Consider the following 57,671-nt stretch of genomic DNA (forward strand, 5'->3'; position numbering starts at 1 on the left):
CGGTAATCGCTGCGGTGGTGACGGCAATGTTGCCGCCGGTAATGGCGCTGTCCCAGTCATCGGCTGCGGCCAGGTTGTAAGTGGTACCACCGGTTGAGGTAGTACCGTTCTTGTTGAACAGGGCTTCGACGGCGGCCTGGTCGGCACCGGCGAGTGTCACGGCAAAGCTGGTGGCGCTGGTGACTTCGACATTGCCAGTGGTCGACAGCGTACGGGTAGCTGCGCCTTCGCCTTTGATGGTCAGGGCCGTGACAGTAATGTCATTGGTGGCACCGATGGTCTTGACCAGGCCAGTGCCTGTGACAGTCAGGACGTGGGTGGTGATGTCATAGGTCGCAGACGTGATCGTTGGGGCGGCCACGTTGGAGACGGTGACGGCATTGCCGGTCAGGTCAGCACTGGAGGTGGTGGTGGCATCCCAGGAAGCGGCGGCAGCGAGATTGAAGGTGGTGGTATCAACGGCGGTGGTGCCGTTCTTGTTCAATATGCCATTGATGGCGAGCTTATCGGCGGCGTTCAGGGTCACGGCAAAGGCGGTACTGCTGCTGGCGGTGACGTTGGCAGTGGTCAGGGTGTAGGAACCAGCCTGGCCAGTCAAGGACAGTTTACTGACATCAATGGTGTCGCCACCGACGATGTTGACGGCGGAGACCGATAAAATGCCAGTCGCGGCATCGTAGCTGGAACTCAAAATACTTGGTGCCGCATTGGCGACGGTGATGCCATTGCCGGTCAAATCCTGGATGTTGCCACCGGTGATGGCGCTGTTCCAGTCGTCGGCAACGGCCAGGTTGTAGGTGGTGGCGCTGCTGGCAGACGCAGTGCCGTTCTTGTTGAGCAGGGCATCGACACCACCGATATCGGCACCAGCTAAGGTAAATGTAAAGCTGGTAGCGGAGGTGATTTCGACATTGCCGGTGGTGGACAGGGTGTAGGTTGCACCACCTTCACCGGTAATGGTGAGTTTGGAAATGGTGATGTCATTCGTCGCACCAATGGTTTTAACGAGGTTGGTGCCGGTGACGGTGAAGACGTGGGTAGTACCGTCATAGGTTGCGGACGTAATCGTTGGTGCAGTGACGTTGGATACGGTCACGGCATTGCCGGTCAAATCTGCACTCGATGTGGTGGTAGCGTCCCAGGAAGCGGCAGCGGCCAGGTTAAAGGTGGTGGTATCAACGGCGGTGGTGCCGTTGTTGTTCAGTATGCCATTGATGGCCAGTTTGTCGGCAGCGTTCAGGGTGACTGCAAAAGCTGTTGAACTGCTGGCGGTGACGTTGGCGGTGGTCAGGGTGTAGGAACCGGCCTGGCCTGTGATGGATAACTTGCTCACATCAATGGTGTCACCACCGACGATGTTGACGGCGGAGACCGACAATATGCCAGTCGCGGCATCGTAGGTGGAACTTAATATGCTTGGTGCGGCGTTCGATACGGTGATGCCGTTGCCGGTTAAATCCTGGATGTTGCCGCCGGTGATGACGCTATCCCAGTCGTCGGCAGCAGACAAATTGTAGGTGGTGGAACTGCTGGCGGACGAGGTGCCGTTTTTATTGAGCAGGCTATCGACTGCGGCAATATCGGCACCGGCCAATGTAAAGGTAAAGCTGGTGGCAGAAGTGATTTCGACGTTGCCAGTGGTGGACAGGGTACGGGTTGCACCGCCTTCGCCGGTGATGGTCAGCTTGGTAATGGTGATGTCATTGGTGGCACCTATGGTTTTAACGAGGTTGGTGCCGGTGATGGTGAAGACGTGGGTGGTGCCATCATAGGTCGCGGACGTAATGGTTGGGGCGGTGACGTTGGAGACGGTCACGGCGTTACCGGTCAGGTCGGCGGCTGATGTCGTGGTGGCATCCCAGGATGCAGCGGCTGCCAGGTTAAAGGTGGTGGTATCAACGGCGGTGGTGCCGTTGTTGTTCAGTATGCCGTTGATGGCGAGCTTGTCGGCGGCGTTGAGGGTGACTGCAAACGCAGTTGCACTGCTGGCGGTGACGTTGGCGGTGGTCAGGGTGTAGGAACCGGCCTGACCTGTGATGGACAGTTTACTTACATCAATGGTGTCGCCAGCGACGATGTTGACGGCGGAGACGCTGAGGATGCCGGTGCTGGCATCGTAGGTGGAACTCAAAATACTTGGTGCGGCATTCGAGACGGTGATGCCGTTGCCGGTCAGGTCGGCGATGTTGCCGCCGGTGATGACGCTGTCCCAGTCGTCGGCTGCTGCGAGATTATAGGTGGTGGTGCTAACCGAAGAAGTACCATTTTTATTCAATAGCGCATCAACCGCAGCGATGTCTGCACCAGCGAGAGTAAAGGTGAAGCTGGTGGCGGAGGTGACTTCGACGTTGCCGGTGGTGGACAGGGTACGCGTTGCACCGCCTTCGCCAGTAATGGTCAGTTTGGAAATCGTGATGTCGTTCGTCGCGCCTATCGTTTTAACGAGGTTGGTGCCTGTGATGGTGAAGACGTGGGTGATGCCGTCGTAGGTTGCGGACGTAATGGTTGGGGCGGTGACGTTGGATACGGTCACTGCATTGCCAGTCAGGTCAGCACTGGAGGTGGTGGTGGCATCCCAGGATGCGGCTGCTGCGAGGTTGAAGGTAGTGGTATCAACCGCTGCTGTGCCGTTGTTGTTCAGTATGCCGTTGATGGCGAGCTTGTCGGCAGCGTTCAGGGTGACTGCAAAAGCAGTTGCACTGCTGGCAGTGACGTTGGCGGTGGTCAGAGTGTAGGAACCGGCCTGGCCAGTCAAAGACAGTTTACTTACATCGATGGTGTCGCCAGCGATGATGTTGACGGCGGAGACCGACAGGATGCCGGTGCTGGCATCGTAGCTGGAGCTCAAAATACTTGGGGCGGCATTGGCGACGGTGATGCCGTTGCCGGTCAGATCAGCGATGTTGCCGCCGGTGATGACGCTGTCCCAGTCATCGGCTGCTGCCAGATTATACGTTGTGGAGCTACCGGCGGAAGACGTGCCGTTTTTATTGAGCAGGTTATCGACAGCAGCAATATCGGCACCGGCCAGGGTGAAGGTGAAGCTGGTGTCTGATGTAACTTCGACGTTGCCTGTCGTGGACAGGGTGCGGGTGGCACCGCCTTCGCCAGTGATGGTCAGTTTGGATATCGTGATGTCGTTGGTCGCACCTATCGTTTGAACCAGGTTAGTGCCGGTGATGGTGAAGACGTGGGTGGTGCCGTCGTACGTCGCGGATGTAATCGTTGGCGCGGTGACGTTCGAGACAGTGACGGCATTGCCAGTCAGATCTGCTGATGCAGGGACTGTCGTGTCCCAGCTTGCTGCTGCGGCCAGATTGAATGTGGTGGTATCAACGGCAGTTGTGCCGTTGTTGTTCAATATGCCGTTGATGGCAAGTTTGTCAGCAGCATTCAAAGTGACCGAGAACGCAGTAGCGCTGGTCGCAGTGACATTGGCCGTGGTCAGGGTATATGAACCCGCCTGACCAGTCAGGGACAGTTTGGAAACATCAATGGTATCGCCACTGGCGAGATTGCTACCAGTGACAAACAGAATACCTGTGCTGGCGTCATAGGTGGCTGAGGTGATAGCAGGAGATACGATATTCGATACGGTAATGCCATTGCCCGTCAGGTCTGCGATATTGAGCGTCGCATCAGCACCATTGGCCCAGTCATCTGCCGCAGCAAGGTTATAGGTCGTGCCACCTACCGATTGCGTACCATTGTTATTGAGCAGGGTGCGCAGGCCCAGTTTGTCGGTCGCAGACAGTACCAGGGTAAAACTGGTATCAGAACTGATTTCAACGTTGGCCGTGTCGGTCAGGGTATAAGTGCTGCCGCCTTGTCCTGTCAGCGTAAATTTATTGGCAATGATATCGTTAGCAGCACCACTACGATGGGTAAAGCCCGTGCCTGTGACCACCAGGTTGCCGGTAGTGGCATCATAAGTGGCTGAGGTAACGGTAGGCGCCGCGACCGTGGCTGTAATGCCATTGCCAGTCAGGTCGGCAATGACAACGGCTGCATCTGCGCCTGCTGCCCAGTCTTCTGCTGCCGCGACGTTGTAGGTAGTACCACCGGTGGAACTAGTGCCGTTTTTGTTGACGATCTGGTTGATACCTGACTTGTCAGTGGCGCTGAGTACAAGTGAAAAGCTGGTAGCCGATGTAATCTCTGCATTTGCCGTGTCCGTCAGGGTATAGGTGGCACCGCCTTCACCAGTCAGTGTGAATTTATTGGCGACGATGTCATTCGCTGCACCGTTCAGTATAGACAAGCCTGTGCCGGTAACGACCAGAACACCAGTACTGGAGTTATAGGTTGCCGAAGTGATGGTAGGGACTGCAGCATTGGATACTGTCACAGCGTTCGTCAAATCCTGGATATTTCCACCAGTGATGGGGCCGTTCCAGTCATCTGCAGCCGAGATATTGTAAGTCGTGCCACCGGTAGAATTAATACCATTTTTGTTGAAGAGGATATTGACGGCATTAATATCTGCACCAGCCAGGGTGAAACTGAACGTCGTGTCATTCGTGACTTCTACATTGCTGGTAGTAGAAATCGTGCGGGTGACGCCACCTTCACCGGTAATGGTCAGTGTATTGATGGTGATATCGTTGGTGGCACCAACTATCTTGACCAGGCCAGTGCCTGTGACGGTGAATGTGCCAGTGCTGGCATCATACGCGGCTGAAGTGATGGTAGGTGCAGTGACATTCGAGACCGTGACGCCATTACCAGTCACATCGTTAGGGGAAGAAGCAGTGACGTCCCAGTTGGCAGCGGCTGTCACGAAATAGGTGGAGCCACTGACCGCGTTTGTCCCATTCTTGTTCAGCAGGCCATTCACATTTATTTTGTCTGTAGCATTCAGCGTGACAGAAAATGCAGTGCTGCTGCTGGCCGTGACGTTGGCCGTGGTCAAGGCATAAAAGTTGCCGTTTTGCCCAAACAGTCCCATTTTGCTGATATCTATCGTGCCGCCATTGGTGATATTGGCACCGGTGACAGAGAGAACGCCAGTGCTGGCATCGTAAGTGGCACTCGTGAGAATCGGTGGCGCATTGGATACAGTGATGGCATTGGTCGCATCTGAAATATCACCGCCAGTGATGGCGCTATTCCAGTCATCTGCTGCAGCCAGGTTGTAGGTCGTACCACCGCTGGAACTGCTGCCATTCTTATCAAGTAATGCCTTGACCGCAGCAATATCGGCACCTGCCAGTGTGAGCGTGAAACTGGTGGCACTGGTGATTTCCACATTGCCAGTGGTAGAAAGCGTACGAGTAACACCACCCTGTCCCGTTATGGTCAGGGTCGAGACAGTGATATCGTTATTGGCACCGGTGACCTTGACCAAATTTGTGCCAGTGACCGTAAATACACCGGTAGTAGCATTGAAGGTAGCTGAGGTGATCGTCGGTGCCGTAACGTTCGAGACGGTAATGCCGTTACCGGTTGTATCAGGGTCGGAATTGGCCGTGACATCCCAGTTTGCAGCTCCAGACAGATTAAACGTTGTGGTATCTGCGGCAGTGGTACCATTTTTGTTCAGTATGCTATTGACAGCGATCTTGTCGGCCGCGCCCAGCGTGACCGTGAAAGAGGTGGCGCTAGTGGCGGTTGTATTGCTGGTGGCGGCTGTCAGTGTGTAAGAACCACCATTCCCAGTCAGGCTCAGTTTGGTGACATCAATATTGTCACCAGCGGTCATATCGGTGCCCGTGACAACCAGTACACCTGTGCTGGCATCATAGGTGGCGCTGGTAATACTGGTCGGGATGGCTATTGAGGTAAACGCCCAGGTTGAATTTGAGCTGATACCGTTATAGGTATTGCTGCCACCATCCTGGAAAGCGCCACTGTCAATCAAGACGTAATAACCAGTATTACCTGCAAACGTGGCAGTAGGGTTAATGGTGACCTTGCTGTTGGCACCACCAGTGCCCGCACTGAACGTCACTTTGGCGCTATCATTTGCTGCGATGGTTTCAAGTACGGCATTGTCGGACTGACGGTAAATAACAATGTTTTTTGCCGCAACGGCCGTGACTGCCGTACCGAATTCAATCACGAGATTATAGTTCGATGGCACGTCAATCGCACCGGTATTTGGGGATACCACACCAGCAAAATTGAAGGTGTTGTTGTCACTGAACTCGTAAGCACCTATATCCGTCGTACCGCCACGTCCTGCACCACGTGCATCGGTAGTGGGTACGTTGCCGCCTGCCGTGGTTCCGGCGCTAATTGCAGTGCTGCCAGTCGCAATGGCAACCGTTTGAACTGCGCCGCCGTTAAATGCCAGTGAACCTAAAGCGCTACCCAGGGTGGTGATAGTTCCCGTCAAAGAATTAGTTCCAGCGGCTCCTATTGTCGTCAAAACAATATTGTTGCTACCAGATAAAGTCGAACTACTACCAATAAAGAGGTCCGTATCATTCGTGCTGGCATTGGTACTGGAGTTATTAGCGATGATCGTGTTTTTTATCGTAACTGCGCCAGTGCTAGCTCTTATATAGACGCCGCCGCCGCCGCTGCTTGCAACATTTCCACCAGTAAATGAATTCCCAACTATAGTTGAATTTACTATTGTCGTGGTTCCTGCACCACTGATTGCGATACCACCTCCACCCGCAGCAGCGGCATCTGCAGACCTGCCAGTCGAGTTATTTGCGATGGTTACATTTGTTAATATCGCGCTCGTCCCTGCTGCAATCGCAATACCACCACCATATCTGCCTAGACTGTTTCCCGAATTTCCGCTTATGGTAGTGTTGCTGATATTGATTTGTGCGCCGGCAACATAAGCGCCGCCACCATTTCCGCCAGAATCTTGCGCGCTCGATGTGTTATTCGAAATGGTGCTATTGCTGATCGTTATAGTTCCGCCACCTTGATAAAAGAGAAGTCCGGCCCCCTGTTTTGATGCAACGCTGTTTGTTATAACGACATGGTCCAGTGTGAGTGAACCTGAATACTGAAAAGTAATTGCACCACCACCCCAGCCTGAATCGCCACCAACTCCCTTGCCATTGGTGATGGTCATGCCAGAAAGAGTAAGCGCAGAGGTATTGTTCTTGGTACCGCCCGAGCCATAGGCTGAAAAAATACGTGAGTTATTGTTGCCGCTGATCGTCAACAGGTTTTCACCAGCACCAATGATGGACAGGGGATTATTGTCAGTTGGAGAGTCGACATCGATTGATCCGCTCGTCAACGTTAATGTTGCCGCACCACTGGCAAACAAGGCCGGATCAAAAACGATGGTATCGGGAGTCGCATTGCTCGTGGCCGTTGCAACAGCTGCGCGCAAAGAACCGGCACCGCTATCATTCAGATTGGTGACCTTGATCGTTGCCAGGTCGTATTGATATTGCTGCGCTGCGATGGCCGTGGTTTCTACTGCGCCGTTATGGTATTCCAGTGTCCAGTCACCATGCACACCCGTGTCATTGGTCGACGCTGCCACATCTGCGCCGGTTGCTTTTGCCAGTTGATTGACAAAGGTGGTGCCTGCATCACCTTTGGCGACATCACAGCCGTACAGCAAAATATCGGCCCCCGGTGCCAGTGCCTTGTGTATGGTGGCCATACTGGCCTGGTAGTCAGCCATGTTATATGAGGAAAGCATGGTATTACCCATGACCAGATAACCCTCACCACCGTGCGATACGATATGAACGGCAGTGATGTCTGCCTTGCCTTGCAGTGCATCGGCCATTTGCTGCACACCGTTTTTTAACGGGTCGAGCGTGATGACTTCTGTTCCAGGTTTGAGATTGCCAACCAGGCTTTGCCAGTTTTGCAGCGTGGTATCAACAAACACCACTTCATGCGGACCTGCCTGGACTGGTGCCGGTGCGGGTGAGGGTGCAGACACGGGCGCAGCAGTCTGTATGACAGGCGTAAGCGGTGTCACTGAGGTAGCGACATGATCATTATCTTGCGCTTGATTATTCAGTATGTTGGTAGTTGGGATCATGATCAATTTCCTGTCGCGGTAGAAACAAATTTGGCGGTGATTACATTGGCACGGCTACCGGTCGTGTCTTTCCAGAACGATAGCTGGCTGTATTGCTGAAATAAATCGGGGGGCAGTATGGTGTCGCGGGCCTGGAAGCTGACTTCGGGCCTGACCTTGTGCAGGCCACGCATGCCTAAGGGCGCATCAAATTCTGGCGCGTCATACTGGATATTCTGGAAGTCATGCTCGAATGGTTCGGCACCGATAAAGTCATAAATCAGGGGCAGCACTTTTTGTGGCGCCTGTGCCAGCAAGTCATAATCAATAAGCAGCATGGACGCTGCATGTTCGCTGTAAAAAGCACTCTTCAGGGCAGCCCAGGGATAACCCACCATGCGGTTACGCTGTGCCAGGGTCTCGACCCGGCTATAGACCGTTGCACGCTCATTGTCGTCATTGAACAGGCGTGTGATTTCGTAAGGGTCAGCCGCGTATTTGCGTTCTATGCTGTCCATCACCCAGGCGACATTGCGCACACAGGCAATGACTTTGGAGCCGGGAAACTGATCCATCAACATCGGTAAATGGGCTGTCCACATGCGGTTGGTATCAAACACCACGCTTTTATCGGCGTGTTCAGCATAATAAGAATCAAACAGACCACGGACCAGACGCTTGCGTTCAGGCTTGGTGATGACAGGCCCAAATTCAGTTCCAGCGCCAAACTGATGCAACATGCTGGTATATAAAGTACCGACCGGGCTGGTCATGCCTGCATGAAAACGCGGGTTTTGCAACAGCAATGCTGCCAGTAAGGTGGAACCAGAACGTGGCAGGCCAGAGATGAAGTGATAAGTTGCTGCTGTCATAAAGTACTGAATTCTTTGGCGTAGGAAAAAAGTTGATTGATCGCATCAGGTAGTGCTGTCTGATTGGTATCAATGACGCAATCTGGTGACACCGGTGCTTCATACGGTGCCGAAAAGCCGGTTAGTTGCAAAGCCGGGTCATTCCGGGCTCTTGCATACCAGCCTTTGGGATCACGTTGCTGGCAGATGTGCAAAGGCGTGGCGACATGAGTTTCTATAAAACGCTGCGTACCGATGATGTCTCTGGCCAGTGCTCTGCCGCTGATGGTAGGGGATACCAATGCGACTATCGCATGAATGCCATTGCTGTTGAGCAGTCTGGCCATTTCTGCCGTACGGCGACCTTGTTCTTCGCGATCAGCAGGGCTGAAACCCAGATCACGTGACAGACCCTTGCGCAATTCATCACCATCCAGAACACAAACCGGCTGGGCATGCGCACGCAGGCGATCTGCCAGGTTTTGTGCCAGCGTCGTTTTACCCGCACCTGGCAGGCCACTTAGCCACCAGGTCTTTGCTGTGCCTGTTTCTGTATTGGAAAGAGTCTTTATTTGTTCCTGATCACGCATCCGACCGCCACCGATAAGCCTGAAAAACATCGGGTGTCATGGATGCCCGATACGAGATACTGCAAAGCTGAAATCTGATTACTTATTACTTCATCACTTCAATAAGCCACTTCAATAAAACAGGCAGTGGTACTTATTAAATTGTTTTTTGAGGGCAATATGAAATAGCTTGATATCTGCCGTTGCATCGGCAGAGGTCTATTTGTATAGGCTAAATATCAAAAAAATAACTGCAATACTAACATTGAAATAAGCAAAAATGGCAACAAAGACGCGCTTCGTGCCATTTATTTGAGCAACAATTCCTTTTTGGAAATTGTTGTTAGTTGAAAAATGCCTGATAAAAAAAGCAAGTACTGCCGTCTTCGTGCTTTTGTTTGTCTTGTCCCTTGTCGTAATCGGGCATGACGGGTGCTATCAACCAGACGTTTTGCCCCATCTCGGGATGATGAACGATGTAGTTGTCCTGCGACAGCAGCTTGGTGCCGGTACCAGAAAATATCAGCAGTAAAGGCGTAGCGAAATGGTCTGGCAAGCCACGGCGTGAGCGCTCATCGACTTCTTCCAGTTTAAGTTCGATGTCACCTATAGAGGTTTCTATACGAAAGATGTTGCCTATGTAGGCGTTAAGCTGCTCTTTGGATAATGTCATTGTTTTACGTGGTTAAAGTTTCACTTGCAAGAACACACAAGCATAGGCAGGATGATAATCATGTATTTTAATCATCTTGGGAGTGCTTGTGTACAAATTAACTGGCGGGTGTCAATTGCGAGCGCCGAGAGAGGACGACCAGGCTTTTCTGGATGTACTGTATGCCAGTCGCCGCCTGGATTTGCAGCAACTGCCTGTGGACCCTGTAGTCGTGGCGCAAATGATCAAGATGCAACAGCATGTGCAGATGGCAGGCATACGGCAGCATTTTCCTGATGCGCAGCATTGGATTGTGGAACAGACAGGCCAGCCTGTTGGTCGCGTGATCATTGATGCAGGCACAAACGACATGCGCCTGGTAGATATCGCCATTGCACCGGAGGCACAACGCCAGGGCATCGCCAGGTCGGTATTGCTGGCCATGCAGGAAGAAGCGACAGAGCAAAATCAGGTTGTCAGCCTGGCGGTAGAGTTGAGCAACCACGCGGCAAAGGCGCTGTATCTGCAAATGGGTTTTTTGGTACAGAGCACTGATGGGCTGTTTGAACAGATGCACTGGCATGGCCGTGCTGGCGTAGTTGATGTGCGTGGTGTGCTTGATGTGGGCAATGTGGGCGGCATACAAATGGAGCAGCGCGATGTCACAGCCTAGTCGTTATCTGAGGTTACCCTTTTCTTTTGACCTGGCACGCCTGCGTGCAGAGCTGACCCTGCTGGAAGCCTCGCAATGGATCAGTCATTTCAATACCAGCGCTTACGAAAACAACTGGCTGTGCCTGCCTTTGCGTGCAGTGGATGGGCGTATTGATCACATCATGCCTGTCAACGAGGGGCAGTTTCAGGACACGGTGCTCTTGCAGGATTGCCCCTATATGCGCGAAGTGATTGATTTTTTCCAGTGCGAAAAAACGTCCATACGTCTGATGTCGCTGGAGGCCGGTGGCATCATCAAGGAACACCGGGACGATGCCACCTCGTTGGAAGATGGCATTACCCGTTTGCATATACCGATTAACACCACGCCCGACGTACTGTTTCGCATTGACGGCGAAGAAATACATTTCTCTGCCGGGGATACCTGGTATCTGAATGCCAGTTGCCTGCATGCAGTGCGTAATCCGGGTACACAGGCGCGGGTGCATCTGATGCTTGATTGCGTCAGCAATGCCTGGCTGGAAGAGGTGTTTCTGGATGCTGGCTGGGTTGCCAGGCCAAAATCAAAATATCCGGATTCTTCCATCAATGATGACAATGTGCTTGTCGTGATTGAACAACTGCGTGCGTCTGGTCACAGCGCAGGTATCAGGATAGCCGATGAACTGGATGCCATCAGGTTGGCTGGCTGATTTGAATGATCGTTTAAAAAAATGAATATGAAGCAGGGCTTTGCTGCCGAAGAACGCGCACTGTTGCGCGGTCAGCAGATTGATGCACATACTATCGACACCATGCAGGGCTGGTTCCCGGTAGCGATTGCTACAGAAACGAATCGCCTGTGGTGGCGTTATATGGGAGAAAAAAGATTCACAGAATCATTCTTTCAGGACAGCCTGTCCGGCCAGACGTATGAACAAAGAAGAGTCTGCCATACGCCCATCGCCGGTCTGGGCGAATTATGTAAAGGCATACAGAGTATTGCGCCGACTGCGTTTATTTTCCATGTGTCACGCTGCGGTTCAACGCTGCTGACACAGATGCTGGCATCGCTGGAGCAGTGCGTAGTGATGTCTGAACCACCGGTACTGGATGCGTTTTTTCGTTATTATCATCACCAGCCAGACATGCTGGGTGCTTTGGATTTGTTGCGGCAACTGGTGAGCCTGCTGGGGCAAAAAAGGCATGCTCACGAGACCCATTTTTTTATTAAGTTCGATAGCTGGCATATGCCATGGCTGGCCTTCATACGGCAGGCGTTTCCTGATACTCCTTTCATATTTCTGTATCGTGAACCGGATGCGGTGCTGGCATCTCACCGGCGTCAGCGCGGGCCGCAAATGATACCCGGGCTCCTGGATATCACCAGGCTGGATGTGCATTGCCAGTCTGTGCCTGCCGCAGACATGGACAGCTATGCGGCGGCGGTGTTGGAGGCCTTGTTCAGGTCCGCACTGGAGCAAGTAGCGGCGTCGCGTCTGCATTTGTTGAACTATTCGCAATTGCCGGCGATTCTATGGAATCAGTTGTTTAAGCTCTTTGCACTTGAGTGCGACGAGGCGCAATTGTTCAGTCTGAAAGCCAGATCCACTTTACATTCCAAACACAGACACATGAGTTATCTGGGCGACCCACCTGCTACTGAACAGCAGGTGGAGCAGGTGCTGGAGTTGAATGAAAATGCTACAAAGCAATGTCAGATAGTCTATGAAGAGCTGGAAAAACTCCGCTCCAAAACATGATTTTTGTGATGTGTCTGTTGCAAAATTGCGTCGTCTTGCCATTCTGTAATGTGGCTTTCACCACATAGACAGATGCATCTGAGTTTTGCAATCGTTTTTGTACCTTAATAAAAGAAAAGCTGGTGTATTTTTTCTAATAAGGATTGTAGAATTGGTTTGCTTTTTTTGAAATTGCTTTTCGCAAGTACAAGAGGTTGTTGCAAAGCTGGTTGTTGCAAAGCTAAGGGGGTCAGATATTGCCTTCGCCATAGCCTCCGGAAAAGTTCCTGATTAAAGCTGTTGATAAAAGTTCTTACTTTTATCAGGGCATCTTCGTATGCCGGATTGTTTAATCCCTGTATCAACCACAACTTGAATTGGAGTAAGTAATGGATGCATTTATGGGCACTATATTGGCCGTTGGTTTTAATTTTCCACCACGCGGCTGGCTGTTCTGTAACGGACAAACAGTTGCTATTTCACAAAATTCGGCGATGTTTGCCTTGTTAGGCACCATGTATGGTGGCGATGGACAATCGACTTTTGGTATTCCAGATCTGCGCGGCCGGGTTGCGGTTGGTTCACAAGGTGCGGGCCCTGGCATTGCAAATGTATCGCAGGGTGAAAAAGCTGGCGTGAACAATGTGACAGCGATTGCAACAGGCACTGGCAGCGTGACTTTGACAGTAGCTAATCTGCCTGCGCATACGCATACTGCGGTGCTGGATGTCACAGGCCTGGCAGCCAATACAACGATCAATGTCGGCACCGGCACCAATGGTGCTCTTCCCGTAGCGCCAAACAATGGTGGCTTGACCAATACTGCTGGCGGTGCATCTGGCGCAGCTATTTTCTTGCCAGCTGGTACAGCGCCAACCGCGCCGGTAGCTTTGGGTGGTGTTACAACTGCAATCACAGGAACTGGTACTGTGACCAATGCAAATACAGGCTCAGGCACGGCTACAGCATTCCCTGTTACCACGACATCGACTAACACCGTCATGCAACCATACCTGGGTTTGAACTACATCATCGCGATGGAAGGCATTTTCCCATCCAGGAACTAAGCATTTAGCTGCAACATAAAAAATGGCGCTTTATTGCGCCATTTTTTATTTCTGTATCACTTTAACTCACGTAAGTTTCAGCTTGCCACCAGATACCCGTTCTATCCCTGCCAGGTCCTGCCAGCTTTGTACCTGTTCAAAGCCAGCCTCCAGCAACATGGCACGTACCGCTTCTGCCTGATCGTAGCCGTGTTCCAGCAGGATCCACCCGTTCGCTTGCAGATGCAGATGTGCTGCGCCAATCAACTGGCGGTAAGCCGTCAGGCCATCGGCATGATCTGTCAGTGCATCTGCGGGCTCAAAGCGCAAGTCACCTTGTTGCAGATGGCTATCGCCAGCGACGATGTACGGCGGGTTGCTAACGATGGTGTGGAATCGCCTGCCTGCTACTGCCTGATACCAGTCGCTTTGCAATAACTCCACTTTGCTGGGGGCTATATGGCGACGGGTATTTTCCCGGGCGACGGCCAGTGCTGCTGCGCTGATATCCAGTGCAGTGACTGTCAGGTCTGGTCTTTGATTGGCGACGCTGATGGCGATCGCACCGGAACCTGTACCCAGATCCAGCAGGCTGGAATGGGCTGGGGCATGCTGGATTGCCAGTTCCACCAGCAATTCCGTGTCTGGACGCGGGATCAGTACATCAGGGGTGACACGAAAATTGAGGCCAAAGAATTCACGTTCCTGCACGATGTAAGCGATCGGCTCCCCATTCAGGCGGCGCTGGAACAAGGCACTGATCTGCGCCAGATGCTCGGCGCTTAATACCTGGTCTGATTGTGTGATCAGTTGTGTACGCGATAAACTCAGGCCATGCATGAGCAGGACGCGGGTATCAATGCGGTCCAGCGGGCTGGCCTGTTCGCAGGCGCCAACGGTGATGCCGGGGTAAAGCCAGCCAAGCATTAACGTGAAGGGCCAAACATGCCACGCTGGGTTTTCTGATTACGGATCAGCACATACAGGATAGCAACAGTAAAGATGCCGAAAAAGATGGCTGCCCATGCCGGCAATGACAGACCCAGAGTAGGCGGATAAGGCGTTTCGCACAAGCCATCTGCCCTGAACATAACAGGCCATACCTGGGCCATCAGCATCTTGTTCAGACCGGTTTCCAGCGGGTCTATGCCACAAGACATGGATGGGGTAGACATGATCCAGATATGCTTGCCAGCCGCTGCCAGGCCAACCAGGCCAGATATGAAGGCCATGCCGGTCGCCAGACGGTGCCCTGCACCCTGAAGGCCAACCGCCACGATACAAAATACGGCGATCAGGGCAAAGGCATAGCGCTGGAAAACGCAATAGGGACAAGGCAGCATTTTTTCAACGATTTGCAGGTACAGGGCTGCGCCCAGCAGGGCGATACAGATGGCAGCAATCGACAACAGGATTTTTTTCGACAGATTCATGGTGTGCGCAATGAAAGAATGGGTGTTGGATACCGGCCAGGGATTTTAGTTCGGTATCGCTGAAGCAAAGCATCAATATTTACTGCTGCCTTGCCTGATTGCTAGCGAGTATCTGATAGTTTAAGGCCCTAAGGCAATAAAAACCTGAGAAGGGCCCGTTAATACACTGTAAATACACAGTAAATCAGGCATCAATACTGCATGAATGGCGCAGATCAAATGCCGTCTTCCCCCAACTCTGCCAGCAATTCCGCCTGGTGTTCTGCCACCAGCGCATTGGTCAGTTCGCTCAGGTCGCCATCCATGATGAAATCCAGCTTATACAGGGTCAGGTTGATGCGGTGATCTGTCATGCGTCCCTGCGGGTAATTGTAGGTACGTATGCGCTCACTGCGGTCGCCGGAACCGATCAGGCTTTTGCGGGTTGCTGCTTCTTTGGCCTGCTTTTCGCGTAACTGGCCATCCATGATGCGGGTAGCCAGCACGCGCATGGCTTGTGCCTTGTTCTGATGCTGACTGCGGCCATCCTGGCATTCGACCACGATGCCGGTAGGCAGATGCGTCAGGCGCACGGCAGAATCGGTTTTATTGATATGCTGACCACCAGCACCGCTGGCGCGGAAGGTGTCGATGCGCAAATCGGCATTGTTGATAACCACGTCGGCCAACTCATCGGCTTCCGGCATGACGGCGACAGTGCAGGCCGAGGTATGGATACGGCCCTGGGTTTCGGTGGCCGGTACGCGTTGCACGCGGTGACCGCCCGATTCAAATTTCAGTTTGGAATACACACCCAAGCCGGCCAGCCGCACAATCACTTCTTTATAACCGCCCAGTTCAGAAGGCGATTCCGACATGATTTCGGTTTGCCAGCGATTGCGCTCAGCAAAGCGCATATACATGCGCAGCAAATCACCGGCAAACAGGGCGGCTTCGTCACCGCCCGTGCCAGCGCGGATTTCCATCAGGATATTGCGCTCATCATTCGGGTCTTTCGGCAGCAGCATTTTTTGCAGATCGCTTTCCAGTGTCTGCATGGTGTTTTTTGCGGCCTCGATTTCATCCTGGGCAAAAGCCTTCATGTCAGGATCGTTGAGCATCTGCTCGGCTTCTGCAGTATCTGCCTGTGCCTGTTTGTAGTTGCTGTACAGAGCAACCAGGGGATCAAGTTCGGCATGTTCGCGATTGAGCTTGCGATAGGCATCCATGTCATTGGTGGCCCCTTCCTGCATCAGCAGGTGGCTGACTTCATCCAGGCGTTCTGCCAGTTGATCCAGCTTGGTAAGCATTGATGGTTTCATACGATGACTTTATCGATTATTGACTGAGATGGGGCAAGACCCCATAAGGGAAGTGGGAGATGTACGTGCATAAGGCTGCACGCCAGACAGCGCAGGTAGTCGCTAACGCTTGGTGCGGAACAGTTGTGGCAGCAAAGCTGCCAGGCGAGCACGTTCGTCGCCGCTGGCCTGATGCAGGGCCTGTTGCGGGCCATGCAGGAATTTTGCGGTAATGCCTTTTGACAGGGCTTCCAGCACGGTATCAATATCTTCACCACGGGCCAGCATTTTGCGGGCGCGTTCCAGTTCCAGCAGGCGCAATTGCTCGCTGCTTTCGTGCAGGTCCTGTATCACGGGGACTACGGCGCGGCCATCTATCCAGTGCATGAAAGACTGGACACGGGTTTCGATAATCGCTTCGGCCTGGGCGACGGCAGCCTGGCGGTTTTCCAGCCCGGACTGGACCACGGTGCCAAGATCATCAACGGTGTACAGGAAAACGTCATCCAGTTCGGCGACTTCGGCTTCGATGTCACGCGGGACGGCCAGATCAACCATGAAGATGGGGCGATGCTTGCGCGCCTTGACCACACGTTCCACCAGACCCAGCCCGATAATTGGCAACGATGAGGCAGTGCAGGACACAATGATGTCAAATTGCGCCAGTTGCTGTGGCAAATCGGCCAGGCGTATCGCTTTGCCGTTGAAACGATGGGCCAGGGTTTCGCCGCGTTCCAGCGTGCGGTTGGCTATAGTCAGTGATTTCGGGTTCTGCGCCGCAAAATGGGTGGCGCACAGTTCTATCATTTCGCCAGCGCCGATAAACAGCACATGCTGGTCTGCTATCTTGTCGAAAATACGCTGCGACAAACGCACGGCCGCAGCAGCCATGGACACGCTGTGGGCGCCGATTTCTGTCGTCGTACGTACTTCCTTGGCAACCGCAAAGGTACGTTGAAACATCTGGTGCAGATAGGTACCCAGGCCACCGGCGGCTTCTGCCTGGCGCACGGCATCTTTCATTTGCCCCAGAATTTGCGGTTCACCCAGGACCATGGAATCCAGGCCGGATGCAACGCGGAAGGCATGTCTTACTGCATTGTCTTGCGGCAATGTATATAAATGGGGGCGCAGATCTGCATACGGCAGGCGATGAAAGTCGGCCAGAAAATGGGCTGCAGCATCGACAGGATTGGCAGCGCTGCTGGCAGCATACAGTTCGGTACGGTTGCAGGTGGACAGAATTGCCGCTTCGTTGCCATGTATCAGTTTGCTGCCACTTTCATGCCGGCCAAACCAGCCACGCGCAGCCACCACCGCCTGAGCAACCTGATCAGGAGAGAAGGCGACCTTTTCGCGCAAGGACAGCGGCGCGGTCGTGTGGTTGAGGCCAACGGCAGACAGTTGCATGCAATATGTTGGGGGAGGAAGTAAGCCTCCATTATAGCGCGTTGGACGGGCATTTTCCCGGGCATGGCTGTTTGATGTGCATCAAGGACGCTAACAACAGTTAAATTATGCTATTTTTGCAACAAAATTCATGTTGTTTAATTGTTCATGGTGTACTGTTTGGCTAATCTTGCTTTCAATCCAGGTCAGCCGGGATTCTGATGTGGAAAGTCGTGCCTTCATTTGGCGTACTGGTGAAATCTATTTTGGCCTGGTGGCGGTCAAGTACCGCCTTGACGAATACCATGCCCAGACCCACGCCATCGTTTTTCGGCTGTTCATTGGTTTTGAAACGCTGGAAGCGCTGGAACAGCTTGTTCTGGTCTGCTCTGGTAATGCCATAACCCTGATCGGCGATAGAGCAAATGATGGTGGCATCTGCCAGATGCTGTTCACTGATCAGCGAGCAGGTGATGGTGGTATCTCTGGGGCTGTACTTGATGGCATTCGATAATAAATTGGTCAGCACCCGGGTCATCAGTGAGCGATCTACCAGGACCGGGAATTCTTCTTCCTGTATCTGGGTAGTGATACGGATATTCTTGTTTTTTGCCAGGGACCACATTTCTTCGGTGGCTACCAGCAGGATGTCCTGGAAATCGGCTTCTTCATAGCGGTAATCCTGGGATTCTGCACGCGCCAGTTGTACAAAATTGTCTGCCAGACCCAGTGTAGAGCGCGAAGCCTTTTCTATCCGGGACATGAATTCTTCTGTCGGCAGGGCAGTTGCGCTGTCTTTTTGCAACTCAAGTAATGCCAGGATGGATGCCTGTGGTGCGCGCATGTCATGCGAGATGAAATGCAGGGTTTCGTCACGGCTGCGCTCTGCCGCCCGTATGCTGGTGATATCAATCAGGCTGACGATCCAGCCCACCAGTTTTTTGTCACCGTTGTAGCAGGGTGCACTTTTGATCAGTAGATCCTTGCCCTGCGGGTCGCGTACTTCTATGCCTTGCGACATGCCCTTGGTGTGTTTGATGTCAAGAATATCCCACCAGCTGAAGCTGCTTTCTTGCGCATGTTCGGCATACTGGGGCGGTGCCATGTTGGCAAACAGATAGGGCACCAGAGCATCATTCACTTTGGGTATGCCTATGCCGGCAAAATAATCAATGGCTGGCTGGTTGGATAGCAGCACGTTGCCATCGGTGGTGGTGACCAGCGTGGCATCCGGCAGGCTGACCAGACTGTCGCTGATGAACTGACGCAAATCCCTGACCCTGTCTACCGCTTCACGCATGGCGTTGATGCTTTGTTCCAGGGTGTCGGTTAGTGCACGGGCTGGCTGGACTTCATCCTGATCGACAAATTCCGGCAGCAAATGCGGTTCCTGGTCGAGTACCCGGAATTCCTCTCCCAGAAAGCGGATGGCCGCTTCCAGTCGGCGCCAGCTCCATAAGGGATAGGCAATGATCAGGGCCAGCAGGGTGGCCGTTGGCGCTACCCAGTAACCCAGGTAACGCAACGCCAGCCAGCTGCCTGCCATGGCCAGAGTGGCAATGGCAGCCGTTGCCAGCAAAGCTTTTCTGGGGGACAGCAACTGATAGGCGGACATCGCCATGCCTACGGCCAGCAGGTTGAACAACAGGCTGTAGAGCAAGGGGGCTGGCACGATACTGCGTTTGTCCAGCAGAGCTGCGAGGATATTGGCATTGATCTCGACCCCGGAAATCATGCCCTCGTTGCCGGATACCGGAGTTGGGAATGAGTCTGCCATGGCGCTGGCCGTCGGGCCTACCAGTACATATTTGTTCTTGAAAAAGGCTGGCGGTACTTCGCCTCTGAGTACCGACACATAGGGTACCGAGCGGAAATGTCCGCTACTGCCGGCAAAGGGGATATGCATCTGGTAATCACGCTGCCAGGTGCCTGGTTCAGGCGCGGCGTTGCGCAATGCGGCGGCGAGCCTGTTGCCTGGCAAATTGGTCTCGGTGCCAGGAGTGATGTTCTTGCCTACATCTGCCAGTGCCAGGGCAAAATGCGGCCACCATTCTCCATTCATGCCTTCACGCAGGAAGATGCTGCGTACCACGCCATCTTTGTCCAGTTCCAGATTGATGTGGGCCAACTGGCGGGCGGCGCTGGCCAGTATTGGAACGGGGCGCACGGTCATCAAACCCTTGCCGGCATTTTCTGAAATCAGTGGCAACACCACTTTGTCACTTTGGGTGATGGCATTGGCAAATGCCTGGTCGCCGCTGACGGCCTGTTCCGGATTGTTGTCTTCGGCTTCGGTGAAGACAAAGTCCATGCCTATGGCCAGTGGCTGGGCAGCATCAATCTGTTTGATCAGTTCTGCATGCCGTGCTCTGGACCAGGGCCATTTGCCCAACTCGCTGAGGCTATGGCTGTCGATACCGACGATGATAATATCGTCCCGGGCTGGCCGGGTATTGACCTGCATCAGCCGGTCGTACAACACCAGATCGGCGCGTTCCAGTGTCTTGTAAAACAACAGCCCCGCAGTCAGCAAGAGCATCAGCACACTGAGAACCAGCCATTCCCTGAGAGCGATGCGCTCTACCCTGAATTGGTTATTTGATTGGCTGTTCGTCATGTGCCGTTAACCTGGGGCTGCGGCAACGAATTAAAAATTCGTACCAACCGCCCCCCCGCTGCTGTTGATGGGCGAACCATCACTGCTGGTCCAGCGTTGCTGTATGGTGATCTTCTGGGTTGCCGAGAAGGGGCTGACATAGCCATCCGGGTCAGTTGAACGAACCCGGATGAAATAAGTACCTGCCAGCGGCCGGTCAATTTTCAGTTCCGCCTGGTCGAGCTCACGTGACAGGAACAGTTTGGAGAACTGGGCGTCGGTGCTGATCTGTATCAGGAACTTCTGTCCAGGCTCGGATGCCCAACTGAACGATAGCTGATTGCCATTGCCTTCACCCGGTGGTGCCAAGCTGGTGACAGGCAAGACTGCAAATTTTTGCACGTCGCTGAAAGGTCCGTGGTCGGCTTTCCCATCCTTGCGGGTAATGGTGGCTATGCGCCAGTAGTAATTGCCCTCGGCAGGACGATCACTGCTGAGTTGTACTTCCTTGATTTCATTCTTTTCTATCAGCAGATTCTTGAACTCAGGATCTTTGGCGACCTGCAGATGATAGGCAACGGCATCACTGGCTTCAGTCCAGGCAAAGTCCAGACGTTCTGCTCTGACCTTGTTCTTCGGCTGTACGGTGAAAGGTGGTTCCGGACGGGCTTTCAGCGTAACTGCTTTGACCAGCGGGAATCCTTCCAGCCCGGCTTTGTCTATGGCCGTGATGCGCACAAAATAATTGCCGTCAGCGAAACCGTCAAACTTGAATCGATTGTCCTTGAAACGGTTTTCCGTCAGGATATTCAGGATTTCAGCATCTTTGGCGATCTGTACACGATAAGCGGCGGCTGCGGCATTCGGCTCCACCTGGAATTGCAGGGTCGGGCGTTCTTGCAGTAGATAGAGTTCACTCATCACAGGCGCAGGCAACAGGTCGACGGCCTTGCCGACACCACTGCTGCTGATGATATTGCCCTTGCCTGCGGTCAGCATCAGTTCATCCGGTTTCTTGCCGGTCGCGCCTGTGGTATTGGCAACGGCAACACCGCCAGACAAGACTTCATTGGCGATTCCATCTTCATTCACGCCAACTCGGAAATTGGTGCCGCGCACGCCCGCCACTGCAAGATTGGTGCGGACTTCAAAACGGCCCTTGTTACTGACCAGTGAGCTGACGCGCGACTCAACCTTGCCCTGCAATAAATTGACTTCTGTACGCGGACTGCCGGTGTATTTGGTCTTGCGCAACTTGGCCAGGCTGACCTGGCTGTTGGATGGAATCGAAATACGCGATTCATCAATCAGTGACAGGGTTAGAAAGCCGTTCTTGTCGGTAGTGATTTGCGTGCCTTCCCTGACGACGGTGCCCAGGGCCAGGTTACCGCTACTGCCATCTTTGGCCTTGTAGGTGGGGGTGCCAGTCATGGCGATGACTTTGGCCTCGCTGTCTTCTTCTGGCAGCAGTTCCAGCGGGATCAGGATGGCTGTACCAATGGGTATGGCCCGGTCGTCGGCAATCTTGTTGCGCTTGCCGAGGATGGTCCAGTTTATTGTTTTATCGGTATATCGCTTGGCAATGGCAGACAGGGTATCGCCCTGTACTGCAAAATAAGTCATGTCTGGCGGGGTACTGATAAAACTGCCTGGTTCGCCGTTCGCCGTTGATGTCTTGGCCGCCATGGATAACATGGGCAAGGCCAGAGCCAGACTGAAAGCAAAACATACGGATATTTGTCGCATGACCAGGGGGCGGGTTAGTCTCATGCGGACTCCTCGTTGGGGAATACGATCCAGGCCCGCATACAGCAGGCACAGCAGGCCCGGAGGGTTTATTCTGGTGTCATTTGTTCCAGGCGATAACCGTAGCTGTAGACCGGTGCCAGGCGATAACCGTTTTCAGGACGCAATTCCAGCTTGCTGCGTACCCTGGAAATATGGGTATCCATCGTGCGTGAGGGAATATCGACATCGCGCGACCATACTGCTTCCAGTATATAGGCACGAGAAAGCGGGCGACCAAGATTGCGGAACAATAACAGGGCCAGGTCGAATTCTTTTTGCGTCATTTCTACGGGTACATCATTGACGCTGACGCGGCCAGCGCGGGTTTCAAACTTGTAGATGCCAAATTGCAAATGCTCTGACGTGGTCTGGGTCGGGTAGGCACGGCGCAACAAGGCCTGTACCCGCGCCACCATTTCACTGCGGCGTATGGGCTTGATCATGTAATCATCAGCACCGGCAGCCAGGCCCGCGACGATATCGTCTTCGCCCGAGCGGCTGGTCATGAACAGCACCGGCAGGGTAGGCGATAGTTTCTCTCGTACCCAGTGCAAAATCTCGGTTCCACTCAGGTCAGGTACTTGCCAGTCCAGGATCAGCATGTCGTAACTTTCACGACGCAGCTGATGCAGCATCTCTTTCCCGCTCAGGAAGGGATGGGTTGTATGCCCCGCAGCATTTAAAATGGTGCAGACCAGTTCGAGCAAATTATTGTCGTCGTCAAGTACAGCGATTCTCATGGAGTGTTACCGTTGATGGCCGGCAAATAAAGTGGAATATCTTCCATTATATCGAAAGCAAGTGAAAAAATAAGTAATTGTGAAGAAATGTGAATATTTCACGATTACAGGTGTTGGGTCTGTGCTTAATCAGCCATTTTTCCAGGCATTTTCCCATCCGTTTTTCACGTTGATGAGAAATAGTCCTGATAATACAAATATAAACGGACATACAGCAGGCCCAGTTTATCACCCGTATTACCGGGCAATAAAGCCGAACACCCGACATTTAACTACGCAATTCCAGTTCTGGTAACACCACGTTGACGTCCAGTACTTCCAGATTGCCCTGTTTGTCCAGGGATACCTTGATGTCTTCTGGATTCACCTTGGTGTATTTCGAAATTACCGCGATCAGTTCTTCCCGCAGGGCGGGCAAAAAATCATAACCATCACGGCCTGTGCGTTCGCGTGCAATGATGATTTGCAGGCGTTCTTTCGCGACATTGGCCGTTTTGGGCTTGGTATTAAATAAAAAAGAAAGCAGAGCCATATTTATTTGCCTCCGAAAATGCGTTGCAGCAGGCCCGGTTTTTCATAATTGATGAAACGTAAAGGAACATCTGTGCCTAAAAAGCGGGAAACCACGTCTTCATAGGCATCTGATACATCGCTGCCTTTCATATGAATGGCAGGATTACCCTGATTAGACGCATGCAGGACTGCTTCGGATTCAGGAATAACACCAATCAGGGGGATACGCAAGATTTCTTGCACATCGGTATAGGACAGCATTTCGCCAGCTTCCACCCGTTTTGGTGAATAACGGGTGATCAGCAGGTGTTCCTTCACCGGTTCACCACCTGCCTGTGCCCGTTTGGATTTGGCCTGGATGATACCAAGGATACGGTCAGAATCCCTGACCGACGACACTTCAGGATTGGTGACGACGATGGCTTCATCGGCAAAGGTCAGCGCCATGACGGCACCGCGTTCGATACCGGCAGGTGAATCGCAGACGATAAATTCAAAATCCATCTTGATCAGGTCATTCAGTACGCGTTCCACACCTTCTTCTGTCAGCGCATCCTTGTCGCGGGTTTGCGAAGCCGGCAGAATAAACAGGTTATCGCAGTGCTTGTCCTTGATCAGGGCCTGGTTCAGCGTGGCTTCGCCACTGATGACATTCACCAGATCATAGACAACCCGACGCTCGCAACCCATGATCAGGTCAAGGTTACGCAGGCCAACGTCAAAATCCAGCACTGCTGTTTTATGGCCACGCATGGCCAGGCCAGAAGCAAAACTCGCGCTGGAGGTGGTTTTGCCCACGCCGCCCTTACCGGATGTTACAACGATGATTCTTGCCACAAAAAACTCCTTTAATCTATCCGAAGATACTGAAAATTGAGGCTGCTAATCTCCAGATTAACCTGTAAATTAGCCTGCAGATTATCCTGCTGATTTTACAGATGATACTTCAATACTGTCGCCATTCAGCTTAACTTGCGCAGGATGGTGTGCCTGCAAGGGGGGGAAGCCATTTTCAAACGTACGGTAAATACCAGCGATGGATACCAGTTCCGGTTCCATCGTCATGGCAAAAATCCTGGCTTCGGTATTGCCGGTGGCACCTGCCAGAGCACGGCCGCGCAAGGGGGCATAGATATGGATGCTGCCATCGGCAATCACTTCGGCACCGTTATTGACTGAAGCGGTAATGATCAGGTCGGCACCGCGTGCGTAGATGCGCTGCCCGGCCCGAACCGGAGTATCAATCACCATGGCTGGCATATTGCGGATGATGACTTGTGGTTCGGCTGCCACCGGCGCTGCCACTGGTGTTGCTTCCACAGGGGCCGGAACCTGAACCTGGCTGGCCTGTATTTCTGGTTCTGCCCGTGGCTTGCTGACGACATCGATGCTCAGGCCGTGGGAACGAATGGTGGCATGATCTTCTTCCCGCGCGTGCCTGACGGCGACCGGGTTCAGGCCATGTGCCTTGAACAGGGGAATCAGCGCATTCCAGTCCAGTTCCTGATCGGTGATGGCTTCAACATCAATAACGGCAAATTCATCATCAAAAAAATCGGGTGAACCCGCAGTCATTTCCTTCAGCGCCGCTTCGACGGCTGGGAAAGACGATTCATTGAGCAGAATTGCAACAGCAACAACAGTAGAAATCTTGATCTCAATTGGCTTGCGCGTCGTACTGTTTTGCATAAAGTCCATGAAAAAGTGAATGCCGCTGTCAGTGCCTTAGCCTGCATATGGGTTGCCTGAAAGTATTATTATCTGTTCATGGCATCATTCATCGGCAGGAACGAACAGCAAATTCGTCCGTAAAAGACTAATCCTACCAATTGATGGGCAGGATTGCAAAAATATGCACTTTTTCTTTGCAAAGCGGCAAAATAGTTACAGTCGGGTCGCATTGACTTTATTGAAACTTATTACGGCTTTATTGCTTTGCGTAAGCCCTGCCTAGAATGCATGCGCGGCGTGCAGGCTATCCAGTATGTCCACTTTTAATTGAGATACTGCCGTTTCTCCACGGCTGCGTGGTCTTGCCAGTGGTACGTTGAATTGCTGGCGCAAGCTTGCGGTAGCCAGGTCCATCAATACGATGCGGTCGCTCAAATACAGGGCTTCATCTATATCGTGCGTCACCAGCAAGATGGTCAGGCCATACTCTTGCGCGATATTGATCAGCAAGTCCTGTAATTTCATGCGGGTAAACGCATCCACGGCAGAAAAAGGTTCGTCCAGCAGCAGTAGTTTGGGGCTGGAAAATAATCCACGGGCGATTGCCACCCTTTGCGCCTGACCGCCTGATAACTGCTTGGGCAGCGCCCGCTCATAGCCATGCATGCCCACTTCGGCCAATAAGCGCGCTACGCTGGTGCGCTGCTGATCAGAATTATTGGCATTAAAGGCAATATTTTGTTCCACAGTCAGCCACGGGAACAAGCGTGGCTCCTGAAATATAAAGCCAATATCCGGGTTGACACCGTGGATGCGCTTGCCTGCCAGTTCAATGCTGCCCTCTTGCTGTGTATCCAGCCCGGCAATAATCGACAGCAGGGTGCTCTTGCCACAGCCACTGGCCCCGATCAGGCTGACAATTTCACTTTCCTCAACACTGAGATGCAGATTTTTCAGTATGGCGCGTGTGCCATAGCTCTTTTTGTCAATGTGTACTTTCAATAATGGTGCCATCTTATTTCCCCGGGTGATAGGTATCACGCCAGGCCAGCAGATGCAGTTCCAGTCTGTGCATGAGCCAGTCACTGCCTTTGCCCAGCAGGGCAAGTATGGCGATGGCTGCCAAAACGATGTCAGCGCGGCTGGTTTCGCGGCCATCAGTCAGCAGGTAACCCAGGCCCTGGCTGGCGGCGATCAGTTCTGCCGCCACCATGAACATCCAGGCCAGACTCAGGCCATTACGCAAGCCGGTGAGTATGGCCGGCAGGGCCGCTGGCAAAAGTATGCGCCTGATCATGGCTGTGGTTGACAGGTGGTACAGCTTGCCGACCTCGATCAGACGCCGGTCTACCCCGCGTATCCCCGACACCACACCCATGTATACCGGGAAGAAAGCCCCTATGCCTATCAGTACCAGTTTTGGCGCCTCATCGATACCCAGCCATAGCAATAGCAGAGGGACCCATGCCAGCGAGGGAATGGCGCGCAAGGCCTGAAAGCTGGGATCAAGCAGCGCCTCCAGCCGTGTACTTAAACCCACCAGAGAGCCGGTCAGGATTGCCAGGCCAGCACCAGCGATAAAACCTATGGCCACGCGTACCGTGCTGATACCGATATGTGTAAGCAAACCTTGCTGTACCAGATGCACGATGGTCGTGAAAATTTCACTGGGCGCAGGCAAGAGATTGGCAGCAATCCACCCATAGCGCACACTGATTTCTGCCAACAGCAAGAAAGCAGTGGGCAACAGCAGACCCCACAAAAAGCGCGGTACGATCAGACGCGTTTTTATGGCGCTGCTGGTGCCGATGCCGTTATTGCTACTGGCGTTATTTGTACCATTCGTGCCATTCGTGCCATGAGTATTAGTGCCACTGTTGACCGGCGCAGGTGATTCCGTAACGATAGTAATGCTGGGCGATGACATGATATGCAATTGCCAGACAAGATTACACGGTGATCAGATTCTGGGCAAAACGTGTATCAACCAGATCGCGTATGGTACGACTCAGATCAACACCCGGCTTCACCAGCCCTTCGTCTTGCAGGATAGGTGCTGCCACCTGCAATGCCTGTATATGTTCAGCCGATGGCAGTGCCTGACTGAAATCGCTGCGTAATTTAATTTGCAGCAAGGCTACCGGCAAGCTGACTTTAGCTTCTTCGGATAAAATTTTGGCCGCATCTGTCGGGTTATTACGCACCCAGGCCCGCGCTCTTTCATAGGCACGCAATACGCGGGTCACTTCCGCAGCATGATTACTCAGGAAATCTTCACGTACGTTCAAAAAGCCATAGGTATTGAAAGCGACGTTGCGATAAATCAGGCTTGAGCCAGCTTCCAGTTCACTGGCTGCCATGTGTGGATCCAGCCCGGCCCAGGCATCTACCTTGCCTTGCTCCAGCGCGGCACGGCCATCGGCATGTTGCAGACCAACGTGTTCAATATCGGTACGTTTCAAGCCAGCAGTCTTCAGGGCGCGCAGCAAAAACAGATAGGGATCGGTACCCTTGGTCGCTGCGATTTTTTTACCCTTTAAATCGGCCAGGCTGCGGATGGCAGAATCCTTGCGTACCACCAGTGCCGTCCATTCAGGTCGTGAAAAAATATACGGTGTCTTGATGGGATTGCCATTGGCTTTGGCCAGCAGGGCTGCCAGCCCGGCAGTAGAACCGATATCCAGGCTGTTTGCGTTCAGATATTCAAGCGCACGGTTACTGCCAGCGCTCAGCACCCATTTGATGTTCGTGCCATCGGCCTTGAATTCTTCTTCCAGCCAGCCAAAGCGACGCAATACCAGGCTGGTTGGAGAGTAATAGGCATAATCCAGCCGCAATTCCTTGAGGCTGGAGGCTGCATTGGCCAGGGACGGCAAGGCCGTGATGCCGGCAGTTGCCGCGACAGAAGTCAGTTGCAAGAAATGGCGACGTTTCATTATTTTCCTCAAAGATCGTGTTGTGTTTTATTGTTGGTGTGGTGCTAGGCCGTATTGGCCTGTGTCGGCTAGTGTCGACTTGATTGCGGTATTTCTGCCTATATGGTTTGCTGGCAAATGTGGTCCGCGCTGGAATAATTGTTGGCGCAAAGTGCCGGTGCTGTAATTGGTTTTATAACGCCCGCGTCGTTGCAGTTCCGGCACGATAAGGTGCACGACATCTCTGATGGTTTCATGCGCCAGTGCAAAGCTCAGATTGAAACCATCGATGCCGGTTTCGTCCTGCCATGCTTCCAACTGGTCGGCTACTTCCTTCGCGTCACCGACAAACACAGGCCCGCGACCACCAAGGGCAATAAATTCTGCGGCCTCGCGCACTGTCCATTTCTTGCCGGGGTCGGCAGAGCTGAACGAGGCCAGGGCAGAACGACCTGCTTCAGATTCTATGTAGTCGATGCTTGCATCCAGTGGCAGCATGGAAAAATCCACGCCAGTCCAGCCGGACAGCAGGGCCAAGGACGCATCGATATCAATGTATTGACGGTAATCCTGATACTTGGCCTGGGCTGCATCACTGTTTTCTGCCGTGATGATCAGCGCTTGTGCATAGATATATACTTCCTCAGTCTGACGCCCGGCAGCTTTTAATGCAGCGCGTGTGTCATCAACATAACGCCTGACCACCTGTTTGCTGGGCCCGCTGACGAAGGTGCATTCTGCGTGTTGTGCAGCAAAGGCAGTGCCGCGTGCTGAATTGCCTGCCTGGAACAGCAGCGGGGTTCTTTGTGGTGAAGGTTCCGACAAATGTATGCCCGGCACGTTGTAGTATTTGCCCTTGTGGTTGATGGCATGCACATGTGACGGATCGGTATAGATGCCGCTGTCTTTATCGCGCACCACGGCCTGGTCGTCCCAGCTTTTTTCCCACAGTTTGTAGACTACTTCCATATACTCGTCGGCCAGGTCATAACGTTCATCATGGTTGAGCTGACGTTGCAGCCCCAGGTTCCTGGCTGCACTGTCCAGATATCCTGTTACGATATTCCAGCCTATGCGACCCCGGGTCAGGTGATCAAGCGTAGAGATGCGGCGGGCAAAGGTGTAAGGGTGTTCATAGGTCAGTGCGCAAGTCACACCAAAGCCAAGATGTTTCGTGACGCTGGCCATCAGCGGCACCAGCGCCAGCGGGTCATTCAATGGGACCTGTATGGCATGGCGCAAGGCTGCATCGGTGTTACCCGCATACACGTCATACACCCCCAATACATCTGCCAGAAAGACCGCGTCAAACAAGCCATATTCCAGCAGGCGTGCCAGTTCTGTCCAGTGTTCGGCACTGGTGTATTGATGGCTGTTGTCCCTGGGATGACGCCACATGCCGGGCGATTGATGCCCGACCGTGTTCATCTGGAATGCATTGAAGCGTATCGATTTTTTGGTCATGGCACTACTTATTTCGCCGCAACTTCTAGTGCCTGCTGATAATCAGGTTTGGAGAAACCGGCGAAATGCTTGTTGGTCACTTCCAGGAATTCTTTGGAACGATACGCCGCTTCCAGGTCCTTCACCCAGGGTTTGCTTTTGTCCGCGGTACGTATGGCGACCAGATTCTGATAGTTGGCAGAAATTTTCTCGCGTGCCAGTGCCTCATTGAGTTTCAGACCGGACGCCAGTGCGAAATTGCCATTCACAAATGAGAAATCAGTATCTTCGAGAGAGCGCGGTAGTTGCGCAGCTTCCAGCGGTATCAGTTTGATCTTTTTCAGATTGTCCGCGACATCTTTTTCAGACGCACGTATCGGGTCTATATTGGCCCGCAACTTGATCCAGCCCAGTTGATCCAGTAATACCAGCGCCCGCGCCTGGTTGGTCGGGTCATTCGGCAAGGCGACCGTGGTGCCTTCCTTGACCTCATTCAGCGATTTGTGTTTTTTGCTGTAGATGGCGATCGGTGCGGTCGGCACCTTGATCAGTTCTGACAGTGCCAGTTTATTGTCGGTCGAAAATTTGGTGAGGTAAATGATGTGCTGGAAGGCGTTCGCATCCAGTGCACCTTCAGCCAAAGCAAAGTTAGGCTGGATATAGTCATTGAACTCCACGACCTTGACTTTGTAACCCTGTTTTTCCAGTATCGGTTTGATACCCAGTTTGACCTGGTCTGCATATGGTCCGGCGCTGGTGCCGATGACCAGTTCTTTCGGGTCTTTGGCAAAAGCAGGTGTGCTCAATGATGTGACGAATGCAAGCGCAATTGCACTGATTAATAATGGGCGACGGTACATGATATGTCCTTTGGAAAAAAGAGAATTAACGTTTGTCGAGAACACGTGCAACGCGGTTCCCGGTAAATTGTATGAGCTGCACCAGCGCAATCAGCAGTGCCACCGTAATGAACATGACATCCGTCTGGAAGCGGTAATACCCATAGCGAATAGCCAGGTCACCGATGCCACCGCCACCGACCACACCTGCTACTGCGGAATAAGACAAAAAGCTGATCGCCAGCACGGTCAGTGCCAAGACTAAGCCGCTACGTGCTTCCACCAGCAGGACGCGAAAGATGATCTGCAGTTCTGACGCGCCCATTGCGTGTGCGGCTTCAATGACACCGCGTGGCACTTCGCGGAAATTTTGTTCTACCAGCCTGGCGAAGTAAGGAATGGCAGCAATCGACAAGGGTACGGCCGCTGCCAGCGGGCCGATTGATGTGCCAACCAGAAAACGCGTGAACGGCACCAGTGCCACCAGCAAAATGATGAAAGGGAAGGAGCGTATGGTATTCACCAGCCAGCCCAGCACGACGGCCAGTGGACGATTTTGCAGCGATTGTCCATCCGCCACCAGAAAAAGAAGAATCCCCAGAGGGCCGCCTATCACAACAGCGGCGCTCAAACCTATGGCCAGCATGGTGAAAGTCTGTAATACAGCTGTACCCAGTTCGGGCAATAGTGAAATCAGGTTTTCAAACATGGCTTAATTCCTTCCACTGCGCATTGCTGCCCGCTTCCTGGCCATGAAAGGCCAGTTCACGACCAAGTGCCGTTTTGCGCAAAACACCGGTATCTGCCAGTGAGAAACTCTCGGCAATTTCACCATCTTCTATCACCGCCACTTTGTTGCAGATGGTGCTGAGTACGGATAATTCATGGCTGACAATGACGATGCTGACTCCCAGCCGCTGATTGATGTCACGCAAGGTGTCCAGCACTTCACGAGTGGTTTCCGCATCCAGGGCAGAAGTTGGTTCATCGCACAAGACCACATTGGGTTTGCTGGCCAGCGCACGGGCGATTGCCACACGCTGTTTTTGCCCGCCTGATAGTTGTGCCGGGTAGCTGTCTGCTTTATTGGCAAGGCCGACGATGTCCAGACATTCGGCAACACGTTTTGCGATTTCCTGCTTGCTTTGCCTGGTATGTATTCTTAGTGGAAAGGCGACATTGTCAAACACGGTGGCATTTTGCAACAGATTGAATTGCTGGAAAATCATGCCTATGTTTTGCCTGGCGACTCTTAATTCTGTCTTGCCTAGCTTCGTCAGTTCTTGTCCGGCGACGATAACTTCGCCGCTGTCCGGGCGTTCGAGTAAATTGATCAGTCGCAGCAGTGTGGATTTACCTGCGCCGCTTTTTCCTATCAAACCGTAGATATCCCCCTGGGCTATGTCCAGGCTGACAGATTTCACTGCCTGGAAAATCTTGCCGCCGGCCAAAGAGAATGCCTTGCTGACAGAATTGATTTGTATGATGGGGTGGCTCACTATCGTTACCATTCAGGAATAGGACGTGGGTTCGGGAAAGCTGCCATTCAGTACAAAGCGGCCAAGGTCACGCAATTTGTAATCGACAGGATCATGCAGTGTATGCACCCTGACATTGCGCCAATAGCGGTCATAGCCATAGCGCGCTGAAGTAGAACGGGCACCCGTCAGTTCAAACATTTGCGAGCTGACCTCAATGCCGGCGCGATGTGCCAGGCATTTTGCTTCTGCTACCGCGATGGCCAGTGCGCCCCTGGTCTCGGCAGTGACCAGCGGCCCCTGGCGAAACGCTTGTTCCAGCGCAAGGGCAGCCTGATCTGCCAGTACTTCTGCGGGGCGTAATAGCAGCCATAATTCACCATAGCGATGCTGTATGAAAGGGTCTTCCGTTGCCTTATCAACACCCGCAGCAAACCATGCCCTTGACTGTTCCTGCGTATACCGGCGGGCACTGTCAAATGCACCCAAACCAATTCCCAGATACAGATTAGCCATGATGAGCTGGGCAACCTGCGAGCGCAATGTGGCCTGTGGCGTGGGGCTTTGACCAGGTGATTGCAACACCAGTTCAGCGGGAAGCAGGACATCATCAAAATGCACATTGCCACTGTCTGTTTGTTTTTGACCAAAGGCATCCCAGTCGGCCTGTATGGCAATACCTTTCTGTGTGCTGGGGATAACGGCGATCAGTGCGCTTTCAGTGGCAATATCCCAGGCTGAAATCGTCAGCCAGTCAGAACCAACGGAGCCGGATGAAAAGCTCTTGATGCCATTTAACAGATAGCCGTCTTCTGTCTTTTTTGCGGTTGTTCGCTGATCCAGAGGATTGAGTGCATTACCCCAGAACAGTCGCTGTTCCACCGTTGTTGTCAACAGATTGCGCTGCTGCTGTGCATTGCCATACAGTTGTATGCCAGCCAGTTGCAAGTGATGAAAGGCAAACACATGGGCCAGTGCGCTGTCGGCTTTTGCCAGCACGCGTATCACTTGAAAGACGACAGGCCAGTCGGCACCCTGGCCACCGAATTCACGCGGTATGGATAAACTTAACAGGCCGGATTCACGTATCCATTCACGCTCTTGGCTGGCGTGCCCGCCGGCGCGGTCGCGTTCAACTGCCGTACTTGCCAGCCGCTGCGCCAATGCCGTAGCGATGGCCAGCACGTCGTCGTGCTGATCACTGGATGAGTGGGGCGTGGCTAAGCGGTGCAAGGCAAAAGACATGGTCAACCTGATATTCGGGACAATTTGGAAAATCAGTATTACATTGCCTGCCGGGCACGTACACGAACAAATCTGCGATAGCTTATGTGTTAAAGGTCTATGTTGAAAATGGAATTCTGATAGTTGAAATTCGTATGATGGTGTGGCGCGAGTCATGCCGGGAATTGCCTGACCCATAGAATAATAGAAGCGAAACTGTCTTTTCTGTGTGCCAGACCAGTTCGCTATCCCGGTAAAGAGGGGAAAACATCAAATTTTCATGGGAAATTACACAGCCTTACCGCATAATCTGGTAAAAATTGCCAAATCAAGGTGTAAACCTGCGAAAAACTGCCTGTCTGACAGGCATTTGGGTAATGTAATCGCCTGATCAGACAGCAAATTCATCTCATTGACCATCATCGGGGGCATAGTGGCACTTGGCTGGATAAAACAACCGCAACAATCTGACCGCCTGCGGCGTTTGTCAGGTGTGGCGCTCTTTTCTACCCTCAGTCCGCGTGAATTGAAGATTATCGATGGCATGCTGCATGACCGTCGCTACCTTGCCAATGAGGTGATTTTTGATGAAGGCGAAGAAGGACAGGCTTTATATATCCTGCTGTCTGGCACCATACACATCTGCCGCACCCGTGAACAGGACAATGCGATCGTCACCGATGTGATTGCTGAACTGGCCACAGGTAATTTTTTTGGTGATGTTGCCCTGCTGGATAATTCACCACGCAGTGCCCAGGCACGTGCCGCCGAAAATTGTGATGTGGCCGTGTTTTTCCGGGCCGACTTCAGCTCATTGCTGGAAACCAATGCCGTGATCGGTTACAAGATATCGCTGGAACTTGCACGCCTGATCAGCCGTCGCCTGCGCGATTCCATGGCCGACTCAACACGTATCGAGGCAATGTGAATCAACGTGAATCTGGCCCTGTAGTCTGGCTGGGGGTGCTGACTGCTACCTGCCTGCTGCTTATCCTGCTGCCGAAAGTATTGCTGCTGGTTGTTCCCTTCCTGCTCGCAATGATTCTGTACTACATTTTGATACCCGCAGTATCACGCCTGACACTGTTTGGTTTGCCGCGTGAGACGGCTGCCTTGCTGGTGGGGGGATTGTTTTTCATCATTATGGGGGGCGTGCTTGGCTATGCGATAACCACCTTCGCTACCCGCATGGGTTCATTGCAAGAACTGGTGACGCACTATGTGGATGGTGGTCTGCAGTTTGTGCGCAATACCATGCAAAGCCTGGAAGGCAATGTGTCAATCTTGCGCAAGGCACATGCCAGCGAAACGGTCGATGCCTGGATGATGGCCAATACGGATAATTTTGCCCAACAATATGCGGCGAATATCCTGATGTCCGTGGCAAGTTTTTTGCCCGTTATTTTCCTGACGCCCTTCCTGACCTTCTTCTTTTTGCGCGATGGCCGCAAGTTCAAGCATTTTCTGGCTCGCGCCGTGCCGAATGCGTTTTTTGAAGAAACGCTGTATCTGATGTATGAAGTCGACCAGACCGCACGCCGTTATTTCCAGGGTTTGCTGAAGCTGACCGTCATCGACACCGTCATCCTTGCCCTGGGTTTGTGGATGATAGGCATGTCTTCACCGCTGGTGCTGGCCCTGATATCGGCCATCCTGGCCTGGGTGCCATTCGTCGGCTCAGTGATGGGCTGCATCATGGTGGTGCTGGTGGCTGCCACCGATGCACCTGACGTGCCCTTGCTGGCGTATGGTGCGATTGCCGTCTTTGTTATGGTGCGTCTGCTGGATGATTTCATCTTCATGCCATTGACGCTGGGGCGCAGCCTGCACATGCATCCGCTGATTTCTGTGTTGATGATTATTGTTGGTGGAGAGCTGGCCGGGGTGCCCGGCCTGATGCTGGTCTTGCCGCTGTTGGGTGTCGCCATGGTGATAGGCGAGACCGTAGGCCATGTTGTCACCAATCAGCGTTTGCGGGCACGCCACCGACATGCCAAAATCATCCGTAAAAATCAGGCCAGTGCAGATTTGATCTGAGAACCTGTTCACGATCTTAAGCGCGGGCGCAATCAGAGACCACGCGGGGCTCATGCGCCGCTCAAAATGCTCATGTACTTAGAGTACATTCCGCTTTTTGCGCTGCGCTTGGTTACCCCGAATGTTGCACTGACCCCGCTGATCCCGTTGACGCCTGCTCGCTACAGATCGTGAACAGTTCTGAGTGCTGGGCATTGTTTTGCTAGGCGTGATAGGTCAGGAAATCGATACCGTTTTGTATCGCACCTATGACTTGCAACTGGTTTTCCTGGCTTTCGGAAAAACTTGCCAGTACCCCGGCTGCAGTGATATGGCCGCTGGATAGTTCGGTGCGCCAGTAATCGAGGCCAGCCTGATCTGGTGTCCTGTGTAAGACGTTTGCATACAATAAGGTAATCAGCTTGTCCGTGCCGGGATTGACGCCATACAGTGCCTGGAATTCTTTCGACTGGAAGAAGCCCGCTGCGACCGACGTCAGGCTGCTGCCCTTGTCCATGTCCGCAATCCAGTATCCCAGACCGGCAAGGTCAGGCTTGCGGGCAAATGCTGCCTGATAAATGCGATAAGCCTGGCCAGCGATGCCATTGATATCAAGCGCGACCGAAGTATCCGAAAAATTCAGGCGCTCGATATTGATCAGGCCGTCCGTACCATTTATGCCACTTGCGTCTTTTACGGTAAAACCGTTACCGTTCTTGGTGATGGTGTAATTCGATCTTGCGTTGCCATACAGTGCGATATCAAAGCCGGCACCACCGTCAATATTGTCATTGCCAAAACCACCGAAGAGCGTGTCGTTGCCCATGCCTCCCAGCAAGGTGTCGTTGCCATCCATGCCATACAGCAGGCTGCCTTTGGCATTGGCGATCAGTATGTCGTCACCGCCACCACCGTAAGCATTTTGTATGGTGGTACCCCTGGCGATAGTCAGTGCGCCACCATTCAGATTGGACGCTGTAGTGCCACTTAAATCAATCCTGTTATCCAGGCTCAGTGCACTGGCATTGATAGTATCAACACCACCGCTAGGGTCGCTCAGTACCCCGCGCGTGGGATCGGCCTTCACCAGTTCAGGGAAGGCATTGGTATAAACGAAGGTGTGATTATTGCTGGTGGTATGGCCTATCAGGTCTATGGTCCAGCTATCAAAGGTGCCGACGGATTGTGCGGCCAGATCGCGTACATTCAGGGTCCAGGTGCCGCTGGCTGCTTCACCCATGTCCAGCACGGTATCGAAGGTGAAGTGGACATTATCCTGGCTTGATCCATAGGCACTGAGGCTGCCTTTGGACGGGCGGTACATCAGATAACTGGCCGTACCTGTCGGCGAGTACAAAACGATTTCCAGGTCACCGATATAAGAATGCGTAATATTGACGGTGACATCAACACGTTCTACGGTCAGGTTGCTGGAAACGTTGATCGTGCTGTTGACACCGGTCCTGTTGTTGTCCGGTATGGCCTGGTTAACTGTCTGGCTTGCGATCACTTCTTTGGTATTGGCGACCGTTTGCGCAGGTGTGTTCCAGGTTTCTGCCAATCTTACCGCGCCCAGCGCATCCACCTGACCAAAGCCGGATGATTGTGTGACTGATTCAAATCTCAGGCCGCCGCCATTCCAGTCCTTTGCACCGTTGCTGATCCATGAACTGGCATCACCGGTCTGGCGCGCGGTGTAGGCCAGTATCTGTTGCACATCACGATAGCCAAGATTGGGATTCACCTCCAGCATCAAGGCAACAATGCCTGACACGATAGGTGCGGAAAATGAAGTGCCGTCAGAAAAGGCCAGATCATTCAAATTTTCACCAGCCGCGCCACTGCGGTCGGTGGTCATGATGCTGTTGAAGTCGCGGTAACCGGCACCACCCGGCGCCGACACCAGTATCGATGCACCTGTTGTACTGAAATCTGAATCGTTACCGAAGTAATCGGTTGAGCCAACGGTGATGATGTAGCGGCTGTTCTGGAAGTTATGCAGGTTGGTGTCATCACCAACACTGTATGAGTTACCGGCGGACTGGACGACGATAGTGCCGAGCCCGTTGCGACCAACCGTTGCCAGATCTTTCAGCGCTTTGAAGGCGGGTGCAAAATTGGGGTCGTTTGCATTATCAAGAAACGCCCAGTTGGTGCTTTGTGCCAGCAGATTGCCATAACCCCAGGAATTGTTCAGTATGTCAAACGACTTCGCGTAGGTGAAGGCATTGACTGTTTCGGTCAGATATTTCTGCCCATAGGCAGAAGACGTGTAGATAGGGATTAACTGGGCATCATAGGCGACGCCAACAATACCTTTGGTATCGCGCGCTGCGCCGATGATACCTGCGACCAGGGTACCGTGGTTGTCAGTGCTGAGAACAGGTGAGCCACCGTAGGTCAGGCTGTAAGCATTGACACCAAGGGCAGTATTGTCATTTCTGGTCAGGTCGCTGTTGCTGGCATCAATACCCTGATCAAAAATCGCGATCTTGATACCTTTTCCTGTTGCATGCGTCCAGGTCAGTTCTGTCCTGGTTGTGAACAAATACCATTGATACGTAAAGTAGGGGTCGGTTGGCAAGAAGCCGCTAGGGCCATAGTCAGAGCCAAATATCACGCCCCAGGCATCTGCCTGGCGTGTTGTTTGCAGTGTGCCCGTAGGATCATAATAGTTGGCCTTGATGGTGGCACCAACTGCATTGCTTAGGTTGAGTTCAAATGCCAGTGCCGGAACCAGGCTACTGCTTCCCAGGATAGGGATTTTGACTGTGGCAGTGGTGCTATTGGGTTGAAATGTGACCGTTTGATTAAACAGCGTATAGTCAACACCAGGTTGCGCAGTTTCACCCAGTGTCTTGGCTGTCACGGTCACAGCATTCGGTACGGCATATGACAGGGTCAGCGTGAATACCATTTCACTATTGCCACTGCTGTTCCGGGTGATGGACTGCGTGGCCACCTGTATCGTTGGCGTCTGGGCAATTTGTAGTTCATTGACCTGCAACTGATAAGTACCTGTGCCTCTTGAGGAATTGGAACTGATATCAACATAGTAGGCGCCGCTGACCGTGGGTGTAAAAGTCAGGCTGCCAGTGGTTGAGTAAGTTAATGTTGCACCATCTTCACTCCCATAGATTTCAAGGAGTGCATTGGACAGGGTGCCGCCGGTGTTGGATATCGTATAGGTATGGCCAGCTACAAGGTTCATCTTATGCCAGTCAGCGTCGCTCCAACCTTCCAGCGTTCCAAACTTTGTCTGACCCAATGTTAATACACTGCTGGTATTGGCGCGTGCGGCATAGTCGTCGGCAAGATTGCTGGCTGCGCTCATTGAGTAGAAGCCGGCTGTGCCCGTACCTTCAACGTCCCAGTAATATGCACCACTGGTGGTCGGGGTATAGCTGATGGAATTGTTGCTGCCGCTGCTTGCCAGTGCTGTGTACAGGACTTTTCCTGTACTGTCGCGCAAGACCAGATTCAGATTGGCACCTGTAGAAAGAGAATTGAGCGTGATCGTGTAACGGACTCCGGCCTGCATGTCCATACGATACCAATCTGCGTCAATTGCCGTATCGATTTTGCCATACACAATGCCACTTGCTTCCAGAAATCCGAATGTGTCTGTTCCACCAGGTATATCTTTACTCTGTTCGTACCAAGGCATGCGAATCTCTGATTTCTACAAGTTAAGGTTGATGTAATTTTAACTGATAGTTCTTTGGCTGTTACACTTTCGTAACATCTTCTTTACTGTTTCAACGAGAATTTTCAAATTTCTGAGTATTTTTTTCGGACAAATTGTAGCTTTCATTTCATGAAGTGCTTCACGGGATCGAATGCGCTTTGATCTGCTGGTGCGTTGTCTTCGGAATGATGAGATGAAAAAGTAAGCAAAAAAATAAGTTCAAAAATAAAGCGGGCAGCTTGCGACAAGCTGCCCGCTTTATTTCCAGTGAATGAATTATGGCACCAGCACCTGCCGGTTCCTGGCATGGGCTTCCACCTGTCTGGCGGCAAACCACCATGGACGGTGCTGGTTTTTTGCCCACAGTTTTGCCATATCATTTTGATGTGGCTGGAAATGTCTTTCACTGACGCCACCGGCCAGGGCGGCTTCAATTTTATCGTTGTCTCCAAAATCAACGATGACCTGCATGGAGGCGAAAAAATTTGCTTCATAAGGTTTCTGGAAATCGTAGACACCACGGCTCAGGGTTTCGCCGCTACCTGAACGCTCTACCGTAAAGCCACCCAGTAATTCTTGTCCGGCACCATTGCGGCGCAAAGGGCTGACGAAGCGCACGGTATGGGCCTTGCCCCAGCGCCAGTTGGCAGGGTCTTTACCTTGCAGGGCTTCCAGGCTCGCACGTGCACGCGGTGCTGCTGCACGTATTACATCTGCCAGCGTTTCGCGCTTGTTGGGGGTACGTACGTCATCGAACCAGACCGAATCCGGTGTCGCTACCAACGCATCAAAGCGTTGCTGCCAGAAATACCAGGTAGACAGCATATCTTTCGCTACGTCTTCACCCAGTTCATCTGTGAAGGTGCCTATCACGGTTTCACGATACAGGGCCTGATACACCAGCGGTGCTGCCAGATCGGCATTGTCCCAGCCATCCCAGTTCTTCAGGATGGTAGCCAGGTCTTTGTTTGCCGGATCGTTTTCCAGTGCAGCAATCAGGGCGGGGCGCAATATATCCGACTGTAAATTGCGGTCATCATGCATGAGATTCCAGTGGTCTTCCACCGTCATTTTCTGCGTAGTACCCAGCACCTGTCCTATGCGCGTATAGCGATAATTCGGTGATACATAATTGGTGTAATACCAGGGAAATCCTTCAGGGCGGGTGTCATGATTGGCGGTCCCCACCCAGGCGCGTTCGGGGTTGAACATGCCGGGCATCTTGTCTTTGGGAATGAAGGCAGTCCAGTCATCGCTGCCATCTGCCGGCGGTAGACGCGGGAATCCGCCATCGGCACCGCTACGTATCGGTACTGCACCGGTCGCTCTGTGGGCAATGTTGCCCTGGTCATCGCCAAATACAAAATTGAACATCATCAAGTCTATCTTTTGTACTTCCTTGTCAAAGTCTTTGGCATTGGCAGCGGTCAACAAACCTTCAATACCGATCTGTGGCGCGAATACTTCAGCATCGGTAGAACGCAAGACCAGCAATTTGTCACCCTTGGGGCCAAGGCCAGGGTGATCCGTGATAACAGGCCCACGTTTGGTAAAACGTATCTTCAAAGCCTGTTCGGTAAATCCGCCTGGCGCATTTTTATCCTTGATGCGTATGCTTTCATTGATGACGGTGAAAGGCACGCTGTGCCCGCCATCGATGTAGTGATCCTTGTTGGCCGGGTCTATGGTTTCCACGTACAAATCCTGTACATCGCCATAGGCATTGGTTACGCCAAATGCCACATGCTTGTTGCGCCCTACCAGGATGCCTGGCATGCCGGGTAGGGCCGCACCCACTGCCTGTATATCCGGTGTGAACAAGCCCACCGGATGCCAGGTGCCTGGCAAGATGCGGTTGTCCAGATGCGGATCATTGGCGACCATGGCTTTGCCGGATTGCGAACGTGAAGGCCCGATGGCCCAGTTGTTTGAACCCAGTCCCTGATGGTTCAGGGTTTCTGGCGCGATGTTCAAGTCTTTCCAGGCCAGGTTCAGTTGTGTTGACTGTGCCTGCGTAGCGCTGTTACCAGCTTGTGTGGCGGGTGATGCATTTTTCCAGTCAGGATTGATGGTCAGCGGGAAAATAGCACGCGCGCGTTCCATGCCCAGGTGATCTATCAGTTTTTGGGCGACGACCTCGGCCTTGAAATTGGTTGAATGGGTGTAATGCACATAGTGCACAAGAGCGATCAGGTCGGCTACTTTCCAGGGGTGCGGCACCAGACCAACGGCTTTCAGCTCTATCGGATGTTCATCTGAATAGGTCTGGATATAAGCATTGATGCCATCAACGTAATACTGGAAAAAGGCGCGGGATTCCGGGCTCAGTTTTTCGGCATGGCGTTCGCCATTGCGGCGTATGCCCAGTACACGCATACGTATATCGCTGGGCAGGGTTTCTGCCCCCAGGCTGGCGGACAATTCGCCGCGCCAGGTAGCGCGAAACAGCTCCATCTGCATGAGCCGGTTTTGTGCCGTAACAAAACCTTGCGCCCGCAGCAGGTCAGGCGTATTGGCAGCAAATATATACGGAATACCCAGTTCGTCACGTAAGACCTTCACCGGTGCTGTCAGGCCGATCAGCTTCATTTCCCCATCGATTTGCGGGTGACCGGAACTGCGTACCTTCAGATAGGCAGCAGTGCCGCCCAGAGCGATCAGCACCAGCAGGCCGATCGCCGTGCGTTTTAAAATCTTGTTCATCGATTCTCCAGGGAGGATGAAATACAAGTTGTCTCGTTATGGTTCGCTGACTTTGTCATGGATGACGGTGGTCAGCAAATTATTATGGCGCAAGCGTATCATTGAGCACAGTGGCGTGGCCGTCAAGCGTCAATCCAGCGGCGCGTGTCGTCAATGCACAGGAAGCACACTAACGCACACCAAAGCATCGCCGCCTCAAAGCGTAGTGGTGCAGCCAGATGTGGCGGCGCAAGATATCTGATGAAAATCTTGGCCGCAACAGTTAATACGGTAGCTTTAACAGTAGCTTTAGCGCATTTGCTCCTTGAAGTCTGGCCCGACAAAGACCCTGCTGGCATTGCCTCGCTCTGTCATGTGATGCTGCATGCGTCTTTCGGCCTTGCTGTCACGTTCTTTGGCCTGCTGCAATTCAGCCAGCTTCAGACCCAGCAATTGTGTCGCCAGCCGCTTATTGGCAAACTGGCTGCGCTCGGTTTGCACCTTCACCGAGATGCCGGTAGCGACATGGGTGGCCCGGATAGCACTATCGGTTTTATTGACGTGCTGGCCACCCGGACCGGATGCGCGCGTCGCTTCATACCTGATGCCGCTGTCAGATGGTTCGTTGCCCGACAGGTCACGACCCGACATAAACAGGCTACCACCCACAAACCAGTTCTTACGACGGTGTGCCGGCCGATAAGGGCTGTCACAAATCCATAGCAAACTGCCTTGCCATTGCGCGGCAAAGGCTTGTGCCGCGTCTGCTTGCTTAGTGTCTGCGTGCATTGTGTGCGTTAATTCCAGCAGCACGGACCGGAATGTGCCGCTACAGGGGCCCGGCACTTGCTCCAGGATCTTGATTTGCACACCAGCCTTGTTGGCATCCTTCAGCAGGCGTGCCAACACCTTGGCAACCGCCAGGCAACATTCTGCTGGCCCGGTGTTTGCTGTTATCTGTAGATAGATCATGTACGATACTCCTCAAGTGCTGTGACATTGAAGAGAGGGTTCATATTGCCCATAAAAAATTCCAAAAAATGAAGTCAGGAACAGGGCACTGGCACACAGTTGTACGCACGTTAGGCATGATGCCATCCGGAATACAAATACAGTGATTTTGAACGACAAAGATGTTAGGCAGACTTGCCTTCAGACCTTATAACAGTCTTATGGCAAGGAGCAGAAAACCAGGCCCATGAAAGGAGAGTGGTGATTTAAACGCGGCATGTTTTCTCCTTTCGACAGTGGGTGCTGGATAAGCGGTGAATAGATTAGTCATGAATAGTAGCTTAGCTATTTTGCCGCTGGCAAGTTATTTTTAGTGTTGAAGCTGGTGCCTGTTTCAATAAACCTGATCTTATGGGTACAATTTGGATTGCTATAAATTGCACCAGGATGCTTCAACAATCTGATGCGCATCTTATAGAAAATACGACACAAACACGACACAAACACGATTAAGAAATCTTCGTGATCTCGAATTTACATCTTGCTGGCAGGCGAAAAACGACATGTTGAATTGGCTCAAAAATATTTTCTCTCCACCAGCAGCAATAGAAAAAGAGATACCCAAACCCGTAGGTCATACCGATCCGGCGCCGGTGGCCCCTACCGAAACCGCAGCCAGTTTTAAAAGCCGTGGCGATACCCATCTAGACCAGGGCGATTGGGCACGTGCCGCGGCACAATACAAGAAAGCACTGGAACTTAATCCAGATTTTGCTGAAGTGCATAATAACCTTGGCCTGGCGCTGATGCGGCAAGGTGAAAATGACCAGGCAAAACACCATTTGCAGCAAGCAGTCAGTATCAAGCCAGACATGTTTAATACCTATTACGTGCTGGGCATGCTGGCGCAGCAATTGGGGCAATTTGTTGAAGCCACCGATCATTTTGCCAAAGTCATTACTATTCGCCCGGATTTCAAGGAGGGATATATCGCGCATGCTGGGGCATTAAGTGATGCCCGTTTGTTTGACGCTGCGCTTGCCAGTTATGAACGCGCAATTGTCCTGGACCCTGCTGACCCGTCCGCTAACTGGGGCAAATCATTGGTACAGCTTGCCATGGGTGATTATGAACATGGCTGGCGGCAATATGAATGGCGCTGGAAAGATTTTGCCAAGGGTGTGGCAAGGCATTACCCCCCAGCCACGCTGGTTGGGCGATCTATCCATCAAAGACAAGACAGTGCTGATCTATCCAGAACAGGGTTATGGCGATGTCTTTCAGTTCTGCCGCTACATTCCCATGCTGGATACGCTTGGGGCACGAGTGGTACTGGAAACACCCAAAGAAATCATGGACCTGCTGTCTACATTGAAGGGTAATTTCACCATCGTCGAAATGGGCAAGCCATTGCCGCCGTTTGACTTCCATTGTCCAATGATGAGCCTGCCGCTGGCATTCAAGACCACGCTGGCAAGCATACCGGCGACAATTCCTTACTTGCACGCTTTGCCAGCCAAGCGCCAGGCCTGGTCACAAAAGCTGGGGCAAAAGAATAAACTGCGCGTTGGCCTGGTCTGGTCAGGTGGCTTCCGGGCAGATCAGCCAGATACCTGGGGTGTGAATGAGCGTCGCAATATGCCTTTGGCCAAACTGGCGCAGTTGAATATTCCCGGTGTCGATTTTTACAGCCTGCAAAAGGGGAGCGTAGCTGAAATGCAGCTCAAAGCGATACAGGGCACATCCTGGAATGGCCCTGCTATTATTGATTACACCAGCGAGATCAAAGATTTTTCTGACACCGCCGCCCTGGTAGACAATCTTGACATCATCGTATCCGTCGACACCTCTATGGTGCATCTGGCTGGTGCCATGGGCAAAACCACCTGGGTATTGAACAGGTTTGATTCATGCTGGCGCTGGCTGTCAAGCCGGACGGACAGCCCCTGGTATCCGTCGCTTACCTTGTTCACCCAAACCCGTCCTGGCGATTGGGATAGCGTGATCAGCGAAGTTAAAAACAAACTCGAAGCTACCGTGGGTGCGGCGAGTTAAGCCTCCTTGTTCACCTTAACGTAAAAATTTCTGTTTTTTTGAATCCAGTAACGCTCCCTATGCGTATCTGAAGTATTGGTCTTGCAAACCGATACTCATTTCACCTATAAGGAGCTCGCTATGAAACTGTCGAACCGTATCGCTGCACGTGTTACCGCCCTATCCGCCATACTGGCAAGTGCCTTCATTGCAGGATGCGCATCCATGTCACCCATGGCCGCTACCTACTCGCAAGATGCCCTGCCAGACGCAGTCAAAGTGCCCGCCGGCCATAAAGTAGCCATGCAAACCGTCGGTGTAGGTATGATCACCTATGAATGTCGCGCCAAAAAAGACATGGCAGGCCAATATGAATGGGCATTCGTCGGCCCCGACGCTGCATTGAACGACCGCAGTGGCAGTAAAATAGGCAAATACTACGGCCCACCAGCCACCTGGGAAAACATGGATGGCTCAAAAGTCACCGCCACCCAGGTCGCCGTCGCACCTGCCGGTACCGGCAACATCCCTTACCAGTTAGTCAAAGCCAACCCTGCCATGGGCAATGGCGCAATGACCGGCGTCACCTACATCCAGCGCGTAGCCACTAAGGGCGGCGTCGCACCAGCCAGCGCCTGCGATGCCGGCAATATGGGCAGCAAGCAGACTGTCAATTATCAGGCTGACTATATCTTCTGGAAGATGATGTAAGCTGACCAACCAGGTTGTTGGCTATCAAAAAGCCAGGCAAAGGTTTAGAACCTATGCCTGGCTTTGTGCTGTTTGTTGGCTTTGTATGGTTACAGCAGTATTTGCTATCTTGCCTTTCAGACTACCATATCGTCGTGCGTCTGCCGGGCCGTATTCATATCCGGATAAGGCTAGCCAAGCAATCCATCGTAAAAATTTGTGCAGCTATGTGCCGATCATGAGAAAATGCCAATAAGTCATCATCTCGCTTCTAATCTCGCGCACACCTGACGAATTTTTGTTGAGTAGCTCAACAACTAATATCTCAGTTTGCCTTGCGTGGCTGAATCATCAATACTCACATAATCAAATTCGAATGAAAGGTTTGCATCCATGGGTGCCAATGCCAGTGCTATACAAAAAATTTATATTGCGTACTTTAACCGTCCTGCGGACGTCGCCGGTTTGCAATACTGGGAAGGGCAACTTGACGCAAACAAGATTTCATTGGCGAGCCTTGCACAATCCTTTAGTGAGCAAGTTGAATACAAAAACACCTACGGCGGTAAAAATACTGCTGACGTAGTGACTGCCTTGTACAAGAACTTGTTTGGCCGTGCGCCGGACACTAGTGGATTAGGGTATTGGGTGGCTCAGATTGATAGCGGAACGATCACCCTGGGCAAGGCAGCTTTGGCCATCCTGAATGGCGCATCACCTATTAGCGATGATGGCATTACGATTGCCAACAAGCTCAATTACGCTGCGCAGTTTACCGCCAGTCTGGATACCACTGCAAAAGCCGCAAACTACAATACCTCGCTTGGATTTGAAGCCATGAAACTGGTGATGTCCAAAGTACTCGCTGGCGCACCCGTACCCTCACTGATCTCGCATTCCAGTTTGAACTTTCCTTCCGGTCAAAATACCGTGAACGCGAATGAAGCAATCAAAGGTTTAACGATAGACCTGGATCTTAAAGACCTGGCTGTTTCAGTAGGTTATAAACTTGAACTGACGGTTAACGGCGGACCGTTCTCTTCACCTGTCATACACACCGTAACCATGGCAGAAATACTGGCGCAAAAAGCCAGTATTTTGGTGCCTGGGGCGACTTTCTGGGGCGTTGATGGAGAGAAGCGCGTAGGCGTGAGGGTCAGCGATATTTTCGGTAATACCGGTGATATTGGCGCTGAAACCAGAATTCAGCTGGATACAGTGCCCCCGGCTGCGGCAAGTTCCTACGTGGAGCGAGTACTGCCTAATGATATTCGCCACATAGAAGTGACCATTCCGCAAGGGCAGTTGACTGGCGGACATGTCACTCTGGGGTCTACTGAAACAGATATTCTGGCAAGGGTCGATACTATTTCTGCGACAGACACAAAAATTGTTTTTGACTTGAATGCCCAGCAACTCAAGAACATGTATGACGGTAGGTATTACATCCGTGAATATGATCAAGCCGGTAATGTCACCAAATTCAGTATTCTGGATTTACCAAATGCCTTTTTGTTTGGAACAGATACCAAATTGACTGTTCCCAAAAATATCACTTATACCCCAGTAGGTGGAAAGGTCGTGATCAACTCCATCAATGCAACTAACACCAGCCTCATTGTCACGGCAGATATCGTGGCCGGTGAAGCGACAGGTGGCTATGCAGAGCTGAACATGAGTGGGTTTTCAGCATCCGACAAAGAAATTCTCGCAGGAGATACCAAGGTCACTTTTGAAATCAAAACAGATAGTGCCTTTGCGTTGAAAGCACTGCTGGCAGGTGGTGGTGTTGCTACTATTTCTTTGACTACTGCGGCAGGATCTGTTGCCCGATCTATTGAAACAGCGATATTGACGACCAGATACGTTGATGGAGAACCGATACAAGGAAGTCTGAGTGCGCCTACTGGCTTAAAAATCACGCCGCTAGGCGGGCAGGTGACAAATAGTGCTGCGGGAACCACCATCTTGAATGGCACCAATGTTGCGCTCTCTGCCGAAGCGACGATTGTTGCCGGGCAAGCCACAGCGGGTCGTGCTGAACTATGGATAGGTAACACACGTATCGCCACTGACGACCTTATTTCGATTACTGATACCAAGGTATTTTTTAGCATAACGTCGGCTCCGCTGGTTGCCTACAGCCCCAGGTATTTGCAATCCAATGTACCCCAGGGAGGTGTAGCCGTCGTCAAGCTGTTTGACCGCGCAGGCCATGAAATTGACAGTATAGGCAACCCGACTGTGATCACCAATTATTCGTCTTTGACTGGTTATGACGTTTCGCAAGATTTGTTTGCTTCGGGCCCAGTGCTGATTGTGGGGAGTCCACAGGAAATTGTGGTTTGATTGGGAATAAAGTCAGTTCAAGTGTTGTTCAGTTTGTGGGCAGCGCAAGTAAAACTTGCGCTGCATACCATTGAAAAGACTTTTAAGAAGGTAAAACGACCAACGCCTTTTCCACCAATCTTAACCTTTGAAAGCGTATAAGCTACTCCAAACGATTGCATGTTTTCATCAGTAAAGCCCACGCCATTGTCGATGACGTCAAATCCATCTACAGTCAGAGTGTCATCGCCTGCCTGTTGCGCCAAATCATGCGAGCCGATTAATTTAATGGTTATTTTGCAGTTTGAGTAGCCGCGCTTTGTTTCTTCGATAGCGTCGATCGCGTTTGAAATAGCTTCAAACAAAGACATGATCCCGCGCGAAGGCGCAAGATCCAACCTATCCGCTAGACCGCGAATATTTGCATCCATTTATTTCACCCCCATCATGTCGTTGCACGGATTTACTCCACCTAAAATTTTCGTCCATTCTGCGAATTCCTCTGCCAGGCAAAAAATGGAGTCAGGAATTCGCGCTATCGATGAGATATTTAGAAGAATATCCATAGATAAATTTGATATATAGAGGTAGGGTTCGGAGAGCGAACTACACATTAAAAAGTTGAAAGTCTTAATTGTCACTGACGCCTGCTTCAAAATCTAATTCGTCAAACTTAAACCTTTCCGCATTCTCTGGATATAAATCACACATCATAAAAATTTGATAGAATTCAAGAAGTTTTTGGCGCTCTACGGCAGGAAGGATTGACTTTAATTGCTTCCTTAGTCCGTTTACATCAGATCCAATTTTATCTACTGCTTCGGAAAGAACCTCTTCCAATCGCTCTTGTTTTCCGCGCCCTGTACGATGTTTGGCTTTATGAGCGGATACCGCATTTTTAAAAAGATAGTAGGAAAATATAAACGCGAAATTTTTCGCATTTGTTGCAGAAGCTAAGGCATTTGACGCCGTATTTAGACTCCCGTTTTTAATAAGAGACTTATAGAATGCGATAAAGCCGTCCGCCACATCCCCTGCTCTGACCACCTTCTCTGGTGCCAAAAGACCAAATACAGGACTTGCCTTGGTTATACTTGCTCCCTTTAATGCATACGCCGACTCACATGCTCCGCAAGCGAAAAATAAATTGTTCTTGCTTAAAATATTGATCTCTCTAAGCAATTCGAATACGGTAGACCACGCAATCGAACTGTGGTCAGGAAAAAAAAGAGAATCTTTAGATCCGTGGCCTTCAATATGAATTAAAGGAATCTGATCTTTCACAATCAAGTCAGTCTTTATACGACTAATGACCGCACGGAAGTCTTGCTCAGATTTGCATTTTTCCCTTTCACACACTAATCTGCTTTGTTCTTCTGAAATAAAGTCAACCACGTTTTCTTCAATAGCTCGTCCTGTCTGCAATTCAGAATCAGAAGTCAAATCAATTATTACGATTTTATCTGCAGAAAATCCAATATCACTCATAAATCTTTCTATCGTCTCAACAGAAATATATACTGGAGAACGAAAGGGGGATTTGGTAAAACCCCTAAATCGCCCCCGTAGTTAAGATAGATATTGGTGCTAAATATGCCAATGAAACTCAGTCTTTGACAGAAATGGCTGATTATTTACCCACCTGGAAAAAGCTTGAGCGTAAGTTATTCTTGCGTTCAGTTCAGGCTTTGGCGCATTTGGCTATCAATAACCAAAATACATTCCGCATGTACTGCGAGAGCTAAATTTAGAGATGTTTGAGTTAATGGCACGTGGCCAGTTGAAGATGGGATTGTCACTGGAACCAATCTCCCTTCAGTTGATGTTTCTATGACGCCCCAAACCACTCCGATAAGATTTACTTTGGTTCCTGGTGTGTATGAACCATCAGTCAATCTGAACATTGGAGTTTCGTATGAAAAGACTGGCGAACCGCTTGATCCATTGAAGGCAGCTACATCAATCAAAAAGTCTGATTTACCTTGATATTTCGCACATGGATGTGTTGCGGTCGAACCAATTCTAGAAATTGGCATGTTGTTGTAGTTATCAGCTAATCCTTTGGGATAGCCGATCACTAAAACTTGCTCAATGTCTCTTAGATTGGCTCTGTCATTTTCATCGGGTAGCCAAGTGGAGTCTATGAAAAAGCCTCGAATCTTGTGACCGGATTGGAAAACTGTGTTTGCCTGATTTGTTATATCTATTCCACAGAGATCAATATTCGGATCTGGGTGAGGATAAATATTGCCTTGAATTTGAACACTCAATAAATTGTCTGCTCTACCCTCAGGTTGATTCGCGTCGTTTAGATTATCGATGGACAGCGCAGTTGAAAGGACGAATTGCACTACATCTGCGTCTTTGACAACATGCTTGTTAGTTATTATTGATACTTTGGATCTATTTGTATTTTGATCCGTTACTTGATAGAAAAAACCAGTGCCCGTAGAAGTTGGGGCTTGTCCGTGTTTTCCTGCAAGAAGTTGCACTGTTGATCTAACAATTGCATGATCAACCGATTTGTTTTTAGCATCCATACTATATATCTAGTCGATTTGATAATGTGGGTAGTATATTATCAAATTGTAGATCGGGGTCGATAATTGTAGATTGGGAGCACAAAAGACAAAAGGCTTACATCGCTGTAAGCCTTTGTTTTTACTACTAATACTTGGTGGCCCGGGGCGGAATCGAACCACCGACACAAGGATTTTCAATCCTCTGCTCTACCGACTGAGCTACCAGGCCAAGACCAAGAATTATAGACATGTTGGGCGTGGTTTGCAAGCTTTTTCTGAAAATAGCTTTGCTGCGCTCTATGGCGGGGCTTTGATCTGGCGCATCGGGCGGGTGGATGGGCTTACCGTATAATGGGGTGATTATCCGGTTTTGGTGGTGGACTTATGTCAACTCAGATTTACGACACAGATATTTGCATCGTCGGTAGTGGTGCGGTGGGCAAGGCGGCGGCGCTGGGGTTTGCGCAGGCGGGTTTGCGGGTTAGTTTGTTGAGTGCAGGTGGTGTGCCGCCTGCGGCGGCAGACTGGGATGTGCGTGTGTATGCGCTGAACCATGTGGCCCATGATTTGCTGTGTTCATTGAAGGTGTGGGATGCGCTGGATTTGTCGCGCGTTGCGCCTGTGACTGCCATGCAGGTGCATGGTGGTGCTGAGGTGGATGCGGGCAAACTGGGTTTTGATGCCTATGGCGCGCATGCGAATGAGTTGGCTTGGATAGTTGAAGACAAGAATTTGAACCAGGCGCTGGATACGGCTTTGCGCTTTGCCCAAAACCTGACACAGGTACAGGGGCGTGCAAGGCAATTGGTGCAGGAAGCTGATAGCGCGCATATCGTGCTGGAAGATGGCAGTATCTTGCGCGCGGGCCTGATTGTAGGTGCTGATGGTGCACAGTCCTGGGTGCGGGGGGCTTGCGATATCGGGCTGGATTACCGGTCCTATAACCAGCAGGGCGTGGTGACGAATTTTGAATGTGAAAAGCCACACCTGGGCATAGCCCGCCAATGGTTTGTGCAGGAGCAGGGCATTATTGCCTTGCTGCCTTTGCCGGGTAATCGTGTTTCGCTGGTGTGGTCGGCGCCGGATGCGCTGGCGCAGACTTTGGTGAATGAGCCTTTGTCTGCTTTGGTCGAGCGTTTGATGCCATATTGTGGCGAAGGGCTCGGCGCCTTGCGCCCGGTTTTGCCAGAGGCGATACGGGCTTTCCCTTTGCGGTTGATACGGCCACACAGTGCCATTGCACAGCGGGTGGCTTTGATCGGTGACGCGGCCCATGCGGTGCACCCGCTGGCCGGGCATGGCATGAACCTGGGTTTTGCGGATGTGCGTGATTTGCTGAAGATAGTCAAAGAGCGTGAAGCCCACCGCGATTGTGGTGATGTCCGCCTGCTGGAACGTTATAAACGCGCCCGCAAGGAAGAGGTGTTATTGATGCAATTGACGACAGATGGCTTGGCGCGCCTGTTTGGGTCTGATCTGACACCATTGCGGGTAGTGCGTGATTTTGGATTGAACTTGCTGGATAAATTGCCGGTCATAAAAGGCAAGCTGATTGCCCATGCCATGGGCAAGTGATACGTCTGAATGCAGGCATATTCAAGCTGGCATACAATAGTAACAATTAAATTGCCTGTTGGCAGATCGTGAATTGAAAGATAGATAGTGATGAAAACATTGAAACAAGCCCTGCTGATGCTGGCACTTGGTATTGTTGGCCTGACCAGCGCAGCAGCCGAAACGCCGGTCGAAGCCACTGTGCGCAAACTGGTAGAGCCGCGCCTGGGCGAGGGTGTGAAGGTGGATTCTGTCACCAAGACACCGTATGCGGGTATGTATGAAGTGCGTATCGGGTCTGATATTTTGTACACCGATGAAAAAGCGCAGTATCTGTTTGTTGGCAATGTGCTGGATTCCAAGAGTGGCACTAACTATACCAAGCAGCGTACGGATGATCTGAGCAAGATAAAATTCTCTGATCTGCCGTTGGAATCTGCCCTGAAGATGGTCAAGGGTGATGGCAAGCGTGTGATTGCGGTGTTTGAAGACCCTAATTGCGGCTATTGCAAACAGTTCCGCAAGACGCTGGCTGGCATGGATAACATTACGGTGTACACCTTCATGTATAACATTCTGGCCGATGATTCCAAGGTCAAGTCAAAAAACATCTGGTGTTCTGCTGACCGCAACAAGGCCTGGGATGAATGGATGTTGCACGGCAAGGCAGCGCCAGAAGCCGCAGCCAACTGCAATACACCACATGAAAAAATTTATGCACTGGGCCAAAAATTGCGAGTAACTGGCACCCCATCCGTCTTCTTCGCTGATGGCACCCGTGTACCAGGTGCGATGGATGCAAAAGGCCTGGAAGCCCGTCTGGCTGCGGCTGCTGCGCCGAAGCCAAATTGAGCGGTATGTAAAACCCAGCTTTCAATCAATACATCTTCATTCCATGTCGTCACCCGCCATCTGGACCGGAATTTTACTGGCCGCAGGGCGGGGTCGGCGGTTTGATGCCAGCGGCATCGAAAACAAATTATTGCAAACACTGGCCAATGGCCAGACCGTGGCCAGCCAAAGTGCGCTGAACCTGTTGGCTGTTATGCCACATACTGTGGCTGTGCTGCGCCACGGCAGTGACATTTTGGCCGGACAATTGCAGGCTTTGGGTGTGCAATGCGTATTTTGTGATGATGCCGATGCCGGTATGGCGCATTCATTACAGGCGGCCTTGCGGGCCAGTGCCGGCAGCGCCGGTTGGCTGATTGCCCTGGCGGATATGCCGTTTGTGCAACCGGATACCATACTAAAGCTGCTGCATGCCTTGCAAAACGGCAAATACATGGTGGCACCGGTGCATGCTGGCCGCAGGGGTAACCCGGTCGGTTTCTCCAGCAAGTATCTGCCACAGCTATTGGCCCTGCAAGGTGATACTGGCGCCCGCCAGCTATTGCAAACTCCTGATCTGCATCAGATCAAGGTCGCCGACGCTGGCATTCACCACGATATAGACTTGCCACAAGACTTGCTGGCACCGCCCCTGTAGTGGTCTGGTTGTAATCTGGTGCACGTGCCGTTATGGCGGTATTCACATATTGATGTAAATAAAATATCTCAAGATGCATGAATATGACAAAATGCGCATCGTTTTGCCACAATGTTTTACCTTTGCAAGGGAACTTGCCGGAGCGAAAGCCTTACCTGATATATCTATACGGCCCATTTAGCCCTAGAATAGCGTTTTTCTTCGACCTGATTTAATGCAGGGATAGTAGTGCGGCAACCCAACTCTATGAATAATCTCAATCAGAAACTGGTAATACGTCTGGGCTTTTTGGGCCTGGTGCCTTTTGTCTTGCTGACACTGGCATGCTGGGTCGTGCATCCCGACTGGTTGGGTGATCTGATTAAGGCGCAGTTATATTACGGCATCGTGATTTTGTCTTTCCTTGGTGGCTTGCACTGGGGCGTGACGATCATGGCGGGCGGCAGTGATCATGAAGAAACCAAAAAAGCGTTGATCTGGGGTGTGATTCCTACCCTGATTGCCTGGTGTTCAATGATTAACATGCTGTTTGGCTTTGTGGTGCAGGTGGCGGGTTTTATCGCTGCTTACATTATCGACAAGCGTCTGTATCAGAGTTACGGTGTACCGCAGTGGTTTATTGAGCTGCGTTTGCAACTGACCCGCGTGGTCGTTGGGGCGCAGATATTTACCTTTATTGCCGCGAACGTGCGTAGCTATTCAGTTAGTTGATAGCTTAGTTAGTAGCTTACTTAATAGCTTCGCCAATAAGTCCCCCAAATAAGTCAGAAAACCAATTAATAAAGATTCGGAAAGATCGTTCAGAATGAAAAAAACGATAACTACAAAGAAGCAGGGGACAATCACCGCCGCATCTGCGCATGGCTTGCTGTATTCCATCGTGCCCAAAGATCTGGCGGGTCATCTTTACCAGGTCACATTGGACATTGCAGCGCCAGACGCTGCCGGGCAAGTCGTTAGCTTGCCGGTATGGATACCGGGCAGTTACATGGTGAGGGAATTTTCTCGTAACATCGTACAGATCAAGGCCAGTTCTGATGGTAAAAAAGTCGCGCTGAAAAAGCTGAACAAAAATACCTGGCAGGCAGCCCCATGCAAGACGACATTGCGCATCACTTATGAAGTGTATGCCTGGGATTTGTCGGTGCGCGCAGCACACCTGGATCAAAGCCACGGCTTCTTCAACGGCACCGGTGTGTTCTTGAGCGTGCATGGCCAGGAAATGAACCCGCATGTGGTTGACATCCAGCGGGCAGACGATGCTGCCTGCAAGACCTGGCGCGTGGCCACTTCCTTGCCGGAATTAAAAGCAAAACGTTATGGCTTTGGCACCTATGTGGCTGCCAATTACGATGCGCTGATTGATCATCCGGTTGAGATGGGTGATTTTGCCATGGCCACGTTTGAAGCACATGGCGTGCCGCATGATTTTGTCGTGACCGGCAAAGTCCCGAATATGGATATGGACCGCATCATTGCTGATGTGAAAAAAATCTGCGAAACACAGATTGCCCTGTTTGAACCACGTACCAAAAAAGCGCCGATGGACCGTTATGTGTTCATGACCATGGTCGTCGGTGAAGGGTATGGTGGACTGGAACATCGTGCATCAACCGCATTGATTTGCAACCGCACTGATTTGCCCCTCAAGCATCAGGCAGAAATGACAGATGGGTACCGTGGCTTTTTGGGTTTGTGCAGCCATGAATATTTCCATACCTGGAATGTGAAGCGCATCAAACCTGCGGCGTTTGCCCATTATGATTTGCAGCAAGAAAATTACACCAGCCTGTTGTGGTTGTTTGAAGGCTTCACCAGTTATTACGATGATTTGATGCTGGTGCGTGCTGGCGTGATTGATGAAGTAGCGTATCTGAAGCTGATCGCCAAAACCATCAACATGGTCACACGTGGTAGTGGTCGCACAAAGCAAAGCGTGGCTGAATCCAGCTTTGATGCCTGGACCAAGTATTACCGTCAGGATGAAAATTCGCCGAACGCCATCGTCAGTTATTACACCAAAGGTTCACTGGTAGGCCTGGGGCTGGACTTGACGATACGCGCAGAAAGCGCCGGCAAGAAATCGCTGGATGACGTCATGCGCGTGCTATGGCAAAAATTTGGCCGTGATTTCTATGAGCGCCTGCTGACGGGCAAGCAACAAGGTCTGGCAGAAAATGAATTTGAAGCGTTGGTCGAGGCAACAACCGGTGTGAATGTACGCCGCTTCCTGGACAGGCATGTACGCGGTACGGAAGATGTGCCACTGGCAGCCCTGTATGCAGACTTTGCGGTGTTGGTGAATGATGGCAATGCAAACAAAAAAGCCAGTCTCGGTGTTCGCGTGGTGCGTGATGGGAATGACTGCAAGATCGCCAATGCCCACGAAGGCCGCGCTGCCCATCTGGCCGGTTTGTCGGCCAATGATGTGTTGATGGCGGTCAATGGATTGCGATTAACGGCAGCAGATGCGGCAGACAGCCTGGCAACGGCATTAGGCCGTTATCGCGTTGGTGAAACGGTGCAGATACATGCCTTCCGCCGTGATGAACTGTTGACCGTGCAAGCCAAATTGCAAGGTGATGATGTGCCGGCGCTGTCGCTGTCCATACAGGCGCCAGCCAAGGGTGGCAGTGTTGTCAGGCCCAGTTTTCAAAAGCCGGGCAAGCGATAAACGCTAAAGATAAGCACTAAGATGCAATACAGCGAACCGCAATACAGACATCCTGTATTGCGGTTTTTTATTTCACGAGGACGCTATGCTGTTGAGCGCCGTCATGGCATCTGCCGGCAAGTTGATTTTTGCCGCCGCCAGGTTCTCCCGTAGATGTGAGACGGAAGATGTGCCGGGGATCAGAAGGATGTTTGGCGCACGTCTCAGCAACCAGGCAAGCGCCGTCTGCATGGGCGTAACACCAAGGCTCGCAGCCACGTCCGACAGAATGTTTGACTGTAGCGGATTGAAGCCGCCCAGCGGGAAGAACGGGACATAGGCAATGCCCGCACCGGCCAGATCATCGATCATGGCATCGTCGGCTCGGTGTGCCAGATTGTAGTGGTTTTGTACACAAACAATCTCGCAGATACCGCGCCCTTGCGCTACCTGCGTAGCAGTAACATTACTCAGCCCGATGTGGCGTACCAGGCCTTGCCGTTGAAGTTCTGCCAGAGCAGTGAGTGGAGCTTCAATCGAACCTTCGGCAGGGCCATGCGTGTCAAACATGATGCGCAGGTTGACGACATCAAGTGCATCGAGTCCGAGGTTGCGCAGATTGTCGTGGACCGCCTGGGTCAGATCCGTGCTTGAAAAAGCCGGAAGCCACGCGCCATCCGCCCCGCGCCGGGCACCAATCTTGGTAACGATTACCAGATCATCAGGGTAGGGCACAAGCGCCTCACGGATCAACTGGTTGGTCACATGGGGGCCGTAGAAATCGCTGGTGTCGATATGATTCACCCCGGAAGCAACAGCTTCACGCAAGACAGCCAATGCCGCATCGCGGTCTTTGGGCGGACCGAACACGCCTGGGCCGGCAAGCTGCATGGCACCGTAGCCAAGGCGCTTTACGGTACGATTACCCAGGGTGAATGTATTTGACTGATCGATTCTTGACATGGTCTATCTCCTTTAAGGTTCTACACAGGACTTACGCAAAATTGTCCCAGCAAGGCTATCGCCCTAGGAAACCTCCCTTGCAAGGGAGGTTAGTTTCGTTGGCAGACAACGTGTTGTCTGAAATCCCAACTACACCGTAGCGACGAAGACAGTACGGTCAGTACGGTTAGGAGCTACAACGCAGCTGGGGCGGTTTTGCGTAAGTCCAACTAAAGTGATCATGGTAGCCATTGTTGATGTTGCTGATAAGCCGGTATAATCAGTACGGGCTGTACGATATTATGCACAATGAATATTGACCTGAATGATCTGAACGCCTTTGTGGCGGTAGCACGTGCCGGCGGCTTTCGCGATGCCGCACGGGCGAGTGGCGTCAGCGCGTCGGGCTTGAGCGAGGCAGTACGCCGTCTTGAGACACAGCTTGGCGTCAGATTGCTGCATCGCACGACACGCAGCGTTGCACCGACCGAGGCTGGCAGGGGTTTGCTGACGCGCCTCGGGCCAGCGTTGAACGAAGTGGAAGCAGCGCTGGACATCGTGAATGGCTTTCGCGACAGGCCGGCGGGCACATTGAAACTGAATGTACCCGTCAGTGTAGCCAGACTGGTGTTACCCGCCATCGTTTCACCTTTCCTTGCGGCTTATCCTGATATCAAACTTGAGGTGGTCGCCGAAGAAAGCTTTGTCGATGTCCTGGCGGCGGGATGCGATGCAGGCATTCGTTATGGCGAGCGACTGGAACAGGACATGATCGCCGTGCCGATCGGACCTCGTTCCCAGCGCATGGCCGTCGCTGCTGCCCCGGCCTACTTTGATCAGCATGGTCGCCCGGAGCATCCGCGTGAACTGGTCAATCATGCCTGCCTGAGCGGTCGCTTTCCCAGTGGGACGGTGCCAGCATGGGAATTCGAGCGCAATGATGAGCTGGTACAGGTTGCCCCGGCAGGGCCGCTGATCGTGCGTATCGGTGGGGCCGTTGATCTTCTGGTTGACGCTGCAATCGCTGGTAGCGGCATCATCTGTCTTTTTGAGGACTGGTTGCGCCCGCATCTTGATAGCGGTGCACTGGAACCGGTGCTCGAACCCTGGTGGCAGCGTTTTCAGGGGCCTTTCCTGTATTACCCGGGGCGTCGTCTTATGCCCGCACCACTGAAGGCTTTTGTCGATTTCGTCAAGGCATCGGCTGATCCCACTTTCCCTGGTACGGTGACCAGGCACACCTGATCAGCCCGGGCCTTTATAGTGTGGCGAGTTCCATTGCAGAAAACATCAGTCAGCGTTGATGTTCAATCGCAAAAACCGCAAAGCTGAACTTTCTGGCGTATGA

Annotated in this window: 46 protein-coding genes and 1 tRNA gene; 17 read left to right on the forward strand and 30 right to left on the reverse strand. The window is 52.0% G+C overall.

The annotated features are described in order from the left end of the window. The 4 genes from ACO0LK_RS25390 to ACO0LK_RS25405 form a co-directional block, all read right to left on the reverse strand. The coding region (locus ACO0LK_RS25390; RefSeq protein WP_422980090.1) for a DUF4347 domain-containing protein at window positions 1-7,972 on the reverse strand (7,972 nt) is incomplete at its 3' end. A 2-nt stretch (window positions 7,973-7,974) separates the two neighbouring features. Next, complete coding sequence (locus tag ACO0LK_RS25395) at window positions 7,975-8,823, reverse strand: sulfotransferase (RefSeq protein WP_422980092.1); 849 nt, start codon at window positions 8,821-8,823, stop codon at window positions 7,975-7,977. Next, window positions 8,820-9,422, reverse strand: coding sequence for an adenylyl-sulfate kinase (gene cysC / locus ACO0LK_RS25400; RefSeq protein WP_422980094.1), 603 nt, complete (start codon window positions 9,420-9,422; stop codon window positions 8,820-8,822). Before cysC ends, ACO0LK_RS25395 begins: the two co-directional genes overlap by 4 nt. Before the next feature lie 292 nt (window positions 9,423-9,714). Beyond that, the gene (locus ACO0LK_RS25405; protein ID WP_422980096.1) at window positions 9,715-10,044 is read right to left on the reverse strand and encodes a DUF6916 family protein; all 330 of its coding nucleotides are present in this window, start codon (window positions 10,042-10,044) and stop codon (window positions 9,715-9,717) included. Between the two features lie 88 nt (window positions 10,045-10,132). Between ACO0LK_RS25405 and ACO0LK_RS25410 the strand changes: the two genes are divergently transcribed. The 4 genes from ACO0LK_RS25410 (at window position 10,133) to ACO0LK_RS25425 (ending at window position 13,486) form a co-directional block, all read left to right on the forward strand. Then, window positions 10,133-10,696, forward strand: coding sequence for a GNAT family N-acetyltransferase (locus ACO0LK_RS25410; RefSeq protein WP_422980098.1), 564 nt, complete (start codon window positions 10,133-10,135; stop codon window positions 10,694-10,696). Then, entirely contained in the window at window positions 10,683-11,390 is a 708-nt protein-coding gene (locus tag ACO0LK_RS25415) for an aspartyl/asparaginyl beta-hydroxylase domain-containing protein (RefSeq protein WP_422980100.1), read from the forward strand. The genes ACO0LK_RS25410 and ACO0LK_RS25415 overlap by 14 nt, the downstream gene beginning before the upstream one ends. Before the next feature lie 21 nt (window positions 11,391-11,411). Continuing rightward, window positions 11,412-12,440, forward strand: a complete 1,029-nt coding sequence (locus ACO0LK_RS25420) for a sulfotransferase (protein WP_422980102.1) — start codon at window positions 11,412-11,414, stop codon at window positions 12,438-12,440. 368 nt (window positions 12,441-12,808) lie between these two features. Continuing rightward, complete coding sequence (locus ACO0LK_RS25425) at window positions 12,809-13,486, forward strand: phage tail protein (protein WP_422980104.1); 678 nt, start codon at window positions 12,809-12,811, stop codon at window positions 13,484-13,486. 66 nt (window positions 13,487-13,552) lie between these two features. On the opposite strand, the gene prmC is transcribed toward ACO0LK_RS25425, so the two are convergent. The 18 genes from prmC to ACO0LK_RS25515 form a co-directional block, all read right to left on the reverse strand. Further along, a complete protein-coding gene (gene prmC, locus ACO0LK_RS25430; RefSeq protein ID WP_422980106.1) occupies window positions 13,553-14,392 on the reverse strand; it encodes a peptide chain release factor N(5)-glutamine methyltransferase in 840 nt (279 codons plus the stop codon). Further along, window positions 14,392-14,898, reverse strand: a complete 507-nt coding sequence (locus ACO0LK_RS25435) for a disulfide bond formation protein B (RefSeq protein WP_422980108.1) — start codon at window positions 14,896-14,898, stop codon at window positions 14,392-14,394. Before ACO0LK_RS25435 ends, prmC begins: the two co-directional genes overlap by 1 nt. A 215-nt stretch (window positions 14,899-15,113) precedes the next feature. Continuing rightward, complete coding sequence (prfA, locus tag ACO0LK_RS25440; protein ID WP_422980110.1) at window positions 15,114-16,199, reverse strand: peptide chain release factor 1; 1,086 nt, start codon at window positions 16,197-16,199, stop codon at window positions 15,114-15,116. A 102-nt stretch (window positions 16,200-16,301) separates the two neighbouring features. After that, window positions 16,302-17,588, reverse strand: coding sequence for a glutamyl-tRNA reductase (gene hemA, locus ACO0LK_RS25445; RefSeq protein WP_422980112.1), 1,287 nt, complete (start codon window positions 17,586-17,588; stop codon window positions 16,302-16,304). A 175-nt stretch (window positions 17,589-17,763) separates the two neighbouring features. After that, complete coding sequence (locus tag ACO0LK_RS25450; protein WP_422980114.1) at window positions 17,764-20,184, reverse strand: CHASE2 domain-containing protein; 2,421 nt, start codon at window positions 20,182-20,184, stop codon at window positions 17,764-17,766. A gap of 30 nt (window positions 20,185-20,214) precedes the next feature. Continuing rightward, window positions 20,215-21,933, reverse strand: a complete 1,719-nt coding sequence (locus ACO0LK_RS25455; RefSeq protein WP_422980116.1) for a FecR domain-containing protein — start codon at window positions 21,931-21,933, stop codon at window positions 20,215-20,217. Window positions 21,934-21,998: 65 nt separating this feature from the next. Then, entirely contained in the window at window positions 21,999-22,691 is a 693-nt protein-coding gene (locus ACO0LK_RS25460) for a response regulator transcription factor (protein ID WP_186950807.1), read from the reverse strand. A 268-nt stretch (window positions 22,692-22,959) separates the two neighbouring features. Beyond that, on the reverse strand, window positions 22,960-23,223 hold the full coding sequence (minE, locus tag ACO0LK_RS25465; RefSeq protein ID WP_162043427.1) for a cell division topological specificity factor MinE: 264 nt from the start codon (window positions 23,221-23,223) through the stop codon (window positions 22,960-22,962). Window positions 23,224-23,225: 2 nt separating this feature from the next. Beyond that, complete coding sequence (gene minD, locus ACO0LK_RS25470) at window positions 23,226-24,041, reverse strand: septum site-determining protein MinD (protein ID WP_186950805.1); 816 nt, start codon at window positions 24,039-24,041, stop codon at window positions 23,226-23,228. A gap of 81 nt (window positions 24,042-24,122) precedes the next feature. Continuing rightward, the gene (gene minC / locus ACO0LK_RS25475; RefSeq protein WP_422980119.1) at window positions 24,123-24,893 is read right to left on the reverse strand and encodes a septum site-determining protein MinC; all 771 of its coding nucleotides are present in this window, start codon (window positions 24,891-24,893) and stop codon (window positions 24,123-24,125) included. Window positions 24,894-25,154: 261 nt separating this feature from the next. Further along, window positions 25,155-25,889: an ABC transporter ATP-binding protein gene (locus ACO0LK_RS25480; RefSeq protein WP_422980121.1), complete on the reverse strand. Its 735-nt coding sequence runs from the start codon at window positions 25,887-25,889 to the stop codon at window positions 25,155-25,157. A gap of 1 nt (window position 25,890) precedes the next feature. Continuing rightward, window positions 25,891-26,802 (reverse strand): ABC transporter permease, encoded by a 912-nt coding sequence (locus ACO0LK_RS25485; protein ID WP_422980123.1) that lies wholly within the window; start codon window positions 26,800-26,802, stop codon window positions 25,891-25,893. A 22-nt stretch (window positions 26,803-26,824) separates the two neighbouring features. Further along, window positions 26,825-27,811, reverse strand: a complete 987-nt coding sequence (locus ACO0LK_RS25490) for an aliphatic sulfonate ABC transporter substrate-binding protein (RefSeq protein ID WP_422980125.1) — start codon at window positions 27,809-27,811, stop codon at window positions 26,825-26,827. A gap of 27 nt (window positions 27,812-27,838) precedes the next feature. Then, window positions 27,839-29,254, reverse strand: a complete 1,416-nt coding sequence (locus ACO0LK_RS25495; protein WP_422980127.1) for an LLM class flavin-dependent oxidoreductase — start codon at window positions 29,252-29,254, stop codon at window positions 27,839-27,841. An 8-nt stretch (window positions 29,255-29,262) separates the two neighbouring features. Continuing rightward, a complete protein-coding gene (locus tag ACO0LK_RS25500; RefSeq protein ID WP_422980129.1) occupies window positions 29,263-30,093 on the reverse strand; it encodes a MetQ/NlpA family ABC transporter substrate-binding protein in 831 nt (276 codons plus the stop codon). Between the two features lie 25 nt (window positions 30,094-30,118). Continuing rightward, on the reverse strand, window positions 30,119-30,781 hold the full coding sequence (locus ACO0LK_RS25505) for a methionine ABC transporter permease (protein WP_422980131.1): 663 nt from the start codon (window positions 30,779-30,781) through the stop codon (window positions 30,119-30,121). Further along, window positions 30,774-31,583, reverse strand: coding sequence for a methionine ABC transporter ATP-binding protein (locus ACO0LK_RS25510; protein WP_422980133.1), 810 nt, complete (start codon window positions 31,581-31,583; stop codon window positions 30,774-30,776). Before ACO0LK_RS25510 ends, ACO0LK_RS25505 begins: the two co-directional genes overlap by 8 nt. Next, a complete protein-coding gene (locus tag ACO0LK_RS25515) occupies window positions 31,584-32,795 on the reverse strand; it encodes an acyl-CoA dehydrogenase family protein (RefSeq protein ID WP_422980135.1) in 1,212 nt (403 codons plus the stop codon). 391 nt (window positions 32,796-33,186) lie between these two features. Between ACO0LK_RS25515 and ACO0LK_RS25520 the strand changes: the two genes are divergently transcribed. Together ACO0LK_RS25520 and ACO0LK_RS25525 are read left to right on the forward strand one after the other, a co-directional pair. Continuing rightward, a complete protein-coding gene (locus ACO0LK_RS25520) occupies window positions 33,187-33,702 on the forward strand; it encodes a cyclic nucleotide-binding domain-containing protein (protein ID WP_422980137.1) in 516 nt (171 codons plus the stop codon). Further along, window positions 33,699-34,811, forward strand: coding sequence for an AI-2E family transporter (locus tag ACO0LK_RS25525; protein ID WP_422980139.1), 1,113 nt, complete (start codon window positions 33,699-33,701; stop codon window positions 34,809-34,811). The genes ACO0LK_RS25520 and ACO0LK_RS25525 overlap by 4 nt, the downstream gene beginning before the upstream one ends. Before the next feature lie 202 nt (window positions 34,812-35,013). Here ACO0LK_RS25525 and ACO0LK_RS25530 read toward each other — a convergent pair whose 3' ends face one another. Continuing rightward, on the reverse strand, window positions 35,014-38,457 hold the full coding sequence (locus ACO0LK_RS25530; RefSeq protein ID WP_422980141.1) for a S8 family serine peptidase: 3,444 nt from the start codon (window positions 38,455-38,457) through the stop codon (window positions 35,014-35,016). Between the two features lie 297 nt (window positions 38,458-38,754). Next, a complete protein-coding gene (locus ACO0LK_RS25535) occupies window positions 38,755-41,181 on the reverse strand; it encodes a penicillin acylase family protein (RefSeq protein ID WP_422980143.1) in 2,427 nt (808 codons plus the stop codon). Window positions 41,182-41,197: 16 nt separating this feature from the next. Here ACO0LK_RS25535 and ACO0LK_RS25540 point away from each other — a divergent pair, with 16 nt between their 5' ends. After that, a complete protein-coding gene (locus ACO0LK_RS25540) occupies window positions 41,198-41,422 on the forward strand; it encodes a hypothetical protein (RefSeq protein ID WP_422980145.1) in 225 nt (74 codons plus the stop codon). 47 nt (window positions 41,423-41,469) lie between these two features. On the opposite strand, the gene prfH is transcribed toward ACO0LK_RS25540, so the two are convergent. Then, window positions 41,470-42,132 (reverse strand): peptide chain release factor H, encoded by a 663-nt coding sequence (prfH, locus tag ACO0LK_RS25545; RefSeq protein ID WP_422980147.1) that lies wholly within the window; start codon window positions 42,130-42,132, stop codon window positions 41,470-41,472. Between the two features lie 542 nt (window positions 42,133-42,674). Here prfH and ACO0LK_RS25550 point away from each other — a divergent pair. The 4 genes from ACO0LK_RS25550 (at window position 42,675) to ACO0LK_RS25565 (ending at window position 47,184) form a co-directional block, all read left to right on the forward strand. Continuing rightward, window positions 42,675-43,493 carry a tetratricopeptide repeat protein gene (locus tag ACO0LK_RS25550; RefSeq protein ID WP_422980149.1) on the forward strand — a complete coding sequence of 273 codons (819 nt, stop codon included), beginning with the start codon at window positions 42,675-42,677 and terminating at the stop codon, window positions 43,491-43,493. Beyond that, complete coding sequence (locus tag ACO0LK_RS25555; protein ID WP_422980151.1) at window positions 43,465-44,166, forward strand: hypothetical protein; 702 nt, start codon at window positions 43,465-43,467, stop codon at window positions 44,164-44,166. The genes ACO0LK_RS25550 and ACO0LK_RS25555 overlap by 29 nt, the downstream gene beginning before the upstream one ends. A gap of 120 nt (window positions 44,167-44,286) precedes the next feature. Then, window positions 44,287-44,856, forward strand: a complete 570-nt coding sequence (locus ACO0LK_RS25560; protein WP_422980153.1) for a DUF3455 domain-containing protein — start codon at window positions 44,287-44,289, stop codon at window positions 44,854-44,856. A 372-nt stretch (window positions 44,857-45,228) separates the two neighbouring features. Then, entirely contained in the window at window positions 45,229-47,184 is a 1,956-nt protein-coding gene (locus ACO0LK_RS25565; protein WP_422980155.1) for a DUF4214 domain-containing protein, read from the forward strand. Window positions 47,185-47,201: 17 nt separating this feature from the next. Here ACO0LK_RS25565 and ACO0LK_RS25570 read toward each other — a convergent pair whose 3' ends face one another. The 4 genes from ACO0LK_RS25570 to ACO0LK_RS25585 all read right to left on the reverse strand — a co-directional run bounded on the left by ACO0LK_RS25570 (window position 47,202) and on the right by ACO0LK_RS25585 (window position 49,914). Continuing rightward, on the reverse strand, window positions 47,202-47,594 hold the full coding sequence (locus tag ACO0LK_RS25570) for an ATP-binding protein (protein ID WP_422980157.1): 393 nt from the start codon (window positions 47,592-47,594) through the stop codon (window positions 47,202-47,204). Window positions 47,595-47,793: 199 nt separating this feature from the next. Next, a complete protein-coding gene (locus ACO0LK_RS25575; RefSeq protein ID WP_422980159.1) occupies window positions 47,794-48,651 on the reverse strand; it encodes a hypothetical protein in 858 nt (285 codons plus the stop codon). A gap of 188 nt (window positions 48,652-48,839) precedes the next feature. Then, on the reverse strand, window positions 48,840-49,703 hold the full coding sequence (locus ACO0LK_RS25580; protein ID WP_422980161.1) for a S1 family peptidase: 864 nt from the start codon (window positions 49,701-49,703) through the stop codon (window positions 48,840-48,842). A gap of 135 nt (window positions 49,704-49,838) precedes the next feature. After that, window positions 49,839-49,914: transfer RNA gene (locus tag ACO0LK_RS25585), tRNA-Phe, on the reverse strand. A 155-nt stretch (window positions 49,915-50,069) separates the two neighbouring features. Between ACO0LK_RS25585 and ACO0LK_RS25590 the strand changes: the two genes are divergently transcribed. From ACO0LK_RS25590 to ACO0LK_RS25610, 5 genes are all read left to right on the forward strand, one after another. Further along, complete coding sequence (locus ACO0LK_RS25590) at window positions 50,070-51,260, forward strand: FAD-dependent monooxygenase (RefSeq protein WP_422980163.1); 1,191 nt, start codon at window positions 50,070-50,072, stop codon at window positions 51,258-51,260. A gap of 90 nt (window positions 51,261-51,350) precedes the next feature. After that, window positions 51,351-52,091 (forward strand): DsbC family protein, encoded by a 741-nt coding sequence (locus ACO0LK_RS25595; RefSeq protein WP_422980165.1) that lies wholly within the window; start codon window positions 51,351-51,353, stop codon window positions 52,089-52,091. A gap of 43 nt (window positions 52,092-52,134) precedes the next feature. After that, entirely contained in the window at window positions 52,135-52,728 is a 594-nt protein-coding gene (locus ACO0LK_RS25600; protein ID WP_422980167.1) for a nucleotidyltransferase family protein, read from the forward strand. A 246-nt stretch (window positions 52,729-52,974) separates the two neighbouring features. Beyond that, window positions 52,975-53,439 carry a DUF3429 domain-containing protein gene (locus tag ACO0LK_RS25605; RefSeq protein WP_422980169.1) on the forward strand — a complete coding sequence of 155 codons (465 nt, stop codon included), beginning with the start codon at window positions 52,975-52,977 and terminating at the stop codon, window positions 53,437-53,439. A 94-nt stretch (window positions 53,440-53,533) separates the two neighbouring features. Then, window positions 53,534-55,402, forward strand: a complete 1,869-nt coding sequence (locus ACO0LK_RS25610; RefSeq protein ID WP_422980171.1) for a M61 family metallopeptidase — start codon at window positions 53,534-53,536, stop codon at window positions 55,400-55,402. A gap of 72 nt (window positions 55,403-55,474) precedes the next feature. On the opposite strand, the gene ACO0LK_RS25615 is transcribed toward ACO0LK_RS25610, so the two are convergent. After that, window positions 55,475-56,344: an aldo/keto reductase family oxidoreductase gene (locus ACO0LK_RS25615; protein ID WP_422980173.1), complete on the reverse strand. Its 870-nt coding sequence runs from the start codon at window positions 56,342-56,344 to the stop codon at window positions 55,475-55,477. A 288-nt stretch (window positions 56,345-56,632) separates the two neighbouring features. Here ACO0LK_RS25615 and ACO0LK_RS25620 point away from each other — a divergent pair, with 288 nt between their 5' ends. Beyond that, complete coding sequence (locus ACO0LK_RS25620) at window positions 56,633-57,568, forward strand: LysR family transcriptional regulator (RefSeq protein WP_422980175.1); 936 nt, start codon at window positions 56,633-56,635, stop codon at window positions 57,566-57,568. Window positions 57,569-57,671 lie beyond the last annotated feature (103 nt).

This window comes from Undibacterium sp. Ji49W (genome assembly GCF_049340205.1).
In the GTDB taxonomy this organism is placed as follows: domain Bacteria; phylum Pseudomonadota; class Gammaproteobacteria; order Burkholderiales; family Burkholderiaceae_D; genus Undibacterium.

Coding starts and splice junctions, on each gene's coding strand:
- ACO0LK_RS25595 (WP_422980165.1), top strand. CDS start 51,351: ATGAAAACATTGAAACAAGCCCTGCTGATGCTGGCACTTGGTATTGTT.
- ACO0LK_RS25590 (WP_422980163.1), top strand. CDS start 50,070: ATGTCAACTCAGATTTACGACACAGATATTTGCATCGTCGGTAGTGGT.
- ACO0LK_RS25550 (WP_422980149.1), top strand. CDS start 42,675: ATGTTGAATTGGCTCAAAAATATTTTCTCTCCACCAGCAGCAATAGAA.
- ACO0LK_RS25405 (WP_422980096.1), bottom strand. CDS start 10,044: ATGACATTATCCAAAGAGCAGCTTAACGCCTACATAGGCAACATCTTT.
- ACO0LK_RS25535 (WP_422980143.1), bottom strand. CDS start 41,181: ATGAACAAGATTTTAAAACGCACGGCGATCGGCCTGCTGGTGCTGATC.
- ACO0LK_RS25500 (WP_422980129.1), bottom strand. CDS start 30,093: ATGTACCGTCGCCCATTATTAATCAGTGCAATTGCGCTTGCATTCGTC.
- ACO0LK_RS25425 (WP_422980104.1), top strand. CDS start 12,809: ATGGATGCATTTATGGGCACTATATTGGCCGTTGGTTTTAATTTTCCA.
- ACO0LK_RS25580 (WP_422980161.1), bottom strand. CDS start 49,703: ATGGATGCTAAAAACAAATCGGTTGATCATGCAATTGTTAGATCAACA.
- ACO0LK_RS25435 (WP_422980108.1), bottom strand. CDS start 14,898: ATGAATCTGTCGAAAAAAATCCTGTTGTCGATTGCTGCCATCTGTATC.
- cysC (WP_422980094.1), bottom strand. CDS start 9,422: ATGTTTTTCAGGCTTATCGGTGGCGGTCGGATGCGTGATCAGGAACAA.
- ACO0LK_RS25510 (WP_422980133.1), bottom strand. CDS start 31,583: ATGGTAACGATAGTGAGCCACCCCATCATACAAATCAATTCTGTCAGC.
- ACO0LK_RS25490 (WP_422980125.1), bottom strand. CDS start 27,811: ATGAAACGTCGCCATTTCTTGCAACTGACTTCTGTCGCGGCAACTGCC.
- ACO0LK_RS25495 (WP_422980127.1), bottom strand. CDS start 29,254: ATGACCAAAAAATCGATACGCTTCAATGCATTCCAGATGAACACGGTC.
- ACO0LK_RS25600 (WP_422980167.1), top strand. CDS start 52,135: ATGTCGTCACCCGCCATCTGGACCGGAATTTTACTGGCCGCAGGGCGG.
- ACO0LK_RS25540 (WP_422980145.1), top strand. CDS start 41,198: ATGAAATACAAGTTGTCTCGTTATGGTTCGCTGACTTTGTCATGGATG.
- ACO0LK_RS25460 (WP_186950807.1), bottom strand. CDS start 22,691: ATGAGAATCGCTGTACTTGACGACGACAATAATTTGCTCGAACTGGTC.
- ACO0LK_RS25555 (WP_422980151.1), top strand. CDS start 43,465: ATGGACCTGCTGTCTACATTGAAGGGTAATTTCACCATCGTCGAAATG.
- ACO0LK_RS25505 (WP_422980131.1), bottom strand. CDS start 30,781: ATGTTTGAAAACCTGATTTCACTATTGCCCGAACTGGGTACAGCTGTA.
- prmC (WP_422980106.1), bottom strand. CDS start 14,392: ATGCTTGGCTGGCTTTACCCCGGCATCACCGTTGGCGCCTGCGAACAG.
- ACO0LK_RS25620 (WP_422980175.1), top strand. CDS start 56,633: ATGAATATTGACCTGAATGATCTGAACGCCTTTGTGGCGGTAGCACGT.
- ACO0LK_RS25570 (WP_422980157.1), bottom strand. CDS start 47,594: ATGGATGCAAATATTCGCGGTCTAGCGGATAGGTTGGATCTTGCGCCT.
- ACO0LK_RS25480 (WP_422980121.1), bottom strand. CDS start 25,889: ATGGCACCATTATTGAAAGTACACATTGACAAAAAGAGCTATGGCACA.
- ACO0LK_RS25560 (WP_422980153.1), top strand. CDS start 44,287: ATGAAACTGTCGAACCGTATCGCTGCACGTGTTACCGCCCTATCCGCC.
- ACO0LK_RS25610 (WP_422980171.1), top strand. CDS start 53,534: ATGAAAAAAACGATAACTACAAAGAAGCAGGGGACAATCACCGCCGCA.
- ACO0LK_RS25515 (WP_422980135.1), bottom strand. CDS start 32,795: ATGTCTTTTGCCTTGCACCGCTTAGCCACGCCCCACTCATCCAGTGAT.
- ACO0LK_RS25415 (WP_422980100.1), top strand. CDS start 10,683: ATGTCACAGCCTAGTCGTTATCTGAGGTTACCCTTTTCTTTTGACCTG.
- ACO0LK_RS25455 (WP_422980116.1), bottom strand. CDS start 21,933: ATGAGACTAACCCGCCCCCTGGTCATGCGACAAATATCCGTATGTTTT.
- ACO0LK_RS25530 (WP_422980141.1), bottom strand. CDS start 38,457: ATGCCTTGGTACGAACAGAGTAAAGATATACCTGGTGGAACAGACACA.
- ACO0LK_RS25485 (WP_422980123.1), bottom strand. CDS start 26,802: ATGTCATCGCCCAGCATTACTATCGTTACGGAATCACCTGCGCCGGTC.
- prfH (WP_422980147.1), bottom strand. CDS start 42,132: ATGATCTATCTACAGATAACAGCAAACACCGGGCCAGCAGAATGTTGC.
- prfA (WP_422980110.1), bottom strand. CDS start 16,199: ATGAAACCATCAATGCTTACCAAGCTGGATCAACTGGCAGAACGCCTG.
- ACO0LK_RS25565 (WP_422980155.1), top strand. CDS start 45,229: ATGGGTGCCAATGCCAGTGCTATACAAAAAATTTATATTGCGTACTTT.
- ACO0LK_RS25605 (WP_422980169.1), top strand. CDS start 52,975: ATGAATAATCTCAATCAGAAACTGGTAATACGTCTGGGCTTTTTGGGC.
- ACO0LK_RS25395 (WP_422980092.1), bottom strand. CDS start 8,823: ATGACAGCAGCAACTTATCACTTCATCTCTGGCCTGCCACGTTCTGGT.
- minE (WP_162043427.1), bottom strand. CDS start 23,223: ATGGCTCTGCTTTCTTTTTTATTTAATACCAAGCCCAAAACGGCCAAT.
- hemA (WP_422980112.1), bottom strand. CDS start 17,588: ATGCAACTGTCTGCCGTTGGCCTCAACCACACGACCGCGCCGCTGTCC.
- ACO0LK_RS25420 (WP_422980102.1), top strand. CDS start 11,412: ATGAATATGAAGCAGGGCTTTGCTGCCGAAGAACGCGCACTGTTGCGC.
- minC (WP_422980119.1), bottom strand. CDS start 24,893: ATGCAAAACAGTACGACGCGCAAGCCAATTGAGATCAAGATTTCTACT.
- ACO0LK_RS25615 (WP_422980173.1), bottom strand. CDS start 56,344: ATGTCAAGAATCGATCAGTCAAATACATTCACCCTGGGTAATCGTACC.
- ACO0LK_RS25575 (WP_422980159.1), bottom strand. CDS start 48,651: ATGAGTGATATTGGATTTTCTGCAGATAAAATCGTAATAATTGATTTG.
- ACO0LK_RS25450 (WP_422980114.1), bottom strand. CDS start 20,184: ATGACGAACAGCCAATCAAATAACCAATTCAGGGTAGAGCGCATCGCT.